We start from the raw sequence: 57,671 nt of genomic DNA, 5'->3' as shown, positions 1-57,671 counted from the left end.
TGAAGGACAAGCTCATCGAGGAGTTCATCATCGTCGGGCTCGTCTGCGCCGTGTTCCTCTTTCATCTGCGCAGCGCGTTCGTGGCCATCCTGTCGCTGCCGCTGGGTGTGCTGGCCGCTTTCGTCGTCATGCGGTATCAGGGGGTGAATGCAAATCTGATGTCGCTGGGCGGTATCGCGATTGCCATCGGCGCGATGATCGATGCAGCCATCGTGATGATAGAGAACGCCCACAAGCATCTCGAGGCGTACGGCCATGAACATCCCGGCGAGCCCATGACGACTGCGCAGCGCTGGGAGCTCATTGCGACATCGGCGGCGGAAGTCGGACCGGCGCTCTTCTTCTCGCTGCTCATTATCACGCTATCGTTCGTCCCCGTATTTTCGCTGGAGGGGCAGGAAGGCAAGCTCTTTGCTCCACTCGCCTTCACGAAGACTTACACCATTGCCGCCGCGGCCGGTCTCTCAGTCACGCTGGTCCCGGTTCTGATGGGCTATCTGATTCGCGGGCGTATTCCGCACGAGACCTTGAATCCCATCAATCGCGTGCTCATCCGACTGTACCGGCCGATGCTGGAAGCCACGCTGCGCCGCCCGTGGGTGGCCATCGGGCTTGCCGTGGTTGCGCTCCTGCTGACCGCCATTCCCCTGTCACGCCTCGGCGGCGAATTCATGCCACCGCTCGACGAGGGAGACTTGCTTTACATGCCGACGGCGCTTCCGGGCATTTCGGCGGAGAAAGCGGCCGAGTTGCTGCAACAGACCGACAGGCTCATCAAGACCGTACCGGAAGTCGAGACCGTGTTCGGCAAGTCGGGCCGCGCCGACACCGCGACTGACCCTGCACCGCTCGAGATGTTCGAGACCACCATCCAGTTCAAGCCGCGCAGTCAGTGGCGTCCCGGCATGACGCCGGAGAAGCTCGTCGATGAGCTCGACAAGACCGTGAAAGTGCCGGGACTCTCGAACGTCTGGGTACCGCCCATCCGCAACCGGCTCGACATGCTGTCCACGGGGATCAAGACGCCGGTGGGCGTGAAGATTTCCGGTCCGGATCTCAAGGAAATCGACAAGGTGGCCGGGCAGGTCGAGGCCGCGGTGAAAGACGTGCCGGGCGTAACGTCGGCATTGGCCGAGCGGCTGAACGGCGGCCGGTACATCGACGTCGATATCGACCGGCAGGCTGCCGCGAGATATGGCCTTTCGGTGGGTGACATCCAGTCGGTCGTGTCCACCGCCGTGGGCGGCGACAACGTGGGCGAAGTGATTGCCGGGCGCGAGCGCTTCCCGATCAACATCCGCTATCCGCGCGAAGTCCGCGACTCGCTCGAGAAACTGCGCCAACTGCCCGTGTTGACGGACCGGGGCGCGCAAATCGAGCTAGGCGACGTGGCGGACATCCGGATCGCCGACGGGCCGCCCATGATACGCAGCGAGAACGCTCGGCTCTCCGGCTATGTCTACGTCGATATCCGGAATGTGGACCTGGAATCGGCGGTTAAGGCGATGCAGCATGCCGTCGCCGAGAAGGTGCAACTGCCGCCCGGATATTCGATTGCGTGGTCGGGGCAGTTCGAGTATCTCGAGCGCGCGGCGGCGAAGTTACGCACCGTCATTCCGGTGACGCTTGTCGTCATCTTCGTGCTGCTGTTCCTGACCTTCAACTCGGCGGCCGATGCGCTTGTGCTGATGTCGACCGTGCCGTTTGCACTCGTCGGCGGCTTCTGGCTCATCTGGATACTGGGTCACGCTGTATCCGTTGCGACGTCGGTCGGATTCATCGCCCTCGCCGGCGTTGCAGCCGAATTCGGCGTGGTGATGCTCCTGTACCTGAAAGCCGCACTCAACCGGCGGCTCGAGCTTGGCGAGGCCTTGACCGAAGCCACGCTGCTGGACGCAATCCGCGAAGGTGCGGTGTTGCGCGTTCGTCCCAAGGCGATGACGGTTGCGGTGGTCCTTGCCGGCCTGATTCCCATCATGGTGGGTCACGGTGCGGGCTCGGAAGTGATGCAGCGCATCGCGGCACCGATGGTCGGCGGCATGGTCACCGCGCCAATGCTCTCGATGTTCGTTATTCCTGCAGCCTGGTTCCTGTTGCAGCGCCGTAGCGCGAGGCAAAGGAATCGTGCGTCGACCTTGGACGCAGACCCTTTCGGCACCGAGGTGCCTGCTACCCAAACTGGAGAAACTGAATGAAGAAGTTGATTGTCGTTGTCGTCGCGCTTGCCGCTGTTGTCACGGTTCCTGCATTTGCGGATGGCGATATGGCGGGCATGAACCTGTCGAGCGGGCCATCGGCCACAAAGGCGGCGAATACCGCGCTAACGGATGCCGAGGTCCGGAAGATCGACCCGGCCACGGGCTTGATTACGCTGAAGCACGGTGCGCTGGAGAACCTCGGCATGCCGCCCATGACCATGGCATTCAAGGCGAAGGACCCGGGCATGCTCAAACAGGTACGCCAAGGCGATAAGGTCAAAGTGCGTATCGAGAACGTCAACGGCACGCTGACCATCGTGAAGCTGGATAAACAATCGTAGTGAGTGGGTGAGTTGTCGCTCGCCGCGTGACCACCAACGGCCACGCGGCGGCTCGATTGCCCGGTGGCGTATGGCAACGATTTCACTCCCCGCGAGAGACAGCCCAACAGAGAATTTAGTATACCCCCCTACCCTATACCAGGTTAGTATACCCCCCTACGGTATATAGGGAGCTCGACATGAGCCACACCATTCGCGAAAAACAGAAGCTGCTCAACCGGGTTCGCCGTATCAAGGGACAGGTCGAGGCCCTCGAGCGCACGCTCGAAGACGAACGTAGCTGCATGGACGTTCTGCAGCAAATCACGAGCTGCCGGGGGGCGATGAACGGCTTGCTCGCCGTGGTGCTCGAGGAACACATTCGCACCCATCTCGTCGATGCTGAACCCGCTGACGAGCACGGCAGCGGGACCGAGCAGCTCATCGATGTCGTTCGCAGCTATTTCAAGTAAGGGACCGTGATGAGCAACTTCGAGAACACCGCCTTTGGAGCGGGACACGACCACGTCTTTCTGGGTGCGGCTCACGAGGACAACGAGCGCAGGACCTGGATGGTGATTGCGCTGTGCAGCGCCATGATGGTGGCCGAGATCGTCGGGGGCAGCCTGTTTGGCTCGCTAGCCCTCGTCGCCGATGGCCTGCACATGTCGACGCACGCCGGCGCGATGCTGATTGCCGCCTTGGCGTACACGTATGCGCGCAGGCACGCGACCGATTCACGCTTCGTCTTCGGGACGGGAAAGCTGGGCGACCTTGCGGGCTTCTCCAGCGCAATCGTGCTGGCCATGATTGCGGTGCTGATCGGGTACGAAGCCGTGTCGCGCTTCTTCTCACCCGTGCCCATTCATTTTGGCCAGGCCATACCCATTGCTGTGGTTGGCCTGCTGGTCAATCTTGCGAGCGTCTGGTTACTGAGCGGCGACCACCACGGCCATAGCCATGGACATAGCCACGGTCATGGTCACGGTCACGGCCATGAGGACGAGCACGCTCACGAAGCAGAGTCTCAGCGCATCTTCAGTAGCACGGGTGTCTTCGCGGTGTCCATCTTCGAGGACGGCGTGCCGCCGGTGTTCCGGATTGCGCCCGAGACGGCGAATTCGAAGGTAACGTCCGACGCCGTGTCGGTCACGACGATTCGTCCGGACGGTACCCATCAGACATTTCATTTTGCCGACCGGGGCGGGTATCTCGAATCGAAGGATGACATTCCTGAGCCGCACGCGTTCAAGGCGGTTGTCCGCCTGCCGGATGGCGAACATCAAATCGAATTCGAAGAACACGATCACGACCACGACGACGCGCACGCTGCGGCAACGCGCGACCACAACATCCGGTCGGCGTACGTTCACGTCATTGCCGACGCTGCGGTTTCAGTCCTGGCGATCATCGGCCTCCTGTTGGCCCGCGCATTTGGCTGGCTCTGGATGGACCCGCTCGCAGGCGTGATCGGTGCACTGGTGATTGCAAACTGGTCGTGGGGATTGATGCGTGATACGGGCGCCATTCTGCTCGATATGAACCCGGACCGGCGCATGGCCGAGAACGTCCGGCACGTGATTGAGGACAATGGCGACAAGGTGCTCGATCTCCACGTGTGGCGGCTTGGCCCAGGGCATATGAGTGCCGTGGTATCGGTTGCGACCAATGAGGCGCTACGCAGTCCGAGTTTCTATCATGCGGCTCTCAAGCGCTTCAAGGGACTTTCCCACGTGACGGTCGAAGTCAATTCCACCCGCATGGCGGCCTGACCGATGGCAGTCAAGTCTCCCTGCATTGAGGTATGCACCTTTGATGGCAAAACGGGGCTCTGTGTTGGCTGTTTGCGCACGCTCGATGAAATCCGCGGCTGGAAGAAGATGACCGATCACAGGCGCCATCAGATTCTCAACGAGAGGCCGCGGCGGCAAGCAAAACTGGCGCGAGGGACGCCAGCACCATCGAGCACTGCGTGAACGCGTGGCGCGTGGGGAATTCCTGCGATCCACACCCGCGCCATGTTTGTTCTGAGCAACGTCTTCGTACCGAACCTGAACTGTGTACAGCGGGCACCCGGCCCAGTCACGGGCGACCCGCCAACCCGGCGCACGCGCATACCGGGCCATCGCGTTACGAGCCGAAGAACGGCACGCAATATCCCGGCGGTCCAACGCAGTCGCCGGGGCCGTTGGGCTGCGGATGCAGACTTGCGCAGCCCGACATGGCGGCTGCCGCCGCGACGCACAGCGCCGCGCGCACGACATAAATAACAATGCGTGATTTCATGGAATCGAAACTCGGATGACTGGCCGCAAGGCGTGTCCCCGTCAAGACGCGCGGCCCGGTGCGCCGTGACAGCTGTGCCCCGTCGCGTCAGTGGTGAGCGTAGACCGTGCTGTTGAGCAGCTTCAATTGGCCGTCGCGCTGCGCTTCGACGAGTTCGTGGCGCACCTGTGCACGCGTGATGTGGGCCGTGCCGTCGGCGCTCCATGCCGGGGCCGCCGGAGCCGCCGCCACGGGTGCCGCCGCGCCGGGCGCCACGCCATCGGGTGTAGCCGTACCTTGTGCATGCGCGAACGCCGAAATCGACAACATGAGCGCGGCAAACGCGCAATTCCAGCTCTTCTTCACTTCAAACTCCTGTCCGGCCAGGCGGCCGCTACCGTTGACTGTTCCGGCGCGGTTGCACGCCGGTTCCCGATGCATCGCAGGGCTGCAATGCAATTCATGTGGCAAGGATAGAGGCGCGAACCCTCGCGAATATCCGCAGGGAAATGAAGAAATGTTTAAGATCCGGCACATGACCGCCACGCGCCACGATGAAGGCGAATTCGATCAATTGTCCTGATCGACTCGCGCGGCAAATTGCACCTGCAGTACGTCACCTAAAGCCGCATGCGCGCCTGGCCATGCGCATCGGCCAGCGCGGCGCGTATCCGTGATGTGTGCCCATGCACACATCACGACGCCACAGATAGCCGCAAAAAAACAACACCTTCGCACACTGCGCCCTTGCAGCGCCGTCCAGACGGGACGCGCGCACGAATGCGTTTTCTGAAACTCAGTCTTTCCGATTTTCAAATTCGTCCACAGAGCGTGTTACGCATAATCGCCCCTGAATTTGCCCGGCGCATTGACCAGGCGCTGCTGCCGCGCTGCGATTCGTTTTTCATGAAGTACACGCTCTCTCACGCAACTTTTTAATGAATATTCGCCAATGAAAAAAACCGCTCTCGCTCTCGCCGCCACGCTGGCTTCCATTGCTGGCGCCGCTCATGCACAAAGCAGCGTGACGCTCTACGGTGCGCTCGACACCTCGATTGCCTTCTTCGGCAACCAGGCGGGCAAGCACGGTTCGGGCAACACGTTCGAGATGATGTCCGGCAACGTGTCGCCTAACCTGTGGGGCTTGAAGGGCACCGAGGATCTCGGCAACGGCCTCTCCGCGATCTTCAAGCTCGAAAGCGGCTTTAACATCGACAACGGCAAGCAGGGCCAGGGTCAGCGCATGTTCGGCCGTACTGCCATGGTGGGCCTGAACTCGAACACGGCCGGCACCTTCACGCTGGGCCGCCAGTACGATCCGCTCATCGACCTGCTCCAGCCGATGACCGACGACGTGAACTTCGGCTCCGCATTCGCGACGCCGGGCGACATGGACAACTACGACAACAGCTACCGCACCAACAATTCGGTCAAGTACACGAGCCCGAACTGGGCGGGCCTGCAGGTAAGCGCGATGTACGCGTTCGGCGGCCAGGCGGGCAGCATGGGCGCGGGCCAGACGTGGGCGCTCGCGGCGGCGTACAACCACGGTCCGTTCGGCTTCGGTGCGGGCTACTTCAAGGCCAACAGCAACAGCGGCACGGCCGCCTCGTTCGACGGCCTGAACCCGAACACCGACGTCAATGTGGATTCGCCCGCGATCACGGGCGGCTTCGTTTCGGCCAACTCACTGCAGATCATCCGCGCGGTGGGCAACTACAACTATGGTCCGGTGACCTTCGGCCTCTCGTACAGCAACGTCGACTACGCGAACTACCAGAGCGCGTCCGGCCCCAACAGCGACACGAAGTTCAACACCGGCCAGGCGTTCATCAACTACCAGGTGACGCCGGTGGCGTTGATCGGCTTCGGCTACAACTACACGAAGGGCCACGGCAACGGCGTGAACGCGAGCTATAACCAGTTCAGCCTCGGCGGCGACTACTTCCTCTCCAAGCGCACCGACATCTACGTGCTCGCGGGCTACCAGAAGGCATCGGGCCACACGATCGACGCCGATACGGGCGCGCTCGTCGACGCCAATGCCTCGTTCGCCGACTTCGGCAACGACGCGACCACCAACAAGCAGGCCATGGCGATGGTCGGTATCCGCCATCACTTCTGATCGGGCTTCGCCCCTTTCCTTCCGCGCGGCCGACTTCGTCGGCTATAATGCGCGGGTCTTAGGGGAGTAGTCTGCGTCACGCGCAACGCGTGCCGCGCCGGCGTCAACATGATTGGCACACAGTGCCATGGCGCCGGCAGCCGTTCTTCGGCCTGACGAGACCTATGGCGTTATCCCTCACACCCGGGCTGGGCGGGGGGATTGCGTCATTGGTCCGATCGTCCAGCCCGAGGAATGCCGATACCCATGTTCCGCCTTTCCCGCACCTGCACCTGTGCGCGCACTACGGAGCGCGCGTCATGATCTGGACGTTCGCCCTGCTCATTGCCGCTGCCGGCATCATCTATCTGTCTTGCGAGACCTTCGTCAACGCCGTCGAATGGCTCGGCCAGAAGCTCAAGGTCACGCAAACGGCCACCGGCACGATTCTCGCCGCGTTTGGCACCGCGCTGCCCGAGAGCGTGGTCACGCTCGTGGCCGTCGCCTTCGGCGCCGATGCAGCCCACAAGGAAATCGGCATTGGCGCGGCGATCGGCGGCCCGCTCGCGCTCAGCACCGTCGCCTATGCCGTAGTGGGCGTTGCATTGCTGGCAACGGCCGCACGCGCGGGCCGCGCGCGCGCCGGCACCGTGGACGCCGACACGCGCCGACTGCGGCGCGACCAACTCTGGTTTCTCGCGATCTTCGTCGTGAAGATCGGGCTCGGGCTCGTGGTGTTCAGCTTCAAGCCTCTGCTCGGCATCGCGTTTCTCGCGGCCTACGCGCTTTATTGCTGGAAGGAGCTGAGCGACGAGAGCGATAGCGTGGAAGACGTGGGGCTCGAACCGCTCAAGCTGCGTCCGCGCGATGCGGATCCGTCGCTGTTCTGGGTTCTGCTCCAGACCGTGGGCGCGCTCGTCGTGATTTTTTTCGCCTCGCACCTCTTCGTGCAGCAGATTAGCGCGGTGGGTCCGTGGCTCGGAATGAGCCCGCAGCTGACCGCGCTGCTCTTCAGCCCGATCGCCACCGAACTGCCGGAGGTCATGAACGCGATCATCTGGGTGCGTCAGGGCAAGGAGCGGCTCGCGCTCGCGAACATCAGCGGCGCGATGATGATCCAGGCGACCATTCCCACCGCGTTTGGCCTGTTCTTCACGTCGTGGCATCTCGGTGCGCCGTCGATTCTCGCCGCGGTCACGACGATGCTCGCCATCGTGTTCCTGCAGTGGGCGTTCCGCGCCCCGCAAGTGAAGAGCCGCCAGCTCACGCACGTGGGCTGGCTCTATGCGGCGTTCGCGGCGATGCTCTGCGTGATCCCGAAGTGATGCACGAAGGCGCGTCGAAGTTGCCTGGAGGTTGACTCGACGTTACCTGTTCTTTTTTTGCACCGCGGCCCGATACGCTCGGGCCGCGCCCGTTTTACACGCCCTTTTCGGAGCGGTCCTATAGCGCTCGCCGCGAACGCAGCGAGAGCATTGCGTGCGAGACGGAAATCCCGATTCGTGCTCATTGAATTTCTCCCAGGAGCGCGTGAATGAATCAACCAATCTCACCCGCCAGCGATACCTTTCTACCGGTCTTCAAGTCATTGCAATCCGATGGCGTCCACGCAGCCCAACGCCTCGCTATAGCATTCGATTCCTCTGGTCAAAGCGCCTGTCTTGAGGCAGACCTGATGGCAGGCCTCGGCATCAAAGCCACGCCGGAGCAACAGAAGCGATGCACGTCGAACGTCGTCAACCCTGGCACTCGATTCCTGCGATGCGCATTGTTCGCAAACGCAACCGGGCGCGATGACGCCGCTCTGAAACTCGTCACGCTTGCTGCCCAAGCTCTCGAGCCGGACGAGGCCATGCAATGGGCGACCTGGATAACGGACCAGATCGACGGCCGCGCGATGGCGTTGCACCTCATGACCGCGCTCGCGACTCATCACCCGAACGATGCCCGCATACACTGGCTGATCGCGTGCGCATTGTCCGGCTACTCCGACGAGGCGACACTCAAGTTGCGCCAAACGGCCTTGCTGCGCGCCTGGCAGATCGATCCGATGATTGATCCGGCATTGCCGCTGCAACTGATTCTAGAGCGGCGGTATGCCGGCGATTGGCAAGCGGTCGAACAGGTGTGCCGCTCGCAGCTCGCCCATCGTCCTGGCGACCTCGAAATGTCGTGGCAGCTGGCCTGTGCGCAATGGCGCCGCCATGACCCCGCCGCGGCGGAGGCAACGATGCGCGTCGCCGACGCCCACCACCCGGGAAACAGCGACGTAGCGGCTGCGCTGGCGCAGTTTGTCGCGGAACAGGCGCGTTACGGCGCGGCCCGGAAATTGTATGAACGAGCGCTCGCACTCGACAGCAACGCACCCACATCGGCCGTCGATCTCGCCGAACTGGAGTTGCGCCAGGGCGACTGGCCACGCGGCTGGGCGCGATACGAAGGGCGCCTCACCCGCGAGGACCGCGCGTCAAACAGCGTCGTGTCCATCATGACGGGATTGGCTCCTCACTGGACCGGGCAGCCGCTCAAAGGCCGCACGCTGATGGTCTATAGCGAGCAGGGACATGGCGACGACATCCAGATGGTCAGACTGATTCCCGCACTCGCGGCGCGCGTACAGGCCGAAGGCGGCCGTCTGATCCTGGCGTGCAGGCGCGCACTGCGCACGCTCTTCGCTCGCTACTACGCGCCTTGCATCGAGATCGAAGCGAAAAACTATGCGGAGCTTGGGACTCCCGACTACTGCCTGCCGATGATGAGCGTGCCTTTCATGCTTCGCTTGAAGCCGGAGCAGGTGCGCGGCATGCCCTATCTCGAGCCAGACGCGTCGCGTGCCGCGCAATGGCGGTCCCGTGTGCGCGAGGCAACGCCGTTGGGTGACGCGCTTCAGATCGGTCTCGTTTGGCGCGGCGACCCCAACCACCGGCGCGACGCACAGCGATCAATGGCGCTTGAGGAGCTGGCGCCGCTGTTCGCGTTGGACAATGTGGTCTTCCATCCCCTTTCGCCTGGGCATACGGCTCTGCCCGCGAACGTGCCGCACTGCGACCTGACGCCGTGCTACCGCGACGGCTTCGAAGACGTGGCCGCGCATGTCTGCGCACTCGATGCGATTGTGACGATCGACAGCGCCCCGCTGCATCTGGGCGGCGCGCTAGGCACGCCCGTGTTGGCGATGCTCGATCGCGTTTCGCAATGGGCGTGGGGGACGCAGGAATCGCAACGATGGTACGACAGCGTGACCTTGTTTCGGCAACCTCGGCCGGGCGACTGGCAACCTGTGGTGACGCGAGTCGCGCAGAGATTGGCAGCCTTCCCTGCTGCACCTAAAGGTGAAGAAACCCGCCTCGCGAATAGGCTATAGGCGCACGCGGGCCGGGTTCGATACCAGGCCCGCGAACGATTGACGACACTCAGTGCATCGCGTGCAGGTACAGATACAGCGACGATGCCGCCACACCGCCCACGAGCGGCCCGAACACCGGAATCCACGCGTAGCGCCAGTCGCTGTCACGCTTGCCCGGGATCGGCAACAGCGCATGCATGATGCGCGGCGAGAGATCGCGCGCCGGGCTCATGGCGTAGCCCGTGGGGCCGCCCAGCGAAATGCCGATGCCGAGCACGAGCAGGCCGACCGGCAGCGCGTCGAGCGCACCGAGCCCCACCTGCGGCGAAGCGAGATACAGCACGCCGAGGATCAACACGAAGGTGCAGATGGCTTCGGTGATCACGTTGTGCCGCACGCTGCGGATCGCGGGCGCAGTGCAGAACACGGCGAGCTTGACGTCGGAGTCCGCTTCGTTCGCGAAGTGCTGGCGATAGGCGAGCCACACGAGGAACGCGCCCGCCATGCCGCCGAGCATCTGCGCGGCAATATAGCCGCCCACCTTCGACCATGCGAACTTGCCCGCGAGCGCGAGGCTGATCGTCACGATCGGGTTCAGATGCGCGCCGCTATACGACGCGGTCACGTAGACGGCCACGAACACGGCCATCGCCCAGCCCATCACGATGACGATGAGGTCGGCGCCCTTGCCCTTGGTCTTCGCGAGCAGCACGTTGGCGACCGCGCCGTTGCCGAGCAGCACGAGAATCGCCGTGCCGATGAATTCAGCAATATAGGGTGACATTCGATTTGTCTCTCTTTGAATCCGGGCCGGGCGCGCGCAGCCGATGCAACGCGGCCGCGCGGCCCGCCCGCGGGTTATTGTGTTTTTAAGGTCGAGATACTTTTGCTGGTCGTCGGTGTGCAGTTACTGCGTGTCGTCGGCCCACGCCTTGGCGGCGCGCACCGCGCGCTGCCAGCCCGCGCGGCAAACGTCGACCTGCGAGGCCGGCATGGCGGGCGAGAAGCGCTTGTCCACGTGCCACTGGCTCTGCAGCTCGTTCACGCTATTCCAGTAGCCGGTGGCGAGGCCCGCGAGATAGGCAGCGCCCAGCGCGGTGGTTTCGGTAATCTGCGGACGCACCGCATCCACGCCGAGCAGGTCCGCCTGGAACTGCATGAGCAGGTTGTTCGCGCTCGCGCCGCCATCCACGCGCAGCTCGCCCACGCTGATGCCCGAATCGGCTTCCATGGCGGCGAGCACGTCGAGCGATTGATACGCGATCGAATCGAGCGCCGCACGCGCCACGTGCGCCGAGGTCGTGCCACGCGTCACGCCGAACAACGAGCCGCGCGCATGCGCGTTCCAGTGCGGCGCGCCGAGGCCGGCGAAGGCGGGCACGAGATACACGCCGTCCGTGTGCGGCACGCTCGCGGCGAGCGCTTCGACTTCCGCCGCGCTCTTGATCACGCCCATGCCGTCGCGCAGCCATTGCACCACGGCGCCCGCGATGAAGATGCTGCCTTCGAGCGCGTAGTTCACCTCGTCGCCAATCTGCCAGGCGATGGTCGTCACGAGATTGTTCTTCGACTCGATGGGCTTGGTGCCCGTGTTCATCATCAGGAAGCAGCCCGTGCCGTAGGTGTTCTTCACCATGCCCGAAGCCGTGCACATCTGGCCGAACAGCGCCGCCTGCTGGTCGCCCGCAATGCCTGCGAGCGGGATCTTCGAAGCGAACACCGTGGTCTTGGTCGGCCCATATACTTCGGATGACGAACGGACTTCGGGCAGCATGCTGCGTGGAATGTCGAGCGCTTCGAGCAGCTCGTCGTCCCAGTTGCGGGTATGGATGTTGAAGAGCATCGTGCGCGAGGCGTTCGTCACGTCGGTCACGTGCAGCTCGTGCTTCGTGAAGTTCCAGACGAGCCAGCTGTCGACGGTACCGAACGCGAGCTTGCCTTGCCGTGCCTTTTCGCGCGCGCCTTCCACGTTGTCGAGAATCCAGCGGATCTTGGTGCCGGAGAAGTACGAATCGATCGGCAAGCCGGTCTTCGCGCGCACCATGGCTTCGAGGCCCTGCGCCTTGAGCTCGTCGCAGAAGTCGGCCGTGCGGCGGTCCTGCCAGACGATGGCGTTATAGATCGGGTGGCCGGTCTCGCGGTCCCAGACGATGGTGGTCTCGCGCTGGTTCGTGATACCGATGGCAGCGATATTGGTGCCGTTCAGACCCGCGCGCGTGACGGCTTCGGCCGCCACGCCCGCCTGCGTCGACCAGATTTCCTGCGGATCGTGCTCGACCCAGCCCGGGCGCGGATAAATCTGTTCGAACTCCTTCTGGGCGACCGAGACGATCTGGCCCTGCCGGTCGAACAGCATCGCACGCGAGCTTGTCGTGCCCTGGTCGAGCGCAAGAATGTACTGTTGGTCCTGCATGTCTCTCATCTCCATCCGTAAGTAGTTGTGATGCGCGCCGCGAGGCGCAGCGCGGGGGGGTGGTGCTGATTGTTCGTGACTCAATGCGCGTGACTCGATGTGCGTGACTCGATGTGCGTGACTCGATGCGCGTGACTCGATGTGCGTGACTCGATGCGCGCGATGCTCAGTGCGGCACCGCGGTCCGCGCGCGGCTCGCGGCAAACCACGATTCGAGCGCGGCCGTGACCGCGTCCAGCGTGCCTGGCGCCACGTGCAGGCCGAGCTTCGAGCGGCGCCACAGCACGTCTTCGGCGCAGGTCGCCCATTCGGTGTCGCGCAAATAACGCAGCTCCGCTTCGTAGATGCCAGGGGCAATTTGCGCACCCAAGTCTTCAAGCGACGTAGCATGGCCGATCAGGCGCTCGGCGCGCGTGCCGTAAGCGCGCGCGTAGCGCAGCGCGAGCGGCGCGGGCAGCCAGGCGAAGCGTCTGGCGAAGGCTTCGGCGAAGGGCGCGAAGCGCGCGTGCGCGATGTCGCCGCCCGGCAGCGCCTCGCCCTCGGTCCAGCTGGGCGCGTCGCTGCCCAGCGCGCGGCACAGCATGTCGCCGGCCTCTTCCGCGAGCTTGCGAAACGTCGTGATCTTGCCGCCGAACACGGAGAGCAGCGGCGCGCCTTCGTCGTCCATCTCCAGACGATAGTCACGCGTGACGGCCGATGCGTTCTTCGCGCCCTCTTCTTCGAGTAGCGGACGCACGCCCGAGTAGGTCCAGTGCACGTCGGCGGGTGAGATCTTGCGCTTGAAATAGCGGTTGATGGAGTCGCACAGATAGCGCGTCTCGTCGCCGTCGATCGACACCTTCGCGGGATCGTTGCGGTATTCCACGTCGGTCGTGCCGATCAGCGTGAAGTCGTGCTCGTAGGGAATCGCAAAGATGATGCGCTTGTCCGGGTTCTGGAAGATGTACGCGTGATCGTGGTCGAAGAGCCGCTTCGTCACGATATGGCTGCCCTTCACGAGGCGCACGCTATGCTGCGCGCCACGCCCGAGCGCGCCGTGCAGCACCTCGCCCACCCACGGGCCCGCCGCATTGGCCACGGCGCGTGCGCGCACGTCGAAGGTGCTGCCGTCGGGCCGGCGCAGGATGGCCAGCCACTCGCCGTTCTTGCGCTGCGCGGAAACGAGCTGGGTCCGCGTGAGAATCTGCGCGCCGCGCTCCTGCGCGTCGAGCGCGTTGAGCACGACGAGGCGCGCGTCGTCCACCCAGCCGTCCGAGTAGACGAAGCCGCGCCGGATGGTGTCGATGAGCGGCGTGCCCGCCGCGTGGCGGCGCATGTCGATCCCGCGCGAGCCCGGCAGCAGTTCGCGCTTCGCGAGGTGATCGTAGAGAAAGAGGCCGATGCGGATCAGCCACGCGGGGCGCAGGCTGGGCATGTGCGGCATCACGAAGCGCAGCGGCCACATGATGTGCGGCGCCGAGCGCAACAGCGTCTCGCGCTCCTGCAGCGCCTTGCGCACGAGGCCGAACTCGCGGTACTCGAGATAGCGCAGCCCCCCGTGAATCAGCTTCGTGCTGGCCGACGACGTATGCGAGGCGAGGTCGTCCTGCTCGCAAAGGAGCACGGAAAGCCCGCGCCCGGCCGCGTCGCGCGCGATGCCCGCGCCGTTGATCCCGCCACCCACGACGAGCAGATCGTAGCGATTCTGTTGAGTCACCTGCGTTTCCTGATAGTCCTGGCAATTCGCGTTGCGGCCCCAAAACGAGACCAGTAGCGAACCTGAAATGTTCGAATGCGAAATCTAACGAACAAAATCGAAAAAGTAAAGTTCGTTTTGGAGCCGTGGTGGACAGGCCCGAAAAGAGGGCCATCAGGGGGCGAAAGCGCCCGAAGTAAAGGGGGTTTTCCCGAAGTTTAGAGCAGGAATTCAGGTAGAGATGGGTGTCGGCGGACTACCCGAAGGAATCAAAAACGAACGCAGAAATCTTCGAATGATGTTCGTATTGTTTTCGTTTTGGCGCGCCGACCGATTCGCGCGATGCTCGAGCAGCACCGGTCCGCCGATTCGGCGAGCGCCAGGAACGCCAGCTAGCGGCCGGCGCCAAGGGCCAGAATGTGAGCGAAATGCTGAAACGCGCCTAATCCGCGACGTACACGGCCGTCCCCGCCTGCGCCACCGTCTCGCTCATTTCGGCGGGCAGCGGCTTGTCGGTGAAGAGGGCGTGGATCTGGCTCAGGTGTCCCTGGCGCACGAGCGCGGGCCGGCCGAATTTCGAATGATCCGTCACCAGATAAACGGTGCGCGCGTGCTGGATGATCGCTTCGGCCACGCGGACCTCGCGCGTGTCGAAGTCGCGCAGCGTGCCGTCGATCTCGATCGCCGAGGTCCCGACGATCGCGTAATCGACCTTGAACTGGCGGATGAAGTCGATCGTGAGTTCGCCCACGATGCCCTTGTCCCAGGGACGCACGATGCCGCCGGTAATGAGCACCTCGCATTCGGGGTAGCCGCTCATCATGCTCGCCACGTTCAGGTTGTTCGTGATGACGCGCAGGCCGCGATGGTGGTTGAGCGCGCGCGCGACTTCCTCGGTCGTGGTGCCGAGGTTGATGAAGAGCGACGCCTGATCGGGAATGTGCGAGGCCGCGAGCGCCCCGATGCGCCGCTTCTCCTCGTGGAACATCTGCTGCCGCGCGCTGTAGGAGACGTTTTCCGCGCTCGTGGGCAGGCTCGCGCCGCCGTGGTAGCGGCGCAGGAGGTTCATGTCGGCGAGCCAGTTGACGTCGCGGCGGATGGTCTGCGGCGTGACGCCGAAGTGCGCGGCGAGATCGTCCACGGTCACGAAACCGTCGCGCTGCACCCATTCGAGCAATTCCTGCTGGCGCGCGTTGAGGGTGAGGCGGGGGTCTCGTGTCATGGTCTCGTAATGGGTGCGGATAGGGACTGGCACTATTGTAAGGGAGTCGCGCCGGCCATCGTGCGCCCCGCCAGCGGCCGTCCGTGGCCGCCGCGCCTCGTGCGCGGCGTCCGCCGAACGGTCGTCCGGGGGTAAATACGGAGAAAATCCCTTCCGGCCGGAAAGCAATCAGAAGGCCACGCTTTCTTATACTTCCACCCATTCCGGCACACCGCCGGTCACGAGGAGTCACGCAGTCATGCTTTCCGGCGCCCAGCATCTCGGCCGCGCTCTACTGCTCTGCATCGCGCTTGGGGCCGCCCCGGTGGCGCGCGCCGAGCCGATCCGGCTGATGATGGGAGGCATGTCGAAGATCGTCTATCTGCCGGCCGTGCTCGCCTCGCAACTAGGCTACTTCAAGGACGAAGGGCTCGACGTGCAGGTGGTCTCGGGGCCCGCGGGCATCGACACATCGACGGAACTGATTGCCGGCGCAATCGAAGGCGCAGTGGGCTTCTACGACCACACGCTCGACTTGCAAAGCCGCGGTCAGGACGTGCTCTCGGTGGTGGTGCTGCAGCGCGCGGCGGGGCTCGCCGAGCTTGCCTCGACGCGTCCGGAAGGCGGCCGCGAGCTGGCCAGCGCAGCCGCGATGAACGCGGCGCGCGGCAAGCGTCTCGGCGTAACAGGATTCGGCGCCTCCACGTGGATGATCACGCGCTTCCTGCTCGCCCGCGCGGGCGTCGCGCCCGGCGACTACACGGTGGTGCCGCTCGCGTCCGACACGCGCTTTGTCGAGGCGTTCGAACAAGGCACGATCGACGCGGGCATGGTCGAGGAACCCACGGCCACGCGTCTCCTGACGAGCGGCGCGGCCAGGGTGGTGGTCGACATGCGCACGGTCGAAGAGACGCAGCACTGGCTGGGCGGCCCTTACGCCGGAGCGTGCCTCTATCTGCGACGCAGCTGGATGCTCGAGCACCGGCGCGAGACCGGTCAGATGGTGCAGGCGCTCACGCGCGCGCTGCGCTTCATCGGCACGCATTCGGCCGAGCAGATCGCCGCCGCGCTGCCGCCCGAGGTCGTCGGCAACGATCGCGCGGGGTACGTGCGTGCGCTTGCCTCGGCGCAGGGCGCGTTCTCGCAGGACGGACTGATGCCCGACGGCGCGCCGCAAACCGTGCTGAAGGTGCTGATGACGGCAGGCTCGGGACTGACGGCCCGGCATGTCGATCTTTCGAAGACCTACACAAACGAATTCGTGAAGGGCTCGGAGTAGCGAAAAGTCGCGAAACGGCCCCGACCACTAACCGCCGCTTTATTTTCAACCGCGTTTTCAACCGCGTTTTCACCAACGGATCAAGCCACACGGCGAGCAACATGGCAGCCCACACGGCTGCCGGGGTGCGCTCGTCCAACATGCAAGGATGTCCAACATGACTTCAGCCATCTCCGCCGCGCCGGGAGAATCGAAAGCGCGCACCGTGTTTCGCGCGGTCAGCGGCAACTTTCTGGAAATGTACGACTTCATGGTGTACGGCTATTACGCCGCCGCCATCGCCAGCACGTTCTTTCCCGCCGGCGACGACTTCGCCTCGCTGATGCTCGCGCTCTCCGTGTTCGGCGCGGGCTTCCTGATGCGCCCGCTCGGCGCCATCGTGCTCGGCGCGTACATGGACCGTCATGGCCGCCGCAAAGGCCTGATTCTTTCGCTCTGGCTAATGGCGGTGGGCACGATGTGCGTGGCCTTCGTGCCCGGCTACGCCACCATCGGCCTGGCCGCCCCGGTCATCATCCTGATCGGGCGTCTGCTGCAAGGCTTCTCGGCCGGCGCGGAACTCGGCGGCGTGTCCGTCTATCTCTCGGAAATCGCGACCAAGGGCAACCGCGGCTTCTACTGCTCGTGGCAGTCGGGCAGCCAGCAGGTGGCCGTGGTGTTCGCCGCGGCGCTTGGCGTGGTGCTGCACAGCCTCCTGCCCGCTCCCGAAATGAAGGACTGGGGCTGGCGCGTGCCGTTCGTGGTCGGCTGCATGATCGTGCCCTTCCTGTTCTATATCCGCCGCACGCTGCGCGAAACCGATGAGTTCACGGCGCGCCGCCATCACCCGAGCCTTGGCGAAATCACGCGCGCCATTGCGAGCAACTACGGCATCGTGCTCGCGGGCATGGGCCTCGTGATCATGACGACGACCTCGTTCTACCTGATCACCGCCTACACCCCCACCTTCGGCAAGGTCGAGCTGCACCTCTCGTCGCTCGACGCGCTGCTCGTGACCGTCTGCGTGGGCGTCTCGAACTTCATCTGGCTGCCGATCGCCGGCGCCGTGTCGGACCGCGTCGGCCGCGCGCCCGTGCTGATCGCCTGCACCGTGCTCGCCGTGCTCAGCGCGTATCCGGCCATGCGCTGGCTCGTGGGCGCCCCCTCGTTCGCAACGCTGCTGGTCGTGGAACTGTGGCTTTCGACGCTCTATGCGTGGTACAACGGTGCGATGGTCGTCGCGCTGACCGAGCTGATGCCGGTGCACGTGCGCACCACGGGCTTTTCGATGGCCTATAGCCTCGCGACGCTCGTGGGCGGCTTCACGCCGGCGATCTCCACGTGGCTCATTCATGTCACCGGCGACAAGGCTGCGCCGGGCGCATGGCTGAGCATCGCCGCCGCGTGCGGCCTGGTGGCAACCTTGTTCCTGTACCGCACGCGCATCGCCCGCGAACAGTACAAGGCCGCCTGATAGTGCAATTGCAAGGCCGGCTGACTGGACCGGAAAAGGCATGAGACTGCTGCTCGTCGAAGACAACGAACAACTCGCGCATTGGCTCATCCGCACGTTGACCGATGACGGCTTCATGCTCGACCACGTAGGCGACGGCGAGGCGGCCGAAGACGCGCTGCGCGCCTCGCCCTACGATGTCGTGCTGCTCGACCTGAATCTGCCGCGCATGTCGGGCAAGGCGCTCTTGCGCCGCATGCGCTCGCGCGGCGACGCCACGCCCGTGCTGATCCTCACGGCCACGGGCGCCATCGACGAGAAGGTCGTGTGTCTCGGCGCCGGCGCCGACGACTACATCGTCAAGCCCTTCGACGCACGCGAGCTGGTGGCGCGCGTGAAGGTGCTGGCGCGCCGCCAGGCGCCCTCGCGCACGAACCGCGTGCGCTGCGGGAACCTGCTCTACGACATGGACACGCTGCGCTTTTACGTGGACGAGGAGCCGCTCACGCTCACGCCGCGCGAGCACACCGTGCTGGAGACGCTGATCCTGCGCGCGAAGAAGACCGTGTCCAAGGCGGCGCTCGCGGAATCCGTGAGCGATGCCGACGCGCCCACCAGCGAAGACGCCATCGAGATCTACGTCTCGCGGCTGCGCAAGAAACTCGAAAAGAGCACGGCGACCATCATCACGCTCAGAGGGCTGGGCTACCTGCTCGAAGATGCCGAAGCCGAAGAATAGGCCGGCAAGCGGGCCGACGACCACGCCAGTCAGCAGGCCGAAGAACTGGCCGACAAACAGCCTGCGCGTACGCCTTTTACTCTGGCTCGTGCTGCCGATGACGGTGTTCATCGCGGCGGCCGGGCTGATCACGCGAGGCAATGCGTGGCGCACGGCGAACCTGCTGCAGGACGACGCGCTGCTCTCGGCGGCGCGCGTGATGGCGGGCGACATCGGCTGGGAAGGCAACGACCTCAGCGCATCGGTCTCGCCGAGCGCCATCGAGATCCTGCGCACGCCGCACCGCGACCAGGTGTTCTTTCGCGTGCAGGAAATCGGCGGCCCCATCATTGCGGGCACCTCCGACTTTCCCCAACACATTCCCGAGACGTCCCCCCAGTGGTACGACGCCCAGGTGGGCGGCACGCCCATCCGCGCGGTCTCGCTGATCCGCGAAATGTACGACGCGGGCGCGACGCGCCGTGTGATCGTCTCGGTCGGCCGCACGCTGCACGAGCGCGACGCCATGGTTGCCGCGCTCTGGCGGCCCCAGATGTTTTATTTCGCGGCCATCGTCACGGTGGCCGTCGTGCTCGTGTGCGTCGCGCTCACGCTCGAACTGCGGCCGCTCACGCGGCTCGCGCGCGGGCTGCCGCAACGGGTGCGCACGTCTTCGGTGCGCATCGACGTCGAGCCGCTACGCAGCGAGCTGCGCCCGATCGTGAGCGCGTTTAACGAGTGCCTCGACATCATCGAGCGGCAGACCGCGATGCAACGGCGCTTTGTCGCCGACGCCGCGCATCAGTTGCGCACGCCGCTCACACTGCTCGGCACGCAGCTCCAATATGCGCGCCGCCAGCAAGATCCCGCGCTGCTTCATGAGACGCTCAAGGCGATGCATCAGAGCAACCGCTCGCTCGTGGGGCTCACCAATCAGTTGCTGACGCTCGCCCAAGCCGAAGCGGCGGACTATACGCAATTCGAAGGCGTGAGCGTGGACATGCGCGCGGTGGCGACAGGCGTGATCGAGCAACTCGCGCTGCTCGCGCAGCGCAGGCGCGTGGAGATCGTGGCCACGCTCGCCGAGTACGCCGAAGTCATGGGCAACGAACAGTTGCTCTCGGTGCTGGTGTTCAATCTCGTCGATAACGCCATCCGCTATTCGCCCGAGGGCGGTGCGGTCATGGTGACGCTCGCCGTGACGGCGGGGCTCGTCACGTTGAGCGTGGCGGATGAGGGCGCGGGGATCGCCCACGAGCTGCGCGACAAGGTTTTCGAGCCGTTTTTCCGGGCCTCGACTCAGCCCGGAAGCGGTCTGGGGCTCGCGATCGTGCGCGAGATCGCGCGCGCGCATCGGGCTGAAGTGAAGCTCGAAAACGGCGCACAAGGGCGCGGGACCATGGCGGTCGTGCAGTTCGCACCGGCATAACGCGCGTTCAGCGCACGCGTCTTCTTACTCTGAACTGCGTCCCTCTTCCGGATCGCATCGCGCTATCGCGCCCTAACGCGTGGCCGTATCTGCGAAGCCGGCGCCAGCGATCCATACCGGGCAACCCTGCGTGGCCTTTGCGCTTCGTATGATTGCCCTGTGATTTAACGCGACCCCGCCTCCATTTAGGACTATTCCTAAAGTCGCCGGAAATAGACGTATCTAGGATGTGCGACTGTCGACACGGGCTCCAGCATTGCCATGCCAGAAGCTGCGTTGACTTCTCGCTAATTCCTGCGATGCAGAAGCGCAAATCACGATTCGCATCGCCATTCGCCCCGGCAGTGGAATGGATGCTGATCTCCGAAGGATGCCGCTCTCTCACGCGGCATGCTGGCTTTGTCTTTATCTGGCCACCGGCGCCCTGTCGGGCCAATTCAACGTCAACACAGCCGCACTCGCGCCATACGTCTGGTTTCCGGCCGGCGTCAGCCTTGCGGCCATGCTGCTGTCTCGCACCAGCTCAAGCATCCCGCTCGCGATCGCATTCGCACTGCTTCAGTCCGTCCTGTCGTACCTCGGAGGCCGCGATGTTCCATCGTCGCTCGTGCTTGGCACATTGGCCGGCATCGCTCCGTTAATCGCCGCGACGGTCGTACGCAGGATGCACATGCCGCTTGCAGGCTTGCACCTGCTGCAGGCAGTGGTCGTTGCGGCGGTCGTGAGCGCCGTGCTGCTCGGCGGCGGCGGCTCGCTCTATTTCGCGTTGACGAAGGGCATGCCGTTTCTGGTACCGCTGTGCCAGTGGAGCGCGGCAATCTTCGTGGGCGTGTGCATCACACTGCCGCTTCTGGCGGTGTGGGCGCAGTTCAGCCCCAAGCGCTCCGCGCCACGCCATGCACACCGCGAACTGGTCGGTTACGCCTCGTTCATCGCGATGGCCGCTGTGACGTGGTGGCTGTTCGATGACTCGACGGCACGCTGGTTAGATGCGGCCGGTGTCGCGTGTCCGCTCTATTTGCCGATGTTCTGCGTCGTCATCGTCTCAGTCGTCTGTGGAGCGCGCGGCGGCACGCTCGCTGTGCTCGCCCTCGCACTGATCTGCCTTGGCCATACTGAGCACGGCGAAGGACCGTTTGCATCGAAGTCGGCGCCGGTCTCGTTGTTATTGTTGCAAGCGCAACTATATGTCGGCGTTTCGGCGATGCTCGTGCTGATCGTGCACGCGTTGCGCGAATCCGAAGCGCAGGCCTGTCTCCAGGCGAATCGTTGGCGCACGGATCTCGAGCTCGCACTCGAAGGTGGCGCGCTGGTCGCCTATTCCGTCGACTCGGCGACCCAGCGCGTGCGGTGGCACGGTGACGTGCGTCGTCTGACGGGCTGTGACGCGCAATCGCTCTCGACAGTCGAGGAAGTGGTTGCGCGTCTGCACCCGGACGATCGCGAGCGCTTGCGCGCCCGCTGGAGCAGGCTGGAAGAGACGGCGCTGCCAGCGCCGTCACACCTGACCTTTCGTATTTCGAGCTCGCTCGCCCTCAGCGGCTGGGTCGAACTCGTCGATATCGGCTCGTTGCTGTCCGACGGTAACGGAGGCACCACCGCCTTCGTCGCTGGCGTCTGGCAACACCCGCCTTCTTCGACGAGGTAAGCCGTGACTGCACGTATTGGCGCACTCTTGATCCACGGATTGGGCGGCACGCAGTTCGATCTCGGCTCGATGCACCGGCGTCTGAAGCGTTGTGGCATCGAAACACATTCGCTGACGCTGCCGGGCCATGGAACGTCGCCGGAGGCATTGATATCGGTGAGTGCCGAAGCCTGGATAGATACGGTCACGGAGAAATACCGCGAGCTTGTCGATCAATACGAGGTTTTTCACGTAATGGGCATGTGCATGGGGGCGCTGCTCGCGGCCGCTTTGTGCGCGCTCGAGCGGCATAGCAAGGGGCGCCTCGTCACGCTCGCCCCGCCCATCTATATCGATGGATGGAGCACGCCCTGGTGGCGCGCCGCGCGGCACGTTGCCTACTGGCTGCCGTTGCTGCCCTCGAGAATGAAGATCGAAGAGGGTGAGCCTTACGGCATCAAAAACGCGCTCGTGCGCAACATCATCAAGGCCAAGTTCGAGCGCGGCGATAACTTCCATTACTCATGGGTGCCGCTTGCGTGCATCCGTGAAGTCGATCGTCTGCGCCGCCAAGTCATGCGCGACCTGTCCAAGGTCCAATGCCCGATGCTGGTTGTGCATGCGCGCGAGGACGAACTGACGAGTTTGAGGTCGGCGGAGTTCATCGCGCGTACCGCGCCCGATGCGCGCGTCGTCGTCCTCGAAAACAGCTACCACATGATTTGCGTCGATAACGACCGCGAGCAGGTTGTCAGCAGCGTGCTGGATTTCTTTGACGTCACGGAGCTGGAATCCGACGTCGCCACCGCGGTGGAGCCATGCACGTCGGCCGAGATGCGATCGCTCGTCGAGCGTTTCACGAGCGCGATGCGCGAGCAGCGTTATGAAGACGTGTTTGCACTGCTTTCCGCCGATGTCCGTTGGGACCAGCGAGGGTCGAGCCCGGTGGCGCGCGTCTATGGCGACCGCAATGCGCTGATCGACCTTTTCTCGCAGCTCGTGACGCTATCGTCGAACACTTTCCGCGTGACGGACTTCGGTGTCCCAACTTTCGAAGGTGACACGGCCCGTGTGCGGATCTCCTGCGAAGCCGCCGCAGCCGGATCGAGGCTGCAGGCCAGTGGGATGCTGCAACTGGCGTTCGGGAACGGCCGCATTCGCGTGGTCGACTACGAGCCGGATCGTCACGCTGACGAGGACGCGTTCTGGCGTGCCGCGGCCGAGGCTGCGAGCGACCTTGGTGCCGATCCGGCGCAATGCGATAGCAATCCGCCAGAGCTGTCCCTGACTGGCGAGGCACTCGATGCGGCGTTCCAGAACGCCGTCACGGAAGTCGTTGCCATCTCGCGCCCGCCCGCAACGTCGACGCAACTGCGTCTGCGAGCGCTCTACAAGCAGGCATGTTCAGGCGATGTCGTCGGAGCACGGCCCGGCGTGACGAACATGCTCGGCCGGGTAAAGTACGACTCGTGGGCGCAATTGCGGGGCACGTCCCGCGAGAGCGCGATGAGGCAGTACGTGGCGCTCGCGAGCAGTATCGCGAGACAGTAGGGGCTAGTAGCGTTCTGTCGTTTGTGCTGCCTTGCCGATTGCGGGCGGCCAGATTGCTGATGTTGCCTGCGAGGAGGTCGTGGCTGAGCCGCTGGCGCGCTCAGGTGCTTCGCGCTCCGAGCGCATACAGGCGACGGCCGTTTTGAGGCGGCAGCCGTCGCCGAGTCCGGCGACGGTGTCCGTCGTCATTGCGGCGACGCGGTGTCCTCTAGCCAGAACTTGAGGTCGGCCTGCGTGGACGCCTGTTCGCGCCGCGCCTGCCACGCGCCCGTGGTATCGAGCCAGTCGCCCGCCGTGCCCGCCTGCTTGCCCGCCTGCTTGCCAACTGCAGCGCGCGTGGCCATGTCGTGCTGATAAGCCGGCCAGCGATAGTGCGCGTAGACGCTCATGCAGTTCACCGCATAAGCGCGTGCAAGCTCCGGACAGTTTTCGACGATCAGCAGGTTCTCGTCGTTCTTGCGGCTAGCAGTGGCGGAAAGATTATGCGATCCCGTCACCACCACAGGCCGCGCGCCAAACGGATCGATCACGATCACTTTCGAGTGCGTAATGGCATACCCCATGCCGCTCAGAAACTCCTGCCGAGTGAACGTCGCGAGAAAATCGCCCACGGGGCTCACGCCCTGCGGCTGAACGATATCGTAGGAGTACTGCTTGAAATCCGAAGAGGTGAGCAGCTGGAATGTCGCTGAGCGATCGTTCTGGGTTCCCAGAGGCAGCGTGCTGACAACGCCACGAACATAGATCCCCTTCTTTTGCATCTTGATGATCGAATCGAGCGGCTCCTGGCCCGGCATAAACATCACAAAGAGAATGCCCTGCTGCGCGGCATTCACGAGGTCGATCAGTTCGGCAATATCGGGGCCGCCCGAGCTGCCCTTCTGCGACTTGATGGGCGTAAACCAGACGCGCGCGGCGGGTGGGCTCGCGAGGTTCGCACGTTGCTTCGCGCCACTGGCCGCGCCGTTATCCGCACCACTGGCTGCACCGGCGAGCGGGACCGGCCCGCGCACCGTGGCGTCGCCGCTCACGAGCGACGCCGGAAACGTGTTTCCCGCAGCAGCCAGCTCGTGCCAGTGGTCGAAATAGAACGCGGCCAGCGCGGCATTCTGCACGGCGATGCCGTTGTTGACCTGCGTATGCAGGCCCGTGAGCGTCCAGTTCGTGCTGCCCGTCCAGACGCCCGTCGGCTTGCCGTCCTCGCAGACCACGACAAACTTGTTGTGAGCCAGCGCCTCGGGCGCCGTCATGCGCCGGTGCAAATCGACCTTGCCGGCGAGCCGGGCCGCCGCAGCCTGATTCTCGTCATCGCCGGCGTGCTTGACCGAGCCATTCGAAAGAATGACGTGCGCGCGCTCGCCGACGGCGATCAACCCTTCGATCAGATCATCCAGGTCCAGCTCGAAGAGCGCGCAATACAGCTCGATGGACGTGTCCTGTTGCGCACGCTGCAGGATCCCGCGAATAGCCTTGCCCAATTCGCCCGTCAGGAACTGCATGAGCGGCCCGCCGACGACGCTCGTTAAATTGCGCTTGAGCTCGGGCACGGTGGTGAGATTGTGTTCCTTCGCGTACCGCGCGACGAATTGCGACAGGATCATGCCGCGATTGAAGAAAGCCGCCGTGCCCGCGTCCGCCTGGGGCGAGAGCACCACCCAATCCGACCAGCCGCTCGAATCGCCGCGCTGTAGCGCGCCGGGCGAGCCTGTCATGGCCGTCACACGGAACGAGACCCGCGTGCCGACCAGAATCGAATGCGCGGTCCAGCTGTAGGTTTGCAGCGGCCATTCAGTGCTGGGTTTGGTCTCGCCGGTCGTCGGCTTGTCCTGTTCGAAACCCTTGAGATTCGAAATGGCCTCTATCTTGCCGGTTGCGTCCTTCACCTCGATTGCAAATCCCAGGCAACTTGCTATCGCGCCGTCGGCGGGGTTCGTCACCCGCCACGCCAGAAATACGTCGTTACAGTTGGCATGGCATCGCAACTCGATCGTCATCGGTGTCGCTCCTTGGGGTAGTTCATTGCACGGCACCTCGCCGGGCTTTGCGCTCCCATGATCGCATGCAGGATCGGCACGGTACCGCGTGGGTTCGCGTTGTGTTTCAAGGTCGCGCAATGAGGCGGATGTCACGCCATCGTCATGCCAAGGCGCTATGCGGCTCGTGCGGATATGAACGTTTGGTTAGTCCGGCTGATCGCCGAACAGGAGTCGCTGCGCAATGTTGCGCACGGGCAGACCCGAGGCGGGCGCGACGCCGGAAGGATAGTCCAGTTGCCAGACGCGGTCGAAAGCCAGATTGGGCCAGGGATCTTGCGGCGGCTCACCGCCGAGACTCTGCGTGAGCGCGGGAATGTGGCCGTGATGCCAGCAGATCAGCAACACCTTGCCCTCATATTTGCCGTCTGAAAGGATCTTGTTGGCGAGCGTGGCATAGTCTGCATCCGCGATATCGGCCTTGATGTCGAGCTTCAAAGCTTGAGCAAGCGGCGTAATGGTTTCGACAGGGCGATCGCTATGCTTCGAAGTCGCTGCCGCGAACAGCACATGCGGCCTGGGAAACGTAGCGGGGAAATACGGTGCCAGCGCCGCTGCCCGCTCGTAGCCGCGCGTGGAAAGATGAATGCCTTCGTGCTCCGAATCCGAAGCGGGGTCCCCGGGCTTTTCCGCGTGCCGGATGATAAAGATGGTTTTCGGGTACGTTCTTCCGTTCATTCTCGCCCTCTGGAATGGCATCCTTTCTGTGCGCGCACGGCCGCAATGGTCGTACCTGGTGTCAACGTTGGTATTTGACCCGCTTGGTCGTCGAGGGTTTCGGTTGCCTGCCGCCATTCACCGGCAAAACGTCAAACCGGAAAGCAGGGCCAGCAACGCGGAAGGTGTGAGATATCCTGCAAACGCAAGCACCGCCAGCGCTGCCAGGGCTGCGCATGCCGCCATCGCGGCGACCGTGCGCACTGCACGCACGCGCCGTGCGCCCGTGCGGCCACGCTGCCGATTCGCGCTCATGCGGCCTGCACGCCCTGCATGGCGACGCGCGCAATACGCCGGTCGTCGATCGGCAAGTGCACCAGCCCCGAGATCATGCCGAGCACGATCGAGCCATGCCAGAGCATCGCATAGGAATGCGTAGCGTCGAACACCACTGCGCCAAGCCACACTCCGAAGAACCCGCCGAGCTGGTGTCCGAAGAACACGAAGCCGAACAGCGTCGCGATGTAGACGATGCCGCCCGCAACGCTCAAGTGAGTTTTTGGCGGACTTCGCATGCGCCACACGCATGCGAGCTACCATCAGCGGCGCCCCGGTGGGCTCAGGCCATAACGGACGAAGCCGTGTCGGCGGCGCCCGAGCGTGCTTCGTCCAGCATCCATTCGACGACCGCGGCCACGTCCGCACGCGGCGCTTCATCGGCCTGACACAGCCAGTAGGCGTAACCGGTCGGGCGCAGCGGCCCCCTCGAACCGACCGCGACGAGCCGGCCATCCGCCAACATGGGCCCGACGAGTGCGAGGCGGCCGAGTGCGATGCCTCTCCCCGCGAGCGCCGCCTGGATCACCTGGTCGTAGTGGTTGAAGCTCAACACGCCGCGCGCATGCTGCTCGTCGAGGCCGAGTTCGTGCAGATGATCGGGCCAGCGCAGCATCGGGCGGCGCGGGCCGTCGAACTCGAGCAGCACGTGACGCGCAAGCGTGGCGGCGTCGAGCGTCGCGACGCTGAGCGACGGATGCGCCACAGGGACGACGAATTCCTCATAGAGCCGGTGGGCCATGGGCGGCGCGCCGCTCGCGCTCGCGTAGCGCAGCGCGAGATCGATGCCTTCGGCGCGCAGGTCGAGCACCTTGTCCGTCGCGGCTACCCGCAGGTCGATGTCGGGGTGCCGCTGCTGCAGGGCGCCCAGGCGCGGCAGCAGCCACAGACCCGCCACGCCGAGGCTCGCCGTAATCGTCACGGGCTGGCGTGCGCGGGGTTGCATCAGCGCGTCCACCACGTCCTGCAGTTGCTGGACTGCGCCTTCGGCGGCGCGAAAGAGACGCTCGCCTTCGGGCGTAAACGAGATCGCACGGTAGCCGCGATTGAGCAGACGCACGCCCAGCATCGTTTCAAGCGCGTTGATCTGGCGGCTGACTGCGGACTGCGTAAGACACAGGTCATCGGCGGCGAGCGTGATGCTCATGCGGCGCCCGACCGCGACGAAGCCGCGAATGAAGTCGAGCGACGGAAGCTTGACGAGCGGGACTGACATGCGCCCTCCTCATGCGAACGATGCAAGAAGATTGATTGAGCCCATCGCCGAGGTCAAGTGAAATGCAGTGCAGAGTCCTCACGCGCGGCGTCAGGCGAGCCATCACGTGAGTGACTCGCGACCCCTGCGTGGGGCGCAACCGCACAAGAGATATGCATACGCACACCTCCGAAGAAAGTTCGACGGCCGACAAGGACATCGACGCATCGCAGCCCCAGCCGGTCGCGCTAACGGCCGACGACGGCTATCGCCTGGGCGGCTTCGTCTGGCGCCATCGCGAGCCACTTGCTCACGGCGCGCCGCGCCCCGTCGTGATCATCAACGCGGCGACCTCGGTACGCTGCCGCTACTATTTCCGCTTTGCCGCCTGGCTGCATCGGCACGGTTGGGACGCGATCGTCTACGACTATCGCGGCATCGGCGAATCGCGGCCCGCGAATCTCGCGGCGCTCGAAGCCAGTTGGCTCGACTGGGGCGAGCGCGATTTCGAGGCGGTGCTGCGTTACGCGCACCGGGCCTTCTCGGGCCAACCGATCGATGTGGTGGGGCACAGCATCGGCGGCTTCGTGATCGGGCTCGCGCCGTCGAACACCCTGATCCGCCGCGTGTTCACAATGGGGGCCCAATATGCGCACTGGCGCGACTACGCGCGGCGCAGCAGGCCCGCGATGCTCTGGAAATGGCACGTGGTCATGCCCGCGCTAACGAGACTCTACGGCTACTTTCCCGCCGGCCGGCTGGGCTGGATGGAGGACACGCCGCGCGGCGTCGCGCTTGCGTGGAGCCGCAGCCGCGCACGCTTCGAGGATACGTATCGGCATTCGCCCATCGCGCGCGGGCAGGCACAACGGCAAGCGCTCGCGAGCCGCTTCGCGGCGCTGCGTGCCCCGATCCTCGCTACCAGCGTGACCGACGACGCGTTCGGCACGGTTGCCGCCGTCGAGCGGCTGCTCGGCTATTTCACCCGTAGCGACACCATCCATTTGCGGATCACGCCCGCGGCGGTCGGCGTCGAAAGCATCGGCCATTTCGCGTTCTTTCACAGCCGTTTCGAAGCCGACTTGTGGCCCATCGCTCTCGGATGGCTGCGCACGGGCCAACTCGCGCCGGCGACACCCGGCGCTATCGTTTCTTCGCACGGCGCGCTTGACTGAAGAACTGACCCAACACGCGCGGGCCGCGAGGCGACCCGGCGTGCCTGATCCGCCTATACTCGCAAATCACCGGCTCACGACGATTCAGCGCCCCGCGAGGACCCTATGAACGCCTCATTCGAGCACCGCTACGCCTACACCAATGGCATTCGCATGCACTACGTCGAGTATGGCGAGGGGCCGCTCGTGCTGCTCTGTCATGGCTGGCCGGAGTCCTGGTACTCATGGCGCCATCAGATCGAAGCGATCGCCGCCGCCGGCTACCGCGTGGTCGCCCCCGATCAGCGCGGCTACGCGGACACGGAGGCGCCGCTCGAAACGGCGTCGTACGACATCGCCAACCTGACGGGCGACCTGGTCGGACTCGTCAACGCGCTCGGCGAAACCCAGGCGATTCTCGTCGGCCACGACTGGGGCTCGATCGTCGCGGCCACGGCCGCGCTGCTGCGGCCCGACCTGTTCCGCGCGCTGGCGCTCCTCAGCGTGCCTTACTTGCCGCGCGGGCGCATTCGCCCGGCCGTGCACCTGCAGACGAGCGCCGTCGACAAGCACTTTTATCAGGAGTACTTCCAGCAGCCGGGCCGCGTCGAGCGCGAACTCGAGGAGGACATCCGCCGCTCGCTGCTCGGCATCTACTACACGGCGGCGGGTGAAAGCCGGCGTCATCCCGAACATCGGCACCGGGGTTTCATCGGCTTCGACAAAAATGCGCGCTTCGTCGACAGCCTCGCGTATCCCGACACGCTGCCGGGCTGGCTGGGTGCAGACGACCTCGACGTTTTTGCCTCACAGTTCACGAAGAGCGGGTTTCGCGGCACGATCGACTGGTATCGCAATCTCGACCGCAACTGGGCGCTCACGCCATTTCTCGACGGCGCGCGCATCCTGCAACCTACGCTGTTCGTCGCGGGCGAAGTCGACGGCGTCATTCACATGACGGCGAAGGCGTACGAGCGTCTGGAGACCAACGTGCCGCATCTCACGAGGAAGGTGCTCATACCCGAGGCCGGGCACTGGATTCAGCAGGAGCGGCCGGACGAAGTGAACGCGTTGCTGCTCGAGTTCTTCGGCGATCCGGCTGTGCAGCGCGAGATCGCTTGAATCGGCCTTGAATCGCGCTACGGCACTTTCAGCTCTCAGCGGCTAGCGGCCGGGCAGCATCCGCGTATGCGGCGCCCGCGTGCTGATGAAGCCAGCGGATCATGTCCGAGTGCTTCACCACACCGATCAGCCGCCGTGCATCGTCGAGGACCGGTATTTCGTAGCACGCGTGATCGGCAAAGATCGATGCGAGGTGTGCGAGCGGCGTGGCACGGTGCACCGCCTGAACACCCGATGCCATGACGGCTTCGACTGTCTCATCCGCTTGCGCGGTCTTGCGTCGCAGAACGCGCCATAACCTGCGCGCGAGCCCCGCACTCCTCCCATTTGCCAGATCGTGATGCGTCACCGTGCCCACGAGGCGATGCGCGTCATCCACCACCGGCAACGCATGAACGCCGTGACGGCGCAGCGTCTCCCATGCGGCGTGCCTGCCCATCGTCAGCGGCACGGCGTGATCCGCGCTCGACATGAATTCCTCGCACGTGAGCGCATCGAACGGCAGGCGCTGCGGCTCGTCAGCCGCATTCGACTGTTGCGCTGGCCGCATCGGCGCGCCCAATGCACTCGCCGCGGCATTCTCCGGCGCCGCCGATCGCCACACAGCGCGCGGATACCGGTGCCCTGTGAGCGCGTGGAAGACAAGCGCCGCGCTCAGCAAGGCAAACGACTGGAACACGATGGGCACGGCCACGAAGCGAAAGCCGAGCGCATGCACCGCCGGGCCGCCGAGCACGGCGGTCAGCGCGACGGCGCCCGAAGGCGGATGCACGCAGCGGCACAGGAACATCGCGCTGATCGCCAGCGCGACCGCCACGGCGGCGGAGAGCACCGGCGTTGCGATCCACTGCGCGCAGGCCACGCCGACCAGCGCCGAAACGAGGTTCCCCCCTACGATGGACCACGGCTGCGCGAGCGGGCTCTCGGATGCGCCGAACAACAGCACGGCCGAGGCGCCCATGGGCGCGACGAGCATCGGGATGTCGCCCGCGCTGCCGAACAGCAAATGCGTGGCGATCCCCGTGAACGCGATGCCGAGTAAAGCGCCCCCGGCGCGGCGCACGCGCTCGCGCCACTCGGGCGCGCCGGGGTGCGGGATGAAATTCGTCAGCCAGTCGTGGAGCGCGAAGCGGGGCATGGGCGTCGGCGCGTCTGGAGTGGGCTGCGCGCCGCGCGAGCCCTTGCAGCAGAGCCCGCGCGGCGCCTCAGGCGATTTGCGTCCGTTGAGGTTACCCAAGCGCTTCCAATAACAACAATTGAGAATTCTTCGCTCACATATAATTCATTCTGTATGCATCTTTATGTGGCGGCCTTCCCTTGTGTAAGGCATCTCGGCCTCGGAATTTTCTTTCGTATTCCTTATTTCATTGCATTCTCGACCGTTCTAGCAATAACTGGCGGCGAGTCACGCAACCCCGACAATGCAATCCATTTGTCAGCCACGGGCATTCCAGGCGGCGCATGGCAACAACACATGACATCGATGTCATGAAACAACGCATGCGCCTGGCCTGTTACAGAAGCTCTTCCTCGCAGCTTGTCACTCAACTGCACACGCGCCTCGCGATTTCCTAAATTAGTTTTCATGTTGAGTGAGCGCCAACTTAAAACTCCAATGCCGATCCAGAACCGATAATTCCCTCCAGTTTCAGCATTGCGAGGAACGCAATATGCACAAGCCGATGTCGGTCGAACTCATCAACGAATACGGCGAGCACGCGGTGCGCGTGAACGTCGACGGCCACGCCGCACTGCTCGATGCGGCCGAGGTGGACGCTCTCATCGAAGAGCTCGCCAAGCTGCGCGCAACCATGCGCCCCGCCGTGCCCGAGCAGCCCCTGCGCACCCATCAATATGTGCTCGAAATCGACCCGTGCTGGTACACCGAACGCAATCCGCTGTTCGACGGCGCGGTGGTATTCCTGCGCCATACCGGCCTCGGCTGGGCCGGCTTCGCCATTCCCACCGATAGCATGCACCGCCTCAAAGAGGCGTTGAGCGCGCACGAAGCCGCCGCGAAACGCGAGGCGCACCACCTGCCGGTGCACGCGTTGCCAAACTAGGCCACCGAACCCGACCACTTGAAGCGTCGGCACCCGGCGCTGGGCGTGCAACCCGCGCCTGACTCGTGAATCCAGGCTCGCGCGAGAAGCGCGGAGCGGGCCAGTGCGTCACGCGAGAAGCGTGCGCCGCGCCCGCTCGTCCCTTCCATTCAGGGCGTCTTGCGCGCAGCCCTGAGCTTTTGCCTTCACCGGCACGGACTCGTCACATGAACCAGCTACAAGCCATGCGCGTCTTCACGCGCGTCGTTGACCTGAGCAGCTTCAGCCTCGCGGGCAAGCAGCTCGGCATGTCCGCCGCGGCCGTCACGCGCAGCGTAGGCATGCTCGAAGCGCATCTGAACATGCGCCTCCTGAACCGCTCCACGCGCAGCCTTTCGCTGACCGAAGCGGGCCGTCTCTACCTGGACGGCTGCCGCGCCGTAATCGAGAAGCTCGACGAAGTGGAGTCCGAACTCGTGCGCGCCACGAGAGACCCGAGCGGCGTGCTGCGCATTGCAGCGCCTTCGGTTTTCGCGAGCGGCGCACTCACCGCGCTGCTGGGCGCGTATCGCCACGTGAACCCGCGCGTGGACTTCGACGTGACCGCCTACGACAGCCATATCGACATGATCGAAGGCGGCTTCGACGTGTCCTTCGCCACCGACCGCCAGCAGGTGAACGCTTCGCTCGTGAGCCGCAAGCTCACCTCGGTGAAGGAGATCGTCGTGGCCGCGCCCGGCTATCTCGCGCGCAAAGGCGTGCCGCGCACGCCCGCCGATCTCGCGCAGCACGATTTGCTCGCCGTCTCCGACTCGCCGCGCAGCTGGGAATTCGCCAACGCCGAAGGCCTGCAGCGCGTGAGCGCCAACGGCCCGCTCACCGCGAGCGGCTACGCCACCGTGCGCGCCGCGGCGCTCGCCGACATGGGCGTCGCGCTCCTGCCGCTGCCGCTCGTGGCCGACGACATCGCGCGCGGCACCTTGCTGCCCGTGCTCAACACGTTCGACGTGAACGGCGGCATGCAGCACGTCTCGATCGTGTATTCGGGCCGCAACTACCTCACGATGAAAGTGCGCAGCTTCATCGACTTCGCCGTCGAACAGTTCCGCACGCATTCCGCCCATGCAGTCAACGGCGCACACAGTGCGCCGGTCGCACTGCGAGCGGTCGCATGACGCGCATTTCGCAGAACCCGCATGTCGCGTGACCCGCTAGCTCTCTGTTTCACCGTCAAGACACCTGGAAGGCCATGCCCAGAATACTGACCATCGAAGACGACGCCGCCACGGAGCAAAGCGTCGTCCCCACGCTCGCCTCGACCGGCTTTACCGTGGACGTTGCCCGCTCCGGCCGCGAAGGCATCGCCATGGTGATGGCCGGCGACTACGACGTCGTCGCGCTCGAGCGGCGCCTGCCCGATCTCGACGGCCTCACCATCGTCACCACCATGCGCGGCGTGGGCATCGAAACGCCGGTGATCGTCATGAGCTCGACCACGGGCGTGGAAGAACGCATCCAGGGCCTGCGCGCGGGCTGCGACGACTATCTCACGCGGCCCTTTTCCATCGACGAGATGTCGGCACGCGTCGAGGCGCTCGTGCGGCGCCGCACGCGTCCCATGGCTGCGGAAACCGTCCTGCGCGTGGGGCCGCTCGAACTCGACCTCGTCAAGCGCAAACTCACCTGCCGCGACACGGTCCTGCGGCTGCGGCCCACCGAGTTGCGCGTGCTCGAATTCATGATGCGCCACGCGGGCCAGGTGCTCACCCGCACGATGATCTTCGAAGGTGTCTGGGGCGGCCGATTCGACCCCGGCACCAATCTCGTGGACGTGCACGTTGGACGCCTGCGCAACCGCGTCGATACACCGGGCCAACCCTCGCTGATCCGCACGATACGTGGTTCAGGCTACCTGCTCGGCTGACGCATTCGCGGCGTTTGCAGACAAAGTTGCCTCTTTGTAACTTCGTAGTCCTTTTTGTTAAAAAATTCCGCCTCAGACTAAAACTTGTTTCATTTGCCTGGTTGCTGGACGTTACACCGCGCCGGCCACAATACCGGCGTCGGCTTCCCGAATGTTCTCCCGTACTTTTCAGGCTTTTTCGCGCCACGCCGGCGCACCAGTACGCCGCGGGAACCGGCGCCGATGTTCTGAACGGAGCCCCTTCTGATGTTGAAAATCGTCCGGCTGGCCTTGAACCGTCCGTACACGTTCATCGTGCTGGCCCTCCTGATCCTGATCGCGGGCCCGCTCGCTGCGTTGCGCACGCCCACCGATATCTTTCCGGATATCCGCATTCCCGTTATCAGCGTCGTCTGGAACTACGCGAATCTTTCGCCCGACGACATGTCGGGCCGTATCGTCACCTATTACGAGCGCACGCTCGGCACGACCGTCAACGACGTTGCCCACATCGAGTCACAATCGTTCCGCGGCTACGGCATCGTGAAGATCTTCTTCCAGCCGGACGTGGATATCCGCACGGCCACGGCGCAGGTGACCTCGGTCTCGCAGACCGTGCTCAAGCAGATGCCGCCCGGCACCACGCCGCCGCAGATCCTCAACTACAACGCGTCCACGGTGCCGGTGCTGCAGCTTGCGTTCACGAGCAACAAGCTCAACGAGCAGCAGCTTGACGACTACGCAGCCAACTTCATCCGTCCGCAACTGCTTTCGGTGCCGGGCGTGGCCATCCCCACGCCATATGGCGGCAAGGTGCGCGAGGTGCAGATCGACCTCGACCCGCAGGCGCTGCAGGCGAAGAAGCTCTCGCCGCAAGACGTCGCGGACGCGCTCGCGCAGCAGAACCAGATCATTCCGGCGGGCACGCAGAAAATCGGCCGCTTCGAGTACAACATCACGCTGAACAACAGCCCGCTCACGATCGAGGCGATCAACGACTTGCCGATCAAGACCGTGAACGGCGCGGTGATCTACATGCGCGACGTCGCCCACGTGCGCGACGGCAATCCGCCGCAAACGAACATCGTGCGCGTGGACGGCCATCGCGCCGTGCTGATGTCGATCCTCAAGAACGGCTCGGCCTCCACGCTCGACATCGTCTCGGGCGTGAAGGCGAAGCTGCCGCTCATCGAACAGTCGCTGCCGCCGAGCCTGAAGCTCGTGCCGCTCTCCGATCAATCGGTGTTCGTGAAAGCGGCCGTGAGCGGCGTCGCGCGCGAAGGCATCATCGCCGCCGCGCTCACCTCGGCCATGATCCTGCTGTTTCTCGGCAGCTGGCGCTCGACGCTCATCATCGCGGCTTCGATTCCGCTCGCCGTGCTCGCCGCCATTGCGGGACTTGCCGCGTGCGGAGAGACCCTGAATGTGATGACGCTGGGCGGACTAGCGCTCGCGGTGGGCATTCTCGTCGACGATGCGACCGTCACCATCGAGAACATCAACTGGCACCTCGAACAGGGCAAGGACGTAAGAAGCGCGATTCTCGACGGCGCCGCGCAGATCGTCATGCCCGCGCTGGTCTCGCTGCTCTGTATCTGCATCGTGTTCGTGCCGATGCTGCTGCTCGACGGCATCGCGCGCTTCCTGTTCGTGCCGATGGCCGAGGCCGTGATCTTCGCGATGATCGCCTCGTTCGTTCTCTCGCGCACCTTCGTGCCGATGATGGCGGGCTACCTGCTCAAGCCGCACGCCTCGCAAGGGCATGCGTCGGGCGAGCTGGCCGCACTGATGGCGCCGCACGGCGCGCACGATCGCATCGTGCGTTCGCGCAATCCGCTCGTGCGCTTTCAGCGCGGCTTTGAGGCGCGCTTCGAGCGCGTGCGGGCCGGCTATCGCGCCGTCCTCGGCCTCGCGCTCACGCATCGCAAACGCTTCATTGTGGGCTTCCTCGTGATCGTGATGGCATCGTTCGCGCTCGTGCCCTTCCTCGGCCGCAACTTCTTCCCGAATATCGATTCGGGCGAGATCGAGATTCATGTGCGCGCGCCCATCGGCACGCGCGTGGAGGATACCGCCGATCTGTTCGACCATATCGAAGACACCGTGCGCGAGGCGATTCCCGCCGATCAGCTCACGAGCATCATCGACAACATCGGCCTGCCCAATAGCGGCATCAACCTCACGTACAACAACAGCGGCACGATCGGGCCGCAAGACGGCGACATCATGATTTCGCTCGCCAAGGACCACGCGCCCACGGCGCAATACGTGAAGGCACTGCGCACGCAGTTGCCGCGTCTGTTCCCTGGCACGACGTTCTCGTTCCTGCCCGCGGACATCGTGAGCCAGATCCTGAACTTCGGCGCGCCCGCGCCCATCGACGTCCAGGTGAGCGGCCCGAACATGCGCGCGAACAAGCAGTACGCCAACGAGTTGCTGCACCGCGTGAGCAAGATCCCGGGCGTTGCCGACGCGCGTATCCAGCAGGCCTCGACATATCCGCAGTTTTCCGTGGCCGTGGACCGCTCGCGCGCCGACGAGCTCGGTATCACCGAGCAGGACGTCACGAACTCCGTCGTGGCCACGCTCTCGGGCACGAGCCAGGTGTCGCCCACGTTCTGGCTCAATCCGAAGAACGGCGTGTCGTATCCGATCGTCGCCGAGACACCGCAGTACCGCATGTCCACGCTCTCCGACCTGGAGAATCTGCCGGTCACGGACAAGAGCGGCGCCTCGCAGATTCTCGGCGGCATCGCCACCATCACGCGCGGCGTGAGCGACGCCGTGATCTCGCACTACAACATCGAGCCGCTGTTCGACATCTACGCAACCACGCAAGGCGCCGACCTCGGTTCGGTCTCCTCACAGATCCAGAAAGCCATCCACGCCACCGCGAAGGACGTGCCCAAGGGCTCCACGGTCACGATGCGCGGCCAGGTGCAGACCATGAATACCGCGTTCACGGGCCTGCTGCTCGGTCTCGCGGGTGCGGTGCTACTCATCTATCTGCTGATCGTCGTGAACTTCCATTCGTGGGCCGATGCGTTCGTGATCGTCTGCGCGCTGCCCGCCGCGCTCGCGGGCATCGTGTGGATGCTGTTCACCACGCACACGCCGCTCTCGGTGCCAGCGCTCACCGGCGCGATTCTCTGCATGGGCGTGGCCACCGCGAACGCCATTCTGGTGGTGTCGTTCGCGAGAGAGCGCCTCGCCGCCACGGGCGACGCCATGCGCGCCGCGCTCGAAGCGGGCTTCACGCGCTTTCGCCCGGTGCTCATGACCGCGCTCGCCATGATCATCGGCATGGCGCCGATGGCGCTCGGTCTCGGCGACGGCGGCGAGCAGAACGCCCCGCTTGGCCGCGCCGTGATCGGCGGCCTGATCTGCGCGACCTGCGCCACGCTCCTGTTCGTGCCCGTGGTGTTCAGCCTCGTGCATCGCCGCGATGGCCGTGGCGGTCAAGACGACGCCGACGGCCATGCCACGCCCAGCGATTCCCATCATCCGGATCAACTTGCCCTTGAGGAAGAATCCCATGTCTACTGAAGTCGACATCGCCCCGCCGCAAGCGCTTCGCCACCTGAAGGCCGTCGCCGCCGTGGCGCTGCTGGTCGCCACCGGCATCGTCTCCGGCGGTCTCTTCAGCCGCGTGCACGCGCACCAGGAGCTCACGTCCTGGACCGACGCCCAGGCCGTGCCCACCGTCGCCACGGTCATGCCCGAGCCCACGCCGGCCTCGCAGCCGCTCGTGCTGCCGGGGCACCTCGCCGCCTATATCAATGCACCGATCTACGCGCGCGTCTCCGGCTATCTGCATGCGTGGTATGCCGATATCGGCACGCACGTGAAAGCGGGCCAGCTACTCGCCGTGATCGACACGCCCGATCTCGACCAGCAATTGCAGCAGGCGCGCGCCGATCTGCAGAACTCGATTGCCAACGAGAAGCTCGCGGCCACCACCGCGAAGCGCTGGACCGAGATGCTCAAGCAGGACTCGGTCTCGCAGCAGGATGCCGACGAAAAGACCTCCGACCTGATCGCCAAGCAGGCGACCATGGAGGCCAACGAGGCGAACGTGCGCCGCCTCGAAGCGCTCGAATCGTTCAAGCGCCTCACTGCGCCGTTCGACGGCGTGGTCACGGCGCGCAAGACCGACGTGGGCGCGCTCATCGATGCAGGCAGCGGCAGCGGCCCCGAGCTCTTCACGGTTTCCGACGCGAGCCAGTTGCGCGTCTACGTGAGCGTGCCGCAAAGCGACGCCGCCTCGATCAAGCCCGGCATGCACGCCACGCTCACGGTGCCCGAGCGGCCCGGCATGACCTTCGACGCGAAGCTCGTGGACACCGACCAGTCGATTTCGCAGGCCTCTGGCACGATGCTCGTGCAGCTTGCCGTCGACAACAAGGCGGGGCTGCTGTTCCCGGGCGAATACACGGAGGTGCATCTCGACATGCCCGGCGACGCACACGCGCTCTTCGTGCCCGCGAGCGCGCTGATCTTCCGCTCGCACGGCATGCAGGTCGCGGTGGCCGGTCCCGACCATCGCGTGCAGTTACACGACGTGACGATCGGCACCGATCTCGGCACGCGCGTGGAAATCACCGAAGGCCTGAAAGTGGGCGAGCCCGTGATCGACAATCCGCCCGACTCGCTCACGAACGGCGATGTGATCCGGCTCGCGGCCACCGCCGCGACGAACTCGCCTCGCGCAGCGGTGGCCAATGCGTCCGCCAGCACGTCCGCAAGCGCCGCCACCGGCGCGCCCACACACGCGGCGACGAAGACGGCCTCGGCCAGTCCCGCGCAAAACGCGGAGCATGCGCATGGTTAAGCGGCTTAACCAGCGTTCACGCGTGGGCGGGCGGTGGCGTATGCGCGTAAGCCTCACGGCGATCGCCACCGCCATGCTGCTCAACGCCTGCTCGTTCACGCCCACGTATCACGTGCCGGCCGCGGCCATCCCCACGCACTTCAAGGAGGCCGGCGACTGGCAGCTCGCGCGTCCGGCCGACCAGTTGCCGCGCGACGGCTGGTGGAAAGCGTTCAAGGATCCGGTGCTCGACCAGCTCGAGCCGCAGGTGGCCAAAGCCAATCCAAACGTCGCCGCCGCGCTCGCGCGTCACGACGAAGCCGATGCGCTCACCGCGCGGGCCCGCTCCGCGCTGTTGCCCACCGTGGGCCTCGACGCCCAGGTCGAGCGCGAGCGGCAATCGGCGCTGCGTCCGTTGCGCGGCGCGGGTCAGCCCAACGTGTACGACTCGAACACGCTCGATGTGGGGATCGGCTACGACCTCGACCTGTGGGGCAAGGTCCGCAACGAAGTGAAGGCGAACGAGGCGTCGAGCGTAGCGAGCGAAGCCGACCTCGCCTCGCTGCAACTGAGCCTGCAGGCGAAGCTCGCGACCACCTGGTTCAATCTGCTCGGACTCGATCAGCAATCCAAACTGTTGACCGATACGATCTCCACCTACAAGCGCGCGCTCGACCTGACCGAGAGCCGCCATCGCGGCGGCATCGCTTCGTCGCTCGACGTCTCGCGCGCACAGAACCAGCTCGCCGCCGCACAGGCCTCTTACGACGACGTGAGCGCGCGCCGCGCGCTCTACGAGCACGCAATCGCCACGCTCATCGGCGTGCCCGCCTCGCAGTTCAACGTCGCGCCCGACACGATCCGCCCGCATCTGCCGAACCTGCCGGCGGGGCTGCCCTCCACGCTGCTGCAGCGGCGTCCCGACATCGCCGCCGCCGAGCGCCGCGTGGCCGCCGCCAACGCGGAAATCGGCGTGGCGAAGGCGGCGTTCTTCCCGGATCTCTCGCTGGGTCTCGATGGCGGCTTCCAGAGCGACACGTTCTCGCCGTGGATCGCCGCGCCCAACGAGATGTGGTCGATCGGTCCCGAACTGATGATGACGATCTTCGACGGGGGCCGCCGCGAGGCGATCGTGCGCGGCGCGCGCGCGAAGCTCGCCGAGAATGGCGCCGACTACAAGGCCACCGTGCTCAACGCGTTCCAGCAAGTGGAGGACAACCTCGCGCTCCTGCATCACCTGGGCGACGAGGCGCAGCGCGAGGACGAGGCGCTCACGGCGGCGCAGCGCACGCTCACGCTCTCGATGTCGCAGTATCGCGACGGCGTGGTCAGCTATCTCGACGTGGTGACGGCGCAGACCACCGAGCTCTCCACGCAGATATCGTCGCTCGAACTGGACACGCGGCGTCTGGATGCCACCGTGGGCCTCATTCAGGCGATTGGGGGCGGCTGGAGCACGCAACAGCTTGGCGACGACACGGCATCGGCTACAAAGGCCACAGGAAGCTCGGCAGCGACGCCAGCGACCGCAGCGACCGCAGCGACCGCAGCGTCGAAGGCGGACACGGATGCGGCTGCGGCAACCTCAAAAGCGACGGCAGCGGCTACGTCATAGGGTGACTTTCAGCGCCACGTTGGCGCGCCTGACTCGTCCGGCACGGCGCCCGACACACTCAACGTGCGTGCGTCGGGCGCCGTTTTTTTATCGCGCGTATTTTCGGAGGCCAGGCTTGCGGCCTCCGTGTCATCGCAGGGTCATGCAAGGAAGCCATCGTTTCGCCTACACCCACCCTGCAAAACTTGCGGCGAGCCGTGCACGCGTGCGCTGCGCAGTCACGAGGCGATTCGACATGACGAAGAAGAACACTCCCGACGCATCCACCCCAGACACCGCCGCAGGCGTCTCGCGCCGCGGCTTCCTCAAGCTCGCCGGCGCCTCCAGCTTCGCCGGCGCGGCAGGCGCGGCGGCTGCGCTCACGGGCGTCGCGAAAGCCGGCACGGCCACGCCCGATGGCACGCCCGAGCAGATCCACCTCACCTGGGGCGCAGACCCGAGAAGCGAAGTCGTGGTCTCGTGGGCATCGCTCGCGGCCGCCACGCATCCGCGCGTAACCTACAGCGCAGACCGTGGCCACCGCGAAGTCGTGAACGCGGTTCAGCGCACCTACACGGACGGCCTCACGGGCGTCGTCGTGTTCACGTATCACGCACGCCTCTCCGGCCTGCACGCCGACTCGACCTATCGCTACGAAGTCACCGCCGACAACGACAGCCACGCGGGCAGCCCATTCAGCGCGAGCTTCACCACCGCGCCGCACGGACGCAAGCCGTTTCGCTTCACGAGCTACGGCGACCTCGCCACACCCAACACCGGGTGGGTGCTCTCGTCGCCACAAAGCCGCTTCGCCGTGGAGGCCGTCGAGCGCTTCCAGCCGCTCTTCCATTTGCTCAACGGCGACCTCTGCTACGCGAACCTGAACCCCGCGCATCAGACCGACGTGTGGCGCGACTTCGCGAACAACAACCAGAGCTCGTCGTCGAACCGCCCGTGGATGCCCTGCCCCGGCAACCACGAAATCGAGTTCTACAACGGCCCGCAAGGGCTCGAGTCGTATCTCACGCGCTATACGCTGCCCGAGAACGGCACGCGCTTTGCGGGCCGCTGGTACAGCTTCCGCGTGAGCAACGTGTTGTTCGTCTCGCTCGACGCCGACGATGTCGTGTACCAGGACGCCGCCGCGTTCGTGGCGGGCCCCACGCCGCTCGTCCCCGCGGCCAGCACGGGCAACGCGCCCATCGCGGCGGGCACGTCGTTCTACGTGCGCGGCTACAGCAACGGCGAGCAGACGCGCTGGCTCGAAAAGACGCTGCGCCACGCCTCGGGCGAAGACGACATCGACTGGATCGTCGTGCAGATGCATCAGGATGCGCTGAGTTCCTCGAAGACGGGCAATGGCTCGGACAAGGGCATCCGCGAGGCCTGGCTGCCGCTCTTCGACCGCTACGGCGTGGACCTCGTGGTGTGCGGCCACGACCACGACTACGAGCGCAGCTATCCGGTGCGCGGCTGCAATCATCATGCGGGTGTGGACGCGACGACGGGCACGCCCGTCGACACGCTGCAGCCGAAGCCCGCAGCAAGCGCACAAGCAGGCACCAATACGTTCGACACGAGCCACGGCACGATCCACCTGATCCTGGGCGGTGGCGGCACGAGCGCGCCGCTCGACGTCTACGGCGTGGACGTCGGCAACGGCAATCCGCAGGCGAAGGTGTTCACGAAGCCCAACCGGCCCGTGCCGGGCACGGCGCCGGGAAGCTGGGTGCGCGCGGGCGCCGATGCGCTCGAAGACGCGATCTGGTCTGCGCAGCGCGATACGGGTACCGGTTATGGGATCGCCGTGTTCGACGTGGACCCGGGCGAGCACGGCGGCAAGACCACCATCACGATGAACTACTATCACGCGCCGGGCGCCGACCAGACGCCCACGTCGAACTACGAGCTCTTCGAGACGTCACGCTCGCGAAGTCGCGTAAATGAGCGCATCACCAGGCGCGACCAGGCGCGGCTACAAGCGCCTCGACCTGGTGACCCTGATGACTGGCGGCGGCGTTCAGGCGAGCCCTGGCGCCGCCGCTTGCAGTACGTCCACGCGCTTGGGCACGAGGCCGAGATCGAGGAAGGTATCGGCGATCTTCTGCTGTTCGCCGAGGATGGTCTTCGTGATCGGCACCGTGCCGAACTGCGTGCGATCGACCGCCTGCGCAACCACGGGCGCGGGCAGCCCCCAGAGCTTCGCAAGCTCGGCAGCATACGCCGCGCGATTGTTCTTGCCCCATTCGTCGGTTTTGGCGACCTCGTCAATCAGCACGCGAATCACGTCGGGGTTCTGACTCGCGTAGTCGCGCGACGAAAAGTAAAAGCCGCGATTGACCACCACGCCGCTCGCATCGGCCAGCACGCGCGCGCCAAAGCTTGCCTGCGCCGCCGCGAAGAACGGGTCCCAGATGACCCACGCGTCGATGGAGCCATTCTCGAAGGCTGCGCGCGCATCGGCCGGCGCGAGGAACACCGGATGCACGTCGCGGTAATCGAGCCCGTGCTTGCGCAGCAATTGCACGAGGAAATAGTGGACGTTGCTGCCCCGGTTGAACGCGACGCGCTTGCCCTTCAGATCGGCGACCTCGCGCAGCGTCGAGTTGCGCGGCACGAGCACCGCTTCCGATTGCGGCCGCGGCAGCGTGGCCGCCACGTAGGCGAGTGGCGCGCCCGCAGCCTGCGCGAAGATGGGGGGCGCCTCGCCCACGTCGCCGAAATCGATCGAGCCCACATTGAGCGCCTCCAGTTGCACGGGGCCCGCATTGAACTCCGTCCATGTGACCTTGACGCCCAGCGGCGCGAGCCGCTGCTCGAGCGTGCCACGGCCCTTCAGGAGGCTCAGCGCGCCCTTCTGGTTACCAATGCGCAGGGTGCGCGCGGCGTTCGCCGCAAAGGCGCGAGGCGCGCTCAGGGCGGGCAGCGCGACGGCAGCCGCACCCAGTGAAAGTTTGAGGAATGCGCGGCGTGTGCTCATAGGTTCGTATCGACGGTCGTGACGGAAAGTTCAACCGATTCTACGAAGCGCCCAGGCAAATCAGAACGATGGAGTTATCGGATTCAAATCAGTTACAGGACTAAGGGAGTGGGCGGCCCTTACCCTACTTGATGCAAAGCAAATTATGAGACCGCCCGGCCGCTAAGCTTACGAGCGGCGCGCATGTGCACCTCAATGTGCAGATGCGGCATCCGAGTTCCTCCTACAGAACAATTCCACCGAAGCGCAAATGAAAAAACCTCTTCTTGCCGGGCTGGCACTTGTTGCCGCGCTCGGCGCCGTTAATGCGGCCGCTCAGAGCACTCAACCCGCCCAACCCACTCAACCCGCGCAAACGGCCTCAGCCGCTCCGGCCCGGTCGATCGACCAGGCCGATGTGTTTCTGAGCATCTGCCAACAGCCGGAGAATCACGACGCCTGCGTCATGTATTTCGCGGGCTACACCAACGGCGCGCTGGTTCAGACCCTGATCGACAAGCAACCGCCGCGCTACTGCATCCCGTCCAATATCCCGCGCAAGGACCAGCTCAGCGCGATCGTGACCTGGATGAAAGGTCACCTTCAATTCGTTCTCGAACCTACCGGCGCTGTCATCTACAAGGCGCTGATCGCCACGTTCCCCTGCCGCTAGGCGCGGCGGCGCGGGATGACGTTCTTGATTCAACGAACTCTCGCGCCTCGATAAACATTTCTTCATATTCCTGCATCGGGTTCGATAGGCTGACCTAACTATTCTCTCCATACCGGGATGCGATCCATCGCATTCGCTAACCGGCCAACCAAATATGTTCCCTGGAGGATAGTTCCATGAAGTCGCTCATGATCGTTGCAGCTCTCGCCGGCGCCGTTGTCACCACGTCCGCTTTCGCGCAAACCACGGCGCCCGCGCAAAACACCTACCCGGCCAACACCACGACGGTCGCCATGAACAACACGGCCACGGCTTTCCAGCAAGGCGGTTGGGTAGCGCCCGATGGTGTGCAAGTCGCGCCGAAGACGCGCGCGCAGGTCTATCACGAACTCGTGCAAGCGGAGCAGGACGGCCAGCTCGCGTACCTGAATTCCACCCTCTACGCACACTGAAGCCTTGCTGCGCCTGGCGCGCAGCCCGCGAACAGGTCACAGGAGAACGGCACGCCATGCGCGTGCCGTTGCTTTTTTTTGCGCGACAGGTACACGCGCGTTGCCGCTCATGTGACCTGAAATCCCACAAACGGTTACCTTCGGCGCGCGGCGCGAGTTTTGTCTGAGCGATGCATGCGTTGCGGCCTCGGCTGCTGCTTCCATTGCCGCCCGCGCAGCGCATGACGCGCTACCTGAGCGCTGCGCGTGACGCGCGCTCAGGTGACACTCCCGTGACACTCAAGCCGACTTGGGCAGCGTGATTTGATAGCCGTAGCGGCTGATGGTCTCGATGCGCACTTCGATGGCCTCGCGCTCGAGCTTGCGGCGCAACCGCGAGACAACGAGGTTCACGGTCGACGGATCGATATCGTCCTTCTCGGGCCAGGCGTAGCGGATCATCTGGTCGCGCGGCACGGGCATGTTGACCTGGCGCAGCAGGCATTCGATGAGCAGGTATTCGCGGCGCGTGAGCTCCGCGCGCCGCGCGCCTTCCACGATCTCGCGCGTGCTCGCGTCGAGCAGCGGCGCCACGGCGGCGCCTTGCCCGGATGGCGGCGCGACTGTCGCGCCGGTGCGCAGCAGCGCGAGCATGCGCTCGTGCATTTCGATGAACGAGAACGGATAGCGAAAGCACGCGTCGGCGCCCGCGCGCAGCAACTCCGAGCGCTCGTGCGCCCCAGCTTCGATGCCGAGCACCGCGATGATGGTCGCGCCGTTCGTCGCCTTCGCGAGGGCGGGCAGCAGGGCGAGCAGCTCGGGCAGCAAGACGCCGTCGAGCGCGACGGCGATCACCGCATCGAAAGGCTCTTCGCCCGCGAGATAGACGCCGTCGCGCAGTTCGTGCGCGCGTTGCAGGCTGTGGGCGCTTTCCTGCAGGGCCTTTTGCAGCCATGCGCCTTCGGCATGGCATGGCGAGATGAGGAGTATGCGCATAGGCTCGTGTGTGGGTTGGCTCGGTTTGCCCCAGTTTGTCCCGCTCAGGTGAGCGCGCGCGGCCAGCATTCGACGCTCATGCGTGTGCCTGGCCCGCCCGCTCGATTCGCTTCGTTCGCGGCCTTCGCGAGATCGCGCGCGTCGTCCATGCGCAGCGTGAAGTCGTGCACGCGCATGACCGCCGCCACGACGCTCAGGCCCAGCCCCGAGCCCGCTATATGGCGCACGGTATCGCCCCGATAAAAGCGCTGCAGCACGGCGGCGCGCTCACCCGGCGCGATGCCCGGGCCGTTGTCCGCCACTTCGAGCAGCGGCCCGAGCGCCGTGGCGCGCAAGGTCACGCTGACGATCCCGCCTTGCTCGGGTGCGAACTTGATGGCGTTGTCGATGAGGTTGCTGAAGGCTTCGAAGAGCAGCGCACGGTCGCCGTGAATCTCGCTGACCGGTGCGGTGCTCACGCGCCATTCGATCTCGCGGCTTTCGGCAAGGGGTTCGTAGAGTTCGGCCAGCTCCTGCACGAGCGCCTGCAAGTCGACGGTCGCAAAGCCGCCGCGACGGTGCAGCGTGCCGATCTCGGAAATGCGCAGCATCGCGCGGAAACGCTCGAGCAACTGGCCCGTCTCGGCGCGCGCGCGCTCGACGAGGTCCGTGCCCGCATCGTCGCCACGCAGGCTCTCGCGTTCGGCGACGCGCGCGAGCAGCGTATGCAGATGCACGAGCGGCGTGCGCAGGTCGTGCGCAATGCCATCGCACGCGCCCTTGACCTCGCCCATCAAGCGCTCGACCTCGTCGAGCATGTGGTTCACGAGATGCGCGAGCATGTCGAGCTCGTCGTCGCCGCCCACCGGCAGGCGCCGGTCCAGGTCGCCGCGCGCGATGCACTGCGTGACACGGCGGATCTCGCGCACGCGCCGGATCTGCCGCATGCCGAGCACGAGACCGCCCGCGAGCGCCGCGCACAGCGCGAGCACCGCCCCGAGAGACAGCGTGCGCACCACGATCTCGCGGATGCGCAGCACGCTTGTCATGTCGCGCGCGACGACCAGATGCATGCCATTGGGGCGCACCTCGCCCACGATGCGCACGATCGGCGACTGCGATTGATCGTCGGGCTTCAAGACATGCTTGAGCGTCGAGCCCACGCGGTCATAGACGAGGTTCGGCGGCGCCTCGAGGATGTCGCCGGCCACGTAGCGGCCGTCGCTCGTGAAGAGGCCGTAGTAGTTCACATGCATGCGCTCGTATTCGAGCCGCTGGTAGATCGCGACGGGCAGTTGCGCATCGGGAATCGAGTCGAAGTAGATGAGCTGCCAGCCCATGATGGTGTCGGCGTCGTGCTCGATCGAACTGGTCGCGAACCACGCAATGAAGCCGACCAGCAGCGTAAGGAACACGCCGAACAGCGCGGTGTAGGCGCACAACCAGCGAAACGTCGTGGTGTGCCAGCGCCGGCGCGGTATCGCGGGCGCGGAGGAGGAGGGGCGGCTCGTCACGCGGGATTATCCGAGAATGTAGCCGGAGCCACGCACCGTCTGGATGAGCGCCGGCACGCCCGGCGGATCGATTTTCTTGCGCAGGCGGCCCATGTGCACGTCGATCAGGTTGGTGCCTGGATCGAAGTGGTAGCCCCAGACCGCCTCGAACAACATGGTGCGCGTAATGGTCTTGCCCGCATGGCGCATCATGAATTCGAGCACGCGGTATTCGGTGGGCAGGAGCGCGACTTCTTCGCCGTCGCGGCGCACCTTGCGGGAGATGAGGTCGAGCTCGAGCGGCCCGACGCGCAGCGCCGTCTCGCGCACGACGCTCGCGCCCTGGCGGCGGCGCAGCAGGACTTCGAGGCGCGCGGTGAGCTCCTCGGGGTCGAAAGGCTTCGTGAGGTAGTCGTCGCCGCCCGCGCGCAGGCCACGCACACGCTCGTCGACGTCGCCGAGCGCGCTCAGCATCAGCACCGGCGTCTGGATGCCGACCGTGCGCATGGCCGTGAGGATCGACAGGCCGTCGACGCCCGGCAGCATGCGGTCCAGCGTGATGGCGTCGTATTCGTCGCTCATCGCGCGCGCCATGCCGTCGCGGCCGTTGTCTACCCAGTCGACGGCAAAGCCGCGTTGCGTCAGCTCGCTGACAATTTCATTGGCTGTGACGGCATCGTCTTCCACCGTCAATACGCGCACCTGGCTCATTTCCTCGCACTCCGCCGCGCGTCACATGCGCGGCCTCTTTCGAAGTGCAAGTTTACCGTCGTAAGGCCGCTGTGCCGCGCTGGCTTTCATGAAATTAAATTTAGGTTTGCAAACGCCTGCCACCGCTTTGGCCATGCACCGCATGCTTTCAGTTATCTTGCGGGCCGATGCATGACGCGGCGGCGCCGGGCAGCCTCATTCGGCTCAGCGCGCTGGATCGGCGCGCAAATCGAGCTGGTAGCCGTAGCGGTTGATGGTCTCGATCTGCGCACGCGCGCCGTGCGTGATGAACTTGCGGCGCAGCCGCGACACCACCAGATTCACGCTAGAAGGCTCGACGTCGCCCTTCTCGGGCCACGCATAGCGGATGAGATGCTCGCGCGCGACCGGCGCGTTCGCGTGGCGCAGCAGGCATTCCACCAGCAGATATTCGCGCGTGGTGAGCGAGATGCGCCGCTCATCGACGACCAGGTCGCGCGTGAGCGGGTCGAGCCGCGCTGCGCGCGGCCCCGCCTGGACGAGCGCGGTGCGCCGCAGCGCGAGCATGCGCTCCTGGATCTCGAGAATCGACCAGGGCTGCACGAAGCAGGCGTCGGCGCCCGCGCGCAACAGTTGCGCGCAATCGGCGGGGGTCGCGCGCGTGAGCGCGACAACGATCGCCGGCGCATCAGGCAGACGCGTGAAAGAGCCGAGCACCTCGGTGAAACCTTCGTGCGCGTTCGCGCCGCTGGTGCAAAGAATCACCGTATCGAACGGCTCCTGGGAGGCAAGATAGACGGTGTAATGAAGGTTGTCGGCAACCTCGACGCTATTGAGGCTCTCGCTCAGCGCCTTGTATAGATAGCTCCGCTCCGCGTCGGAGGAGGAGCACAGCAGGACTCTCATTGATAACGCGTGTTGTGCCAGGAGTGAGCAGGCCAACAGTCGATGGTGACGGTCGTGCCCGTGCCTGTGCCCGTGCTCATGCTCGCGTGCGCGGCTGTGCCTGGCCCGGCGCCGTGAGCGAACTCGGGCGCGAAGGCGGGCACAAAGTCGGGCACCGCCGCGCCGATGGCGAGCCGGTAGTCGTGCAGCCGCAAGACCGCGGCGACGATGCCGAGTCCGAGGCCCGTACCCGGCACATGGCGGGCTGCGTCGCTGCGGTAGTAGCGGCCGAGCACCGCGTCGCGTTCTTCGGGCGCGATGCCGGGGCCGTTGTCGGTGACGCTGAATTGCGCGCCCGCATAGGTCGCGTGCAGCGCGACACGCACCGCGCCGCCGTGGGGTGCGAATTTGATCGCGTTGTCGAGCAGATTGCTGAAGGCTTCGAAGAGCAGCGCACGGTCGGCGTCAACAGGCGCAACGTCGGCCAGCGCAATGCGCAACTCAATGGCCTTCTCTTCGGAAAGTGGGGCGTACAGTTCGCACAGTTCGGCCACGAGATCGGCAAGCGCCACCGGTGCGAACGCGCTGCGCCGTTTGATTGCGCCAATCTCAGAGATGCGCAGGAGTGCAGAGAAACGTTCGAGCACAGTGTCGGCTTCCTCGCGCGCGCTCACGAGCACGGCGGCCATGGCAGGCTCGCCGCGGCGCTCCATTGCGTCGGCCGCGTGCGAAAGACGCAGGCGCAGCCGCGTGAGCGGCGTGCGCAGGTCGTGCGCGATGCCGTCGCAAGCGCTCTTGACCTCGCCCATCAGCCGCTCGACTTCGTCGAGCATGCGGTTGACGAGATGGGCCAGCATATCGAGCTCGTCGCGGCCCGCAACGGGCAACCGCTCGCCGAGATCGCCGCCGGCTATGCGGCCGGTCGCGCGCCGGATCTCCGCCACACGACGGATCTGCCTCATGCTCAGCAGCAGCCCGGCGCAGAGACTGCCGCACAGGCACAGCAGGCCACCTCCGTATAGCGCCTTCAACAACTCGCCATGCACGTGGCGCACATCGGACAGCGTGCGCGCCACGACGAGGCGCGAGCCGTCCGCGCGCACTTCGCCCATCGCGCGCAGCGCGGGCTGTGCAGCGCCGATATCGAGCATCATGGTTTGTCCACGCACGTGCTCATGCGAGCGGCCCCAAGGGTCGAGCGCGAGTTCGGCGGGCATCGCATGGATGTCGCCGGCGATCCAGTGACCATCGGCGGAAAACAGGCCATAGAAGTTCTGGCGTCGGTTTTCGCGACGCAGGCGCGCGTCGATGGCGGCGCCGAGCGACGCGTCACTGCGCGAGTCGAAGTAGCGCAGTTGCCAGCGCAGGCCGCTGTCGGTCTCGCGGATCATCGCGTGGGTCACCGAATACTGGATGAAGCCCAGTAGCACCATGAACGACACCGAAAAGATCGCCGCGTAGGCGGCGAACCAGCGGAAGGTCGTGGTCTGCCAGCGGTCGTGGCCAATATCGCCCGCCTGCGCCCGCACACGCGGTGCCTCGGGCACGAACGCGCCTGTGCGGCCCGCCACCCAGCCAGGCAGGTTCATTGAGCGCCTCGCACCGGCTGCGGTAGGGCGCAAGGCTCCATGCCGCACACGCGCCGCGGCGAAGTTTGATGCAGGTGCGCCGTGATTTCGCTGACTGACATGACTCTCCCGATGGCTAACCCCGCCGACGATGAACGATGCGCGCGGCGACGATCCATCGAGGACCCACCATGGACCAATACGCGCGCCTCGCCATGATAGGGGGGGCGATGCGCTGCAACGGCATCAGCACGATGAAGAGCGGGTCATGTTCTTACCGGCTGATGACGGCTGGCTGTCAGTTTGTCAATTCGGAGCAACACGAAGAGGTTCGGGACTGCGAGGCGCAGGTTTGAATGGAGCCCCCATCGCATGCGTCTGACGACGGCGCGAGCCGTTGGGCCCATCGCGTTCGCCGGGGCCGTTGCATCGATGAAAGTTCTTTCATCCTGTTGAGCGCATTTCAGAGCTGCCCGCTGCTTATGCTCGACGCTCGTTGGCATGCCACGGGTGCGATGTCGTTCTGCGTCGCGGGCATGCCGCTCGTTCGTCGGCACATGTGCCGGCTCATTCGTCCATAGACAGTCGGAGGTCACCATGAAGCGTTGGCTCAAGTTCGCATTGATCCCTTTCCTTGGCGTCGCAAGCGCAAGCGCGTTCGCTGCACCCCAGCTCACGCCGCACGCGTGTCACAGCTATCCGTTCGTACGGCCCGCTCACGAGGTGACGCACGGTGAACTCATGCAGGAACTGAAGGACCTCTCGCTGGTTGGCTACCAGGAGCATGCGGTGGACAACGATTATCCGTCCGACCTTCAGGCGGCTCAGGAACGGCTCAGCAGCCTCTATCGTCACGATTGCCTTGCATCACCTACGGCGTCGGCGACGCAGCAGCCGACGCAGACACAGGCGCAGGCAGAGTGACGACTGGAAAACGTGCGCGTAAAGGTCACCTGTGCGCAATGGTGCGATGCACCTTGCGGCACTGGCCGGGAACGTGAAGGTGACTTACGCGCTCGTTTCCCATATTTGGTGACCTGCTGCAGGTAACCCGATATGGGAGGTGGGGACCTTTCGCTGAATGCCCTCGAGGACCACACAGCTGCGGAGCAGCAAGAGACAGGGCAGACGGATGACGGTTTTTCGGACGCCAGGCGTCTAGCAAAGCATTGAGCTTCTCAGGCGGCACTCAGATCCCACAGACGGTTACCTTTTAGCTTTGGCTTGTCCCATAGCAAGACACCATTGAGCGTCTTTTTTATATAAATCATTGAGTTAAGTTGCATACTCAATGTCAATCCTCAAGATTCGCTTCATAGGTCTCATGCTTTGGGAGCGCTTTTCGTGCGCTTAGTCCCATAGGTCACCGGGTTTGGGACAGCACCGGTTGGTGACCACTTACATCTCCATAGGGTCCCGGTTTTGGGAGACGTCTCTTTCATCGGACGCCTGTTTCAGTGTTTACCTTTTACGCTTTAGAAACTTTAGTAAACCTTTAGGCGTCGCAAAGCCTTACCTGGCATGGGTTTGCGGGCGATTTGGTGGCAACTTATGGGACCCGGGGAACCGGCTATGGGAGCTCGGGGTTGTGGATATGGGGGCTCGGTAGCCTCGCATGGGGATTCGGGTCTGTGGATATGGGGAAAAGGTGGCTCCGTATGGGAGAAATTGCCGAAAACCTCTGAGGTAACACTTTATGGGAACATGAAAAGGTAGCGCTCTATGGGACGCGAGGACCGCGTCTACCCGCACTGAAGGCCTTTTGCGCTTCCAAAAGGTAGCCATTCCTGGGGAATCGTTGAGGTAACCGATTGTGGGGCGTAACTGCGGGGCGCTCTGGAGGTAACCTCTGGCGATTTGATCGGAGACCCCCGTGAACGCTCAGCCGGGACTTTGATGACGATCCCAAGGTAACGCGCTATGGGATCAATCGAGAGTACCCGGTTATGGGAGTTTTCTCGCGGGCAATGACCCAGAATGCGCTTGTTTCGGGCTATTCCAGGTGCCTATTTATGGGATAGGCGATAGGTCACCTGCAATGGGACATCTTTTACATGCTGTGGGGCCGAAGTCCACGAAGCAGCTGCTTTCCGAAATCTCCCATAAACAGATACCTGTGGGTAACTTGAACGAGAGTGAGTCCTCACTTGAGAGCTCCAGGTATCATGCTATGGGAGCAAATTCGGGGAGTCGAATCGCAATGGTCACCGGATATGGGATCGTACCTGGCCCGCTGGAACGTACTCGTTGGCCGTCTGGATGCCCGACACAGCGGCTAAAAGCAAGGGTTGTCAACTTTTCCGACACGCGGTGTCGTGCTCCCGCATACGCGTGCGGCGCAGCCTTGAGTCACCTGATTGGTTGGTATACAGTTACCAACCGACCAGGTTCCCTTTTCACGTGGGTCATATGGCAAGAAAAAAGGCCGATGCCGGCGATGCCGACAAGCAAGGTGCACTCGTATTCCAGCAAGGCCAGCCGCCTGATCTCTTCCGCAAGGCGGTCCCCGCGATTCACATCGCGCCGAAATCCGGATCGATCAGCCTCCAGCAGCGCAAGATGTTTAGTTCGCTGATCAAGAACGCGATCCGCCAGGATTCTCTCGAAGCCGGCCGCTCTTCGTTCGAGATCACGATCTCCGCCCTCTCGCAGGACGTCGATCTGAACAGCAACAATACAGAGTACGTCAAGGAGACGATCAATTCGCTGATCAGCACGGTCGTCAACTGGGACTATCTCACGCAGGACAAACGCAGCATCTGGAAGGCGTCCGGCTTGCTCGCCGGCGCTGAACTCGAACGCTCGGTGCTGCGCTATACCTTCTCCGAGCAGATTCGCGGCGAGCTTCTGAATCCCGAAATCTACGCAATGATCGACATGCGGATCACGCGTCAATTCAGGAAAGCACATTCGCTCGCCCTGTGGGAAAACGTCGTGCGTTACGAAGCGGTTGGCGTGACGGCGCGCTTTCCACTTGCGACGCTGCGCGACCTGATTCTCGGCCAGGATACCTCGGCGCAGTCGTACAAGCTCTACAAGCAGTTCAAGAGCCGCGTGCTGGTGCCCTGCATCAAGGAAGTCAACGAGATCTCGGACCACAACTTCGAGCTCATCGAGCACAAGGTGGGCCGCTCGGTGGTCGCCCTGCAGTTTCGCGTGACTCGCAAGCCGGAGACGGATCCGTCCCAGGAACTGCGTGCGAACGAGACCGTGCTCATCGGCGAGATGTCGAAATTCAGCGTTCCGGTCTCGGAGGCGCGACGTCTTTTGAAGCAGTACGGCGAGGAAAAGATTCGCACGGCTGTGGCCTATACGGCCGCGCGCCTCGCCCAGAAAAATGCGGCGCCACTCGCGAATGTGGCGGCCTACTTCCGCAAGGCACTGATGCAGGGCTATGAGCTGCCGGGCGCCAACGCGGCAGGCAGCACGAGCACCGATTCGGGCAAGGTGCGCGAGAGCCAGGATCAAGTGAAGGACCGGTATATCGCGGCGAAGATTGCCGAGGCGCGGGCCTACTTCAATGAGCTCGAGTACGACGATCAGACGGCGCTGATCAAGCGGTACAACGAAACGGTCGGCATGGACAAGCTCAAGGTCTCGACAGCCAAGGTGCCGAGCAAGATGGCGTCGACGAATTTCTTCCGCTGGGTGGTTCTCGATACCTGGGGCCAACCGACTGCCGCCGATCTGCTCGAGTTCCTGCTGAGCGGACAACAGGCGCCGGCAGCTGGCGATCTCCAGGCCATGGGCGATGTTGAGCTTGCGTTGAAGACGCGCGCTGAGTGATTGCACTGCCTTTCGCCGATTGGCGACTCCCTCTCCGATAATTTAGCGAAATTTATCTACTATAAGAAGATAGATAAATTTCGCCCCACCTGTTTTCCTCATACGTCGAAGCAGTGTTGAACAATTGATGTTTGGCGCTGGACTTAGGCGTGTCGTTTTCCCCACTGCCAGTGAGTGTCGTACTGGCTCGATCCATTCACTTCTTCGTTGCTACGTAGTCTCCACGTGGAGATTGCGTAGCTGCGCGTGCCGGTCGCGCAGGCGCATCGTTAGGCCGGTTAGTTATGGCCGACGGGAGCCATACTGGGTCGGGTCTACTCGCGCTGTATCTGTTGCCTCTTGCTGGGACACCGTTGGTTTCGCCACGATCGAACAGTGAGGGCTTGATGTAGCGCCGATAGGGGAACTGCCGCTGCTGCAGTGGCTAATGCTTGTCTGCCAGGTATCTTGCCAAAGAGCGATGGCTGGTCGATTGTGCTGAAGCCTCGACTGCCGGCACTTAAGATGGGCTGCTTACCTGCTTCTATAACCCAAGGATCTTCACGTGGAGATTGGGCCCACGCGCCTGGCGCCACGTACACCGAAGTTACTAGAGGCGAAGGAATTCGGGCACATGCCTGTCTTGCGGGAAGATGCACCCTGCACCCGTGCACAAAGTGATTCAAAGCAAGACCATGCAATCCGCGCTTATGATTGACTCTCCACGTGGAGATGAGACCATTCATTTGCAATGATATGCCGTTGAAACACGGCTGAATCAGGGTCGCCGCGATCGTTCTGAACTCAGCCAACGTCACAATCTCCACGTGGAGATCGAGTATCGGAGGTCGTAGAGACACGATTCTCCACTTCGCTCGCGCGGCCTTTGGGACGAACCTCCCGATCATCCGATTTCTGAATCGAGTCAATCTCGACATCCAGTGCTGGATTGAAACCGTCCGCAAAAAATACTTGAAACGAGACGAGTTTGAATTACCTCGCACAGATCCGACGAGGTCTCCACGTGGAGAACCCACTTCTGTGATTACATCGTCCGATCTCAGTCCTTCTGTAGTTGTCTCTTTACGAAGGCTCTATGCGTCGAATTCCTTGTCCAAATGGCCAATTTGGTTGTGAGCTGACAACGATTTCGGCGCTGAAGCTAGAATTTACTTTAACTTTCCGCTAGACTGCCAACTGACTCGCTGGAGAGTCTCCACGTGGAGATCGCGCGTGAAGCGGGTGCCGGCGGTGAACATTGCATGGAGAACCGAATGGGACTGGTCATAGCGGTAGCGAACCAAAAGGGCGGGGTGGGCAAAACCACGACCAGCATGAATCTGGCGGGTGCGTTTCAGTCCGAAGGCTATAAGGTCTACGTCGCAGACGCCGACGGCCAGCAATCGTGCATGAGTTGGTGTGCGGCGGCTGGGCCGGAAACCCCGCTTCCATTCCGCGTCGGTAGCATCAATAAGCTCGAAAAGATGATTGGCCCGGAGATTGCCGCGCTCGCGAACGACTACGACGTCGTCATCGTCGACTGCCCCCCGAATATCAACGATTTGACCACCGCCCGCGTACTTGCCGTCGCCGACGCAACCATTATCCCGACCGATGCATCGCCGATCGACATCTGGAGTAGTGAAGGGATGATGGAATTGGTCGAGCGCACGCGAGTGGCCAATCCTGCGGGAAAATTCGCAATTTTGCTGAATAAATCGAATTCCAAGACGCTCCTCCACACACAGATGAGCGCGATTCTTGCCGAGAGCAATGTCCGCGTGTTCGCGTCCACCGTCAAGCAACGCGAACTGTATCGCCAGGCGGCAGCGCTTGGCCGAACGGTCTTCGACGTCAAGGGCGTGCGCGGCGCGAAGGTCGCGAAGGACGAGATCTCAGCGGTCTACAGCGAAATCATTGCGCTCGTTCAGGAAGAGGAGGAGGTCGTCGATGGCAACTAAGCTCAATTTCACCAGCAAGGTTAGGGCGGGCATGGCGGTTGAGCGTGTGTCGGCGGGCGAGCGTCTTGCCGACGGTGACGTTGTCGGTATTGCGCAACGCGACGCATCGGTGGTGACGCTTGCCGAAGTGGCACCGGTGGAACCTGTTGCTCTGGAGGTTCACGCGGTGACGAAAATCCCGGTCGAGGACGTCGTCTCTAATCCGTATAATCCGCGCGCGTTCTACAGCGCAGAGACGATCGACGAGCTCGCGGAAAGTTTTGCCAAGCAAGGTCAGATCACGCCGATTCTCGTCACGCGCTTGCCCGAGTTTCCTGGCAAGTACGTGATCGTCGACGGTGAGCGCCGTATCAGGGCGGCGCGCTCGCGTGGCGACAAACATATCGATGCCGACGTCCGTGACGGTCTCGATAATCAGAACCTCTACTTGCGTGCATACCACGCCAACAAGGAGCGAGAGGAGCAGACGGTTTTCGACGACGCGCTTGCCTGGAAGAAGTTGCTCGACGATGGAGTTTATGTCGATCAGGTTGAATTGGGCGTCGCGGTCAGTGAGGATCCGAAGCACATCAGCAAGGTGATTTCGCTCACGTCTCTGCCGCCGTATCTGCTGCAGCGCATGGCGCAGCATCGCAAGGACATCGGCCTTGGCCATGCCTACAACATCAAGCTGATCTTCGATCGTGCTGGCGCAAGCGTTGCAGAGCATTGGCTCGGGCAGGTCATCGAAGGCAAGGCGAGCGTGCGCAAGCTCGAGGCGGCTGCGTCGGCGGAGGCGGGCGCACGTCGTATCGGACCGCGCCGCACGCATTATCAGTCGCGTGTGCAATTCAGTCGTCCGGATGGTGTCGCGCTCGGCGAGTTGAAGCTTTTTGGCGACGGTCGCGCTGAATTGAGCTTGAAGGGCCTCGCGGCGCCAGATCAGCAGCGTCTGGCCGAGCGTATGAAGGCAGTGATCGACGAATGGGCGGCCGAGATGGATACGATTGCTGCGGCAAACTAAGGTCGCACGCCTGAAAGTCGGAAAGGGCAGGGCCACAAAGGCGCCTGCCCTTTGCTTTTGGAGTGCAGGAGTTGACCCCGGTCGCTCACAAATGCAGCTAGGGTCGAAACCGTGAAACACCGCCAGAAAAATCGCCGCGCTAAAAATTTCTTTTTAAATCAATAGGATGTGCGATAATTCAGAGAATGTTTCACGGTTAGGTGTATTTCCTTTGAGGTTAAATGGTGCTTGTCACTTCAATTGCAGCCCCATGAGTGCTTCCTGACTCAAAACGTATCATATGGAATGTAATTCGTAGTTATTAAGACATTTCAGCGGATCGCGAGACGGATTGACAATCGCGCCCGCCTACGCCATGCTTGTAGGAATGAACTACCGCCGCTGCCCGATTACGCTGATTATTCGCACCATTCATCGAATGGTGGGTTAGCGTACGTCTGGCAAAAGCGACAACAACCCGCCCCACGAGGCGGGTTTTTTGTTTCCGCCTCCTGGCTAACAAGAGCAAAGAGACAGCACAGGAGCCGTCATGCAGGTCGAATCGAGCCAAACCATAGTCGAAGGCAACACAGCCAATGCTGCTAAGGTCAGAAGCCAGCCAGGCAACACGCAGCAGACCGATTACCTTCGCCTGATTCTCACCGCCCGCGTCTACGACGTGGCCCGCGAGACCGAGCTGGAGCGCGCGCCGAACCTCTCGGCACGCCTGCGCAACACCGTCCTGCTCAAGCGCGAGGACAACCAGCCCGTGTTCTCCTTCAAGCTGCGCGGCGCCTACAACAAGATGGCGCACCTGACGCCTGAGCAGCTCGAGCGCGGCGTGATCACCGCTTCGGCCGGCAATCATGCCCAGGGCGTCGCGCT

Annotated in this window: 46 protein-coding genes, 2 pseudogenes and 1 riboswitch (1 of these 49 running past the window's edge); of the genes and pseudogenes, 30 read left to right on the top strand and 18 right to left on the bottom strand. The window is 64.1% G+C overall.

Annotated elements, in window-relative coordinates:
- The 5 genes from EYW47_RS34560 to EYW47_RS34540 form a co-directional block, all read left to right on the top strand.
- Nucleotides 1–2,195, top strand: the 3' portion of a protein-coding gene (locus tag EYW47_RS34560) for an efflux RND transporter permease subunit (RefSeq protein WP_133199300.1). 1,012 nt of this gene lie to the left of the window's left edge; the window shows 2,195 of its 3,207 coding nt (coding positions 1,013–3,207); its start codon lies beyond the left edge, outside the window; its stop codon occupies nucleotides 2,193–2,195.
- Nucleotides 2,192–2,539 carry a copper-binding protein gene (locus EYW47_RS34555; protein ID WP_133199299.1) on the top strand — a complete coding sequence of 116 codons (348 nt, stop codon included), beginning with the start codon at nucleotides 2,192–2,194 and terminating at the stop codon, nucleotides 2,537–2,539. The genes EYW47_RS34560 and EYW47_RS34555 overlap by 4 nt, the downstream gene beginning before the upstream one ends.
- A gap of 179 nt (nucleotides 2,540–2,718) precedes the next feature.
- On the top strand, nucleotides 2,719–2,991 hold the full coding sequence (locus EYW47_RS34550) for a metal/formaldehyde-sensitive transcriptional repressor (protein ID WP_133199298.1): 273 nt from the start codon (nucleotides 2,719–2,721) through the stop codon (nucleotides 2,989–2,991).
- Between the two features lie 9 nt (nucleotides 2,992–3,000).
- Complete coding sequence (gene dmeF, locus EYW47_RS34545; RefSeq protein WP_133199297.1) at nucleotides 3,001–4,290, top strand: CDF family Co(II)/Ni(II) efflux transporter DmeF; 1,290 nt, start codon at nucleotides 3,001–3,003, stop codon at nucleotides 4,288–4,290.
- A gap of 3 nt (nucleotides 4,291–4,293) precedes the next feature.
- On the top strand, nucleotides 4,294–4,494 hold the full coding sequence (locus EYW47_RS34540) for a DUF1289 domain-containing protein (RefSeq protein ID WP_133199296.1): 201 nt from the start codon (nucleotides 4,294–4,296) through the stop codon (nucleotides 4,492–4,494).
- A gap of 154 nt (nucleotides 4,495–4,648) precedes the next feature.
- Here the strand turns inward: EYW47_RS34540 and EYW47_RS41120 are convergent, their stop codons facing one another.
- Nucleotides 4,649–4,804, bottom strand: coding sequence for a hypothetical protein (locus tag EYW47_RS41120; protein ID WP_165976758.1), 156 nt, complete (start codon nucleotides 4,802–4,804; stop codon nucleotides 4,649–4,651).
- A gap of 87 nt (nucleotides 4,805–4,891) precedes the next feature.
- Nucleotides 4,892–5,149, bottom strand: a complete 258-nt coding sequence (locus EYW47_RS34535) for a DUF4148 domain-containing protein (RefSeq protein ID WP_205710204.1) — start codon at nucleotides 5,147–5,149, stop codon at nucleotides 4,892–4,894.
- Between the two features lie 586 nt (nucleotides 5,150–5,735).
- Here EYW47_RS34535 and EYW47_RS34530 point away from each other — a divergent pair.
- From EYW47_RS34530 to EYW47_RS34520, 3 genes are all read left to right on the top strand, one after another.
- Entirely contained in the window at nucleotides 5,736–6,908 is a 1,173-nt protein-coding gene (locus tag EYW47_RS34530; protein WP_133199294.1) for a porin, read from the top strand.
- A gap of 42 nt (nucleotides 6,909–6,950) precedes the next feature.
- Nucleotides 6,951–7,147, top strand: a riboswitch (yybP-ykoY riboswitch).
- A gap of 60 nt (nucleotides 7,148–7,207) precedes the next feature.
- Nucleotides 7,208–8,212 carry a sodium:calcium antiporter gene (locus EYW47_RS34525; protein WP_133199293.1) on the top strand — a complete coding sequence of 335 codons (1,005 nt, stop codon included), beginning with the start codon at nucleotides 7,208–7,210 and terminating at the stop codon, nucleotides 8,210–8,212.
- Nucleotides 8,213–8,421: 209 nt separating this feature from the next.
- Nucleotides 8,422–10,251: a tetratricopeptide repeat protein gene (locus EYW47_RS34520; RefSeq protein WP_133199292.1), complete on the top strand. Its 1,830-nt coding sequence runs from the start codon at nucleotides 8,422–8,424 to the stop codon at nucleotides 10,249–10,251.
- Nucleotides 10,252–10,300: 49 nt separating this feature from the next.
- On the opposite strand, the gene EYW47_RS34515 is transcribed toward EYW47_RS34520, so the two are convergent.
- The 4 genes from EYW47_RS34515 to EYW47_RS34500 form a co-directional block, all read right to left on the bottom strand.
- A complete protein-coding gene (locus EYW47_RS34515) occupies nucleotides 10,301–11,017 on the bottom strand; it encodes an MIP/aquaporin family protein (protein WP_133199291.1) in 717 nt (238 codons plus the stop codon).
- 123 nt (nucleotides 11,018–11,140) lie between these two features.
- Nucleotides 11,141–12,646, bottom strand: a complete 1,506-nt coding sequence (glpK, locus tag EYW47_RS34510) for a glycerol kinase GlpK (protein ID WP_165976756.1) — start codon at nucleotides 12,644–12,646, stop codon at nucleotides 11,141–11,143.
- 166 nt (nucleotides 12,647–12,812) lie between these two features.
- The gene (glpD, locus tag EYW47_RS34505; protein ID WP_133199289.1) at nucleotides 12,813–14,342 is read right to left on the bottom strand and encodes a glycerol-3-phosphate dehydrogenase; all 1,530 of its coding nucleotides are present in this window, start codon (nucleotides 14,340–14,342) and stop codon (nucleotides 12,813–12,815) included.
- Between the two features lie 421 nt (nucleotides 14,343–14,763).
- On the bottom strand, nucleotides 14,764–15,543 hold the full coding sequence (locus EYW47_RS34500) for a DeoR/GlpR family DNA-binding transcription regulator (protein ID WP_133199288.1): 780 nt from the start codon (nucleotides 15,541–15,543) through the stop codon (nucleotides 14,764–14,766).
- A gap of 238 nt (nucleotides 15,544–15,781) precedes the next feature.
- Between EYW47_RS34500 and EYW47_RS34495 the strand changes: the two genes are divergently transcribed.
- The 6 genes from EYW47_RS34495 (at nucleotide 15,782) to EYW47_RS34475 (ending at nucleotide 23,558) form a co-directional block, all read left to right on the top strand.
- Entirely contained in the window at nucleotides 15,782–16,801 is a 1,020-nt protein-coding gene (locus EYW47_RS34495; protein ID WP_133199287.1) for an ABC transporter substrate-binding protein, read from the top strand.
- A gap of 148 nt (nucleotides 16,802–16,949) precedes the next feature.
- A complete protein-coding gene (gene tcuC / locus EYW47_RS34490; RefSeq protein WP_133199286.1) occupies nucleotides 16,950–18,254 on the top strand; it encodes an MFS transporter in 1,305 nt (434 codons plus the stop codon).
- Between the two features lie 40 nt (nucleotides 18,255–18,294).
- Nucleotides 18,295–18,972, top strand: coding sequence for a response regulator transcription factor (locus EYW47_RS34485; RefSeq protein ID WP_133199285.1), 678 nt, complete (start codon nucleotides 18,295–18,297; stop codon nucleotides 18,970–18,972).
- Between the two features lie 97 nt (nucleotides 18,973–19,069).
- Nucleotides 19,070–20,380, top strand: a complete 1,311-nt coding sequence (locus tag EYW47_RS34480; protein WP_240764043.1) for a sensor histidine kinase — start codon at nucleotides 19,070–19,072, stop codon at nucleotides 20,378–20,380.
- A gap of 349 nt (nucleotides 20,381–20,729) precedes the next feature.
- A complete protein-coding gene (locus EYW47_RS41115) occupies nucleotides 20,730–22,028 on the top strand; it encodes an MASE1 domain-containing protein (RefSeq protein ID WP_165976755.1) in 1,299 nt (432 codons plus the stop codon).
- A gap of 3 nt (nucleotides 22,029–22,031) precedes the next feature.
- On the top strand, nucleotides 22,032–23,558 hold the full coding sequence (locus tag EYW47_RS34475) for an acyl-CoA-binding protein (protein ID WP_205710203.1): 1,527 nt from the start codon (nucleotides 22,032–22,034) through the stop codon (nucleotides 23,556–23,558).
- Nucleotides 23,559–23,743: 185 nt separating this feature from the next.
- Here EYW47_RS34475 and EYW47_RS34470 read toward each other — a convergent pair whose 3' ends face one another.
- From EYW47_RS34470 to EYW47_RS34455, 4 genes and pseudogenes are all read right to left on the bottom strand, one after another.
- Complete coding sequence (locus tag EYW47_RS34470; RefSeq protein ID WP_133199283.1) at nucleotides 23,744–25,552, bottom strand: phospholipase D-like domain-containing protein; 1,809 nt, start codon at nucleotides 25,550–25,552, stop codon at nucleotides 23,744–23,746.
- A gap of 186 nt (nucleotides 25,553–25,738) precedes the next feature.
- On the bottom strand, nucleotides 25,739–26,269 hold the full coding sequence (locus EYW47_RS34465; protein ID WP_240764042.1) for a histidine phosphatase family protein: 531 nt from the start codon (nucleotides 26,267–26,269) through the stop codon (nucleotides 25,739–25,741).
- 290 nt (nucleotides 26,270–26,559) lie between these two features.
- Nucleotides 26,560–26,784, bottom strand: a pseudogene (locus tag EYW47_RS34460) (MFS transporter); the annotation flags it as partial.
- An 83-nt stretch (nucleotides 26,785–26,867) separates the two neighbouring features.
- Entirely contained in the window at nucleotides 26,868–27,800 is a 933-nt protein-coding gene (locus tag EYW47_RS34455) for a LysR substrate-binding domain-containing protein (protein ID WP_133199282.1), read from the bottom strand.
- Between the two features lie 152 nt (nucleotides 27,801–27,952).
- On the opposite strand from EYW47_RS34455, the gene EYW47_RS34450 reads away from it, so the two are divergent.
- Both EYW47_RS34450 and EYW47_RS34445 read left to right on the top strand, forming a co-directional pair.
- On the top strand, nucleotides 27,953–28,954 hold the full coding sequence (locus EYW47_RS34450; RefSeq protein WP_133199281.1) for an alpha/beta hydrolase family protein: 1,002 nt from the start codon (nucleotides 27,953–27,955) through the stop codon (nucleotides 28,952–28,954).
- A 105-nt stretch (nucleotides 28,955–29,059) separates the two neighbouring features.
- The gene (locus EYW47_RS34445) at nucleotides 29,060–30,055 is read left to right on the top strand and encodes an alpha/beta fold hydrolase (RefSeq protein WP_133199280.1); all 996 of its coding nucleotides are present in this window, start codon (nucleotides 29,060–29,062) and stop codon (nucleotides 30,053–30,055) included.
- Between the two features lie 28 nt (nucleotides 30,056–30,083).
- Here EYW47_RS34445 and EYW47_RS34440 read toward each other — a convergent pair whose 3' ends face one another.
- Both EYW47_RS34440 and EYW47_RS34435 read right to left on the bottom strand, forming a co-directional pair.
- Entirely contained in the window at nucleotides 30,084–31,193 is a 1,110-nt protein-coding gene (locus tag EYW47_RS34440; protein WP_133199279.1) for an HPP family protein, read from the bottom strand.
- Between the two features lie 221 nt (nucleotides 31,194–31,414).
- Nucleotides 31,415–31,642 carry a hypothetical protein gene (locus tag EYW47_RS34435; protein ID WP_133199278.1) on the bottom strand — a complete coding sequence of 76 codons (228 nt, stop codon included), beginning with the start codon at nucleotides 31,640–31,642 and terminating at the stop codon, nucleotides 31,415–31,417.
- 83 nt (nucleotides 31,643–31,725) lie between these two features.
- Between EYW47_RS34435 and EYW47_RS34430 the strand changes: the two genes are divergently transcribed.
- The 7 genes and pseudogenes from EYW47_RS34430 to EYW47_RS34400 form a co-directional block, all read left to right on the top strand.
- Nucleotides 31,726–32,118 (top strand): hypothetical protein, encoded by a 393-nt coding sequence (locus tag EYW47_RS34430; RefSeq protein WP_133199277.1) that lies wholly within the window; start codon nucleotides 31,726–31,728, stop codon nucleotides 32,116–32,118.
- Between the two features lie 206 nt (nucleotides 32,119–32,324).
- Nucleotides 32,325–33,272, top strand: a complete 948-nt coding sequence (locus tag EYW47_RS34425) for a LysR family transcriptional regulator (protein WP_133199276.1) — start codon at nucleotides 32,325–32,327, stop codon at nucleotides 33,270–33,272.
- A 74-nt stretch (nucleotides 33,273–33,346) separates the two neighbouring features.
- Nucleotides 33,347–34,021, top strand: coding sequence for a response regulator transcription factor (locus EYW47_RS34420; protein ID WP_133199275.1), 675 nt, complete (start codon nucleotides 33,347–33,349; stop codon nucleotides 34,019–34,021).
- Between the two features lie 246 nt (nucleotides 34,022–34,267).
- On the top strand, nucleotides 34,268–37,546 hold the full coding sequence (locus EYW47_RS34415; protein ID WP_133199274.1) for an efflux RND transporter permease subunit: 3,279 nt from the start codon (nucleotides 34,268–34,270) through the stop codon (nucleotides 37,544–37,546).
- On the top strand, nucleotides 37,536–38,831 hold the full coding sequence (locus tag EYW47_RS34410; protein WP_165976754.1) for an efflux RND transporter periplasmic adaptor subunit: 1,296 nt from the start codon (nucleotides 37,536–37,538) through the stop codon (nucleotides 38,829–38,831). Before EYW47_RS34415 ends, EYW47_RS34410 begins: the two co-directional genes overlap by 11 nt.
- A gap of 40 nt (nucleotides 38,832–38,871) precedes the next feature.
- A complete protein-coding gene (locus tag EYW47_RS34405; RefSeq protein ID WP_133199313.1) occupies nucleotides 38,872–40,425 on the top strand; it encodes an efflux transporter outer membrane subunit in 1,554 nt (517 codons plus the stop codon).
- Between the two features lie 235 nt (nucleotides 40,426–40,660).
- Nucleotides 40,661–42,325: pseudogene (locus EYW47_RS34400) on the top strand (purple acid phosphatase family protein); the annotation flags it as partial.
- A gap of 99 nt (nucleotides 42,326–42,424) precedes the next feature.
- On the opposite strand, the gene EYW47_RS34395 reads toward EYW47_RS34400, so the two are convergent.
- Nucleotides 42,425–43,384, bottom strand: a complete 960-nt coding sequence (locus EYW47_RS34395) for a sulfonate ABC transporter substrate-binding protein (RefSeq protein WP_133199312.1) — start codon at nucleotides 43,382–43,384, stop codon at nucleotides 42,425–42,427.
- A 250-nt stretch (nucleotides 43,385–43,634) separates the two neighbouring features.
- Here EYW47_RS34395 and EYW47_RS34390 point away from each other — a divergent pair, with 250 nt between their 5' ends.
- Together EYW47_RS34390 and EYW47_RS34385 are read left to right on the top strand one after the other, a co-directional pair.
- Nucleotides 43,635–44,036, top strand: coding sequence for a Rap1a/Tai family immunity protein (locus EYW47_RS34390; RefSeq protein ID WP_133199273.1), 402 nt, complete (start codon nucleotides 43,635–43,637; stop codon nucleotides 44,034–44,036).
- Between the two features lie 176 nt (nucleotides 44,037–44,212).
- On the top strand, nucleotides 44,213–44,488 hold the full coding sequence (locus EYW47_RS34385; protein WP_232072309.1) for a DUF4148 domain-containing protein: 276 nt from the start codon (nucleotides 44,213–44,215) through the stop codon (nucleotides 44,486–44,488).
- Between the two features lie 279 nt (nucleotides 44,489–44,767).
- Here the strand turns inward: EYW47_RS34385 and EYW47_RS34380 are convergent, their stop codons facing one another.
- The 5 genes from EYW47_RS34380 to EYW47_RS34360 form a co-directional block, all read right to left on the bottom strand.
- Entirely contained in the window at nucleotides 44,768–45,463 is a 696-nt protein-coding gene (locus tag EYW47_RS34380) for a response regulator transcription factor (RefSeq protein WP_133199272.1), read from the bottom strand.
- 44 nt (nucleotides 45,464–45,507) lie between these two features.
- Nucleotides 45,508–46,956, bottom strand: a complete 1,449-nt coding sequence (locus EYW47_RS34375; RefSeq protein WP_240764041.1) for a sensor histidine kinase — start codon at nucleotides 46,954–46,956, stop codon at nucleotides 45,508–45,510.
- A 6-nt stretch (nucleotides 46,957–46,962) separates the two neighbouring features.
- Nucleotides 46,963–47,637 (bottom strand): response regulator transcription factor, encoded by a 675-nt coding sequence (locus EYW47_RS34370; protein WP_205710205.1) that lies wholly within the window; start codon nucleotides 47,635–47,637, stop codon nucleotides 46,963–46,965.
- A gap of 213 nt (nucleotides 47,638–47,850) precedes the next feature.
- Complete coding sequence (locus tag EYW47_RS34365; RefSeq protein ID WP_133199270.1) at nucleotides 47,851–48,531, bottom strand: winged helix-turn-helix transcriptional regulator; 681 nt, start codon at nucleotides 48,529–48,531, stop codon at nucleotides 47,851–47,853.
- On the bottom strand, nucleotides 48,528–50,099 hold the full coding sequence (locus tag EYW47_RS34360; RefSeq protein WP_133199269.1) for a sensor histidine kinase: 1,572 nt from the start codon (nucleotides 50,097–50,099) through the stop codon (nucleotides 48,528–48,530). The genes EYW47_RS34365 and EYW47_RS34360 overlap by 4 nt, the downstream gene beginning before the upstream one ends.
- A gap of 576 nt (nucleotides 50,100–50,675) precedes the next feature.
- On the opposite strand from EYW47_RS34360, the gene EYW47_RS34355 reads away from it, so the two are divergent.
- The 5 genes from EYW47_RS34355 to EYW47_RS34335 all read left to right on the top strand — a co-directional run.
- Complete coding sequence (locus tag EYW47_RS34355; protein WP_133199268.1) at nucleotides 50,676–51,002, top strand: DUF4148 domain-containing protein; 327 nt, start codon at nucleotides 50,676–50,678, stop codon at nucleotides 51,000–51,002.
- Nucleotides 51,003–52,487: 1,485 nt separating this feature from the next.
- Complete coding sequence (locus EYW47_RS34350) at nucleotides 52,488–53,864, top strand: replication initiation protein (protein ID WP_133199267.1); 1,377 nt, start codon at nucleotides 52,488–52,490, stop codon at nucleotides 53,862–53,864.
- A gap of 1,199 nt (nucleotides 53,865–55,063) precedes the next feature.
- Complete coding sequence (gene parA / locus EYW47_RS34345; protein WP_240764040.1) at nucleotides 55,064–55,804, top strand: ParA family partition ATPase; 741 nt, start codon at nucleotides 55,064–55,066, stop codon at nucleotides 55,802–55,804.
- A complete protein-coding gene (locus EYW47_RS34340) occupies nucleotides 55,794–56,807 on the top strand; it encodes a ParB/RepB/Spo0J family partition protein (protein WP_133199308.1) in 1,014 nt (337 codons plus the stop codon). Before parA ends, EYW47_RS34340 begins: the two co-directional genes overlap by 11 nt.
- A 529-nt stretch (nucleotides 56,808–57,336) precedes the next feature.
- Nucleotides 57,337–57,671: pyridoxal-phosphate dependent enzyme (locus tag EYW47_RS34335; RefSeq protein WP_133199266.1), on the top strand; the 335-nt coding region annotated here is incomplete at its 3' end.

Origin of the sequence: Paraburkholderia silviterrae (assembly GCF_004353915.1) — a bacterium.
Taxonomy (GTDB): Bacteria; Pseudomonadota; Gammaproteobacteria; order Burkholderiales; family Burkholderiaceae; genus Paraburkholderia; species Paraburkholderia silviterrae.
Note: the sequence above shows the minus strand (reverse complement) of the source record. Positions and strands in the feature narration are given on the sequence as shown.

Bases quoted from the DNA above. Each gene is read 5' to 3' on its own strand.
- tcuC (WP_133199286.1), top strand. From the start codon at position 16,950: ATGTCCAACATGACTTCAGCCATCTCCGCCGCGCCGGGAGAATCGAAA.
- EYW47_RS34420 (WP_133199275.1), top strand. From the start codon at position 33,347: ATGCCCAGAATACTGACCATCGAAGACGACGCCGCCACGGAGCAAAGC.
- EYW47_RS34355 (WP_133199268.1), top strand. From the start codon at position 50,676: ATGAAGCGTTGGCTCAAGTTCGCATTGATCCCTTTCCTTGGCGTCGCA.
- EYW47_RS34555 (WP_133199299.1), top strand. From the start codon at position 2,192: ATGAAGAAGTTGATTGTCGTTGTCGTCGCGCTTGCCGCTGTTGTCACG.
- EYW47_RS34435 (WP_133199278.1), bottom strand. From the start codon at position 31,642: ATGAAAACTAATTTAGGAAATCGCGAGGCGCGTGTGCAGTTGAGTGAC.
- EYW47_RS34500 (WP_133199288.1), bottom strand. From the start codon at position 15,543: ATGACACGAGACCCCCGCCTCACCCTCAACGCGCGCCAGCAGGAATTG.
- EYW47_RS34390 (WP_133199273.1), top strand. From the start codon at position 43,635: ATGAAAAAACCTCTTCTTGCCGGGCTGGCACTTGTTGCCGCGCTCGGC.
- EYW47_RS34495 (WP_133199287.1), top strand. From the start codon at position 15,782: ATGCTTTCCGGCGCCCAGCATCTCGGCCGCGCTCTACTGCTCTGCATC.
- EYW47_RS34520 (WP_133199292.1), top strand. From the start codon at position 8,422: ATGAATCAACCAATCTCACCCGCCAGCGATACCTTTCTACCGGTCTTC.
- EYW47_RS34395 (WP_133199312.1), bottom strand. From the start codon at position 43,384: ATGAGCACACGCCGCGCATTCCTCAAACTTTCACTGGGTGCGGCTGCC.
- EYW47_RS34430 (WP_133199277.1), top strand. From the start codon at position 31,726: ATGCACAAGCCGATGTCGGTCGAACTCATCAACGAATACGGCGAGCAC.
- EYW47_RS34455 (WP_133199282.1), bottom strand. From the start codon at position 27,800: ATGTCAGTCCCGCTCGTCAAGCTTCCGTCGCTCGACTTCATTCGCGGC.
- EYW47_RS34340 (WP_133199308.1), top strand. From the start codon at position 55,794: ATGGCAACTAAGCTCAATTTCACCAGCAAGGTTAGGGCGGGCATGGCG.
- EYW47_RS34465 (WP_240764042.1), bottom strand. From the start codon at position 26,269: ATGAACGGAAGAACGTACCCGAAAACCATCTTTATCATCCGGCACGCG.
- EYW47_RS41120 (WP_165976758.1), bottom strand. From the start codon at position 4,804: ATGAAATCACGCATTGTTATTTATGTCGTGCGCGCGGCGCTGTGCGTC.
- EYW47_RS34470 (WP_133199283.1), bottom strand. From the start codon at position 25,552: ATGACGATCGAGTTGCGATGCCATGCCAACTGTAACGACGTATTTCTG.
- EYW47_RS34350 (WP_133199267.1), top strand. From the start codon at position 52,488: ATGGCAAGAAAAAAGGCCGATGCCGGCGATGCCGACAAGCAAGGTGCA.
- EYW47_RS34410 (WP_165976754.1), top strand. From the start codon at position 37,536: ATGTCTACTGAAGTCGACATCGCCCCGCCGCAAGCGCTTCGCCACCTG.
- EYW47_RS34445 (WP_133199280.1), top strand. From the start codon at position 29,060: ATGAACGCCTCATTCGAGCACCGCTACGCCTACACCAATGGCATTCGC.
- EYW47_RS41115 (WP_165976755.1), top strand. From the start codon at position 20,730: ATGGATGCTGATCTCCGAAGGATGCCGCTCTCTCACGCGGCATGCTGG.
- EYW47_RS34405 (WP_133199313.1), top strand. From the start codon at position 38,872: ATGCGCGTAAGCCTCACGGCGATCGCCACCGCCATGCTGCTCAACGCC.
- EYW47_RS34365 (WP_133199270.1), bottom strand. From the start codon at position 48,531: ATGAGAGTCCTGCTGTGCTCCTCCTCCGACGCGGAGCGGAGCTATCTA.
- EYW47_RS34550 (WP_133199298.1), top strand. From the start codon at position 2,719: ATGAGCCACACCATTCGCGAAAAACAGAAGCTGCTCAACCGGGTTCGC.
- EYW47_RS34450 (WP_133199281.1), top strand. From the start codon at position 27,953: ATGCATACGCACACCTCCGAAGAAAGTTCGACGGCCGACAAGGACATC.
- EYW47_RS34540 (WP_133199296.1), top strand. From the start codon at position 4,294: ATGGCAGTCAAGTCTCCCTGCATTGAGGTATGCACCTTTGATGGCAAA.
- EYW47_RS34480 (WP_240764043.1), top strand. From the start codon at position 19,070: ATGACGGTGTTCATCGCGGCGGCCGGGCTGATCACGCGAGGCAATGCG.
- EYW47_RS34485 (WP_133199285.1), top strand. From the start codon at position 18,295: ATGAGACTGCTGCTCGTCGAAGACAACGAACAACTCGCGCATTGGCTC.
- EYW47_RS34515 (WP_133199291.1), bottom strand. From the start codon at position 11,017: ATGTCACCCTATATTGCTGAATTCATCGGCACGGCGATTCTCGTGCTG.
- EYW47_RS34440 (WP_133199279.1), bottom strand. From the start codon at position 31,193: ATGCCCCGCTTCGCGCTCCACGACTGGCTGACGAATTTCATCCCGCAC.
- glpK (WP_165976756.1), bottom strand. From the start codon at position 12,646: ATGCAGGACCAACAGTACATTCTTGCGCTCGACCAGGGCACGACAAGC.
- EYW47_RS34380 (WP_133199272.1), bottom strand. From the start codon at position 45,463: ATGCGCATACTCCTCATCTCGCCATGCCATGCCGAAGGCGCATGGCTG.
- dmeF (WP_133199297.1), top strand. From the start codon at position 3,001: ATGAGCAACTTCGAGAACACCGCCTTTGGAGCGGGACACGACCACGTC.
- EYW47_RS34425 (WP_133199276.1), top strand. From the start codon at position 32,325: ATGAACCAGCTACAAGCCATGCGCGTCTTCACGCGCGTCGTTGACCTG.
- EYW47_RS34385 (WP_232072309.1), top strand. From the start codon at position 44,213: ATGAAGTCGCTCATGATCGTTGCAGCTCTCGCCGGCGCCGTTGTCACC.
- EYW47_RS34360 (WP_133199269.1), bottom strand. From the start codon at position 50,099: ATGAACCTGCCTGGCTGGGTGGCGGGCCGCACAGGCGCGTTCGTGCCC.
- EYW47_RS34415 (WP_133199274.1), top strand. From the start codon at position 34,268: ATGTTGAAAATCGTCCGGCTGGCCTTGAACCGTCCGTACACGTTCATC.
- EYW47_RS34525 (WP_133199293.1), top strand. From the start codon at position 7,208: ATGATCTGGACGTTCGCCCTGCTCATTGCCGCTGCCGGCATCATCTAT.
- EYW47_RS34530 (WP_133199294.1), top strand. From the start codon at position 5,736: ATGAAAAAAACCGCTCTCGCTCTCGCCGCCACGCTGGCTTCCATTGCT.